This is a genomic window from Sphingomonas flavida (genome assembly GCF_036663655.1).
Taxonomy (GTDB): Bacteria; Pseudomonadota; Alphaproteobacteria; order Sphingomonadales; family Sphingomonadaceae; genus Sphingomonas.
The window spans coordinates 57,672-113,151 of record NZ_JAXOJH010000011.1 but is presented as its reverse complement, the minus strand read 5'-3'; the positions used below and the strand labels follow the sequence as shown (position 1 = coordinate 113,151).

Annotated in this window: 57 protein-coding genes (2 of these 57 only partly in view); 35 read left to right on the top strand and 22 right to left on the bottom strand. The window is 67.5% G+C overall.

Going from position 1 to position 55,480, the window contains the following annotated elements:
- From rpoN to U1703_RS13400, 4 genes are all read left to right on the top strand, one after another.
- Positions 1–213 carry the 3' end of an RNA polymerase factor sigma-54 gene (rpoN, locus tag U1703_RS13415; protein WP_332786081.1) on the top strand. The gene continues 1,272 nt to the left of window position 1, outside the view, so the window shows 213 of its 1,485 coding nt (coding positions 1,273–1,485); its start codon lies beyond the left edge, outside the window; the stop codon is at positions 211–213.
- Positions 214–300: 87 nt separating this feature from the next.
- Positions 301–699, top strand: a complete 399-nt coding sequence (locus U1703_RS13410) for a hypothetical protein (protein WP_332786080.1) — start codon at positions 301–303, stop codon at positions 697–699.
- Between the two features lie 915 nt (positions 700–1,614).
- Positions 1,615–2,100: a Ros/MucR family transcriptional regulator gene (locus tag U1703_RS13405; RefSeq protein WP_332786079.1), complete on the top strand. Its 486-nt coding sequence runs from the start codon at positions 1,615–1,617 to the stop codon at positions 2,098–2,100.
- 207 nt (positions 2,101–2,307) lie between these two features.
- The gene (locus U1703_RS13400; protein ID WP_332786078.1) at positions 2,308–2,499 is read left to right on the top strand and encodes a hypothetical protein; all 192 of its coding nucleotides are present in this window, start codon (positions 2,308–2,310) and stop codon (positions 2,497–2,499) included.
- Positions 2,500–2,885: 386 nt separating this feature from the next.
- On the opposite strand, the gene U1703_RS13395 is transcribed toward U1703_RS13400, so the two are convergent.
- From U1703_RS13395 to flgB, 13 genes are all read right to left on the bottom strand, one after another.
- Entirely contained in the window at positions 2,886–3,776 is an 891-nt protein-coding gene (locus U1703_RS13395; protein WP_320453004.1) for a flagellar motor protein MotB, read from the bottom strand.
- A gap of 3 nt (positions 3,777–3,779) precedes the next feature.
- Positions 3,780–4,643, bottom strand: coding sequence for a flagellar motor stator protein MotA (gene motA / locus U1703_RS13390; RefSeq protein WP_332786077.1), 864 nt, complete (start codon positions 4,641–4,643; stop codon positions 3,780–3,782).
- Positions 4,644–4,756: 113 nt separating this feature from the next.
- Positions 4,757–5,650: a flagellar hook-associated protein FlgL gene (gene flgL / locus U1703_RS13385; RefSeq protein WP_320453002.1), complete on the bottom strand. Its 894-nt coding sequence runs from the start codon at positions 5,648–5,650 to the stop codon at positions 4,757–4,759.
- A 5-nt stretch (positions 5,651–5,655) separates the two neighbouring features.
- Positions 5,656–6,999 carry a flagellar hook-associated protein FlgK gene (flgK, locus tag U1703_RS13380; protein ID WP_320453001.1) on the bottom strand — a complete coding sequence of 448 codons (1,344 nt, stop codon included), beginning with the start codon at positions 6,997–6,999 and terminating at the stop codon, positions 5,656–5,658.
- Between the two features lie 15 nt (positions 7,000–7,014).
- Positions 7,015–7,335 (bottom strand): rod-binding protein, encoded by a 321-nt coding sequence (locus U1703_RS13375; protein ID WP_320453000.1) that lies wholly within the window; start codon positions 7,333–7,335, stop codon positions 7,015–7,017.
- The gene (locus U1703_RS13370; protein ID WP_320452999.1) at positions 7,332–8,429 is read right to left on the bottom strand and encodes a flagellar basal body P-ring protein FlgI; all 1,098 of its coding nucleotides are present in this window, start codon (positions 8,427–8,429) and stop codon (positions 7,332–7,334) included. The genes U1703_RS13375 and U1703_RS13370 overlap by 4 nt, the downstream gene beginning before the upstream one ends.
- Positions 8,430–8,440: 11 nt before the next feature.
- A complete protein-coding gene (locus U1703_RS13365; RefSeq protein ID WP_320452998.1) occupies positions 8,441–9,154 on the bottom strand; it encodes a flagellar basal body L-ring protein FlgH in 714 nt (237 codons plus the stop codon).
- Between the two features lie 20 nt (positions 9,155–9,174).
- Complete coding sequence (flgG, locus tag U1703_RS13360) at positions 9,175–9,963, bottom strand: flagellar basal-body rod protein FlgG (RefSeq protein ID WP_320452997.1); 789 nt, start codon at positions 9,961–9,963, stop codon at positions 9,175–9,177.
- Positions 9,964–9,976: 13 nt separating this feature from the next.
- Positions 9,977–10,732, bottom strand: coding sequence for a flagellar basal body rod protein FlgF (locus tag U1703_RS13355; protein WP_332786076.1), 756 nt, complete (start codon positions 10,730–10,732; stop codon positions 9,977–9,979).
- A 30-nt stretch (positions 10,733–10,762) separates the two neighbouring features.
- A complete protein-coding gene (locus tag U1703_RS13350) occupies positions 10,763–12,046 on the bottom strand; it encodes a flagellar hook protein FlgE (protein WP_332786075.1) in 1,284 nt (427 codons plus the stop codon).
- A 28-nt stretch (positions 12,047–12,074) separates the two neighbouring features.
- Positions 12,075–12,773: a flagellar hook assembly protein FlgD gene (locus tag U1703_RS13345; protein WP_332786074.1), complete on the bottom strand. Its 699-nt coding sequence runs from the start codon at positions 12,771–12,773 to the stop codon at positions 12,075–12,077.
- Positions 12,774–12,775: 2 nt separating this feature from the next.
- Complete coding sequence (gene flgC / locus U1703_RS13340; protein ID WP_320452993.1) at positions 12,776–13,186, bottom strand: flagellar basal body rod protein FlgC; 411 nt, start codon at positions 13,184–13,186, stop codon at positions 12,776–12,778.
- 3 nt (positions 13,187–13,189) lie between these two features.
- Positions 13,190–13,540 carry a flagellar basal body rod protein FlgB gene (gene flgB, locus U1703_RS13335; protein ID WP_320453183.1) on the bottom strand — a complete coding sequence of 117 codons (351 nt, stop codon included), beginning with the start codon at positions 13,538–13,540 and terminating at the stop codon, positions 13,190–13,192.
- A 267-nt stretch (positions 13,541–13,807) separates the two neighbouring features.
- Here flgB and U1703_RS13330 point away from each other — a divergent pair, with 267 nt between their 5' ends.
- The 9 genes from U1703_RS13330 (at position 13,808) to U1703_RS13290 (ending at position 21,565) form a co-directional block, all read left to right on the top strand.
- Positions 13,808–14,497, top strand: a complete 690-nt coding sequence (locus U1703_RS13330) for a MotA/TolQ/ExbB proton channel family protein (protein ID WP_332786073.1) — start codon at positions 13,808–13,810, stop codon at positions 14,495–14,497.
- Positions 14,494–15,036 (top strand): hypothetical protein, encoded by a 543-nt coding sequence (locus tag U1703_RS13325; RefSeq protein WP_332786072.1) that lies wholly within the window; start codon positions 14,494–14,496, stop codon positions 15,034–15,036. The genes U1703_RS13330 and U1703_RS13325 overlap by 4 nt, the downstream gene beginning before the upstream one ends.
- Entirely contained in the window at positions 15,033–15,530 is a 498-nt protein-coding gene (locus U1703_RS13320) for a flagella basal body P-ring formation protein FlgA (RefSeq protein WP_320452990.1), read from the top strand. Before U1703_RS13325 ends, U1703_RS13320 begins: the two co-directional genes overlap by 4 nt.
- Positions 15,531–15,677: 147 nt before the next feature.
- A complete protein-coding gene (gene flgM, locus U1703_RS13315) occupies positions 15,678–15,953 on the top strand; it encodes a flagellar biosynthesis anti-sigma factor FlgM (protein WP_320452989.1) in 276 nt (91 codons plus the stop codon).
- Positions 15,940–16,251 (top strand): flagellar protein FlgN, encoded by a 312-nt coding sequence (locus tag U1703_RS13310; protein WP_320452988.1) that lies wholly within the window; start codon positions 15,940–15,942, stop codon positions 16,249–16,251. The genes flgM and U1703_RS13310 overlap by 14 nt, the downstream gene beginning before the upstream one ends.
- 236 nt (positions 16,252–16,487) lie before the next feature.
- Entirely contained in the window at positions 16,488–17,345 is an 858-nt protein-coding gene (locus tag U1703_RS13305) for a lytic transglycosylase domain-containing protein (protein WP_320452987.1), read from the top strand.
- Positions 17,346–17,348: 3 nt separating this feature from the next.
- A complete protein-coding gene (gene flhA, locus U1703_RS13300; RefSeq protein WP_320452986.1) occupies positions 17,349–19,430 on the top strand; it encodes a flagellar biosynthesis protein FlhA in 2,082 nt (693 codons plus the stop codon).
- Positions 19,427–20,236 (top strand): sigma-70 family RNA polymerase sigma factor, encoded by an 810-nt coding sequence (locus U1703_RS13295; protein ID WP_320452985.1) that lies wholly within the window; start codon positions 19,427–19,429, stop codon positions 20,234–20,236. Before flhA ends, U1703_RS13295 begins: the two co-directional genes overlap by 4 nt.
- Positions 20,237–20,338: 102 nt before the next feature.
- A complete protein-coding gene (locus tag U1703_RS13290) occupies positions 20,339–21,565 on the top strand; it encodes an ABC transporter permease (protein WP_332786071.1) in 1,227 nt (408 codons plus the stop codon).
- 127 nt (positions 21,566–21,692) lie between these two features.
- On the opposite strand, the gene U1703_RS13285 is transcribed toward U1703_RS13290, so the two are convergent.
- Entirely contained in the window at positions 21,693–22,529 is an 837-nt protein-coding gene (locus tag U1703_RS13285) for a flagellin N-terminal helical domain-containing protein (protein ID WP_332786070.1), read from the bottom strand.
- A 202-nt stretch (positions 22,530–22,731) separates the two neighbouring features.
- Positions 22,732–23,580 carry a flagellin N-terminal helical domain-containing protein gene (locus U1703_RS13280; RefSeq protein ID WP_320452982.1) on the bottom strand — a complete coding sequence of 283 codons (849 nt, stop codon included), beginning with the start codon at positions 23,578–23,580 and terminating at the stop codon, positions 22,732–22,734.
- Positions 23,581–23,877: 297 nt separating this feature from the next.
- On the opposite strand from U1703_RS13280, the gene U1703_RS13275 reads away from it, so the two are divergent.
- The 18 genes from U1703_RS13275 to fliS all read left to right on the top strand — a co-directional run bounded on the left by U1703_RS13275 (position 23,878) and on the right by fliS (position 40,323).
- Positions 23,878–25,161: a sigma-54 interaction domain-containing protein gene (locus U1703_RS13275; protein ID WP_332786069.1), complete on the top strand. Its 1,284-nt coding sequence runs from the start codon at positions 23,878–23,880 to the stop codon at positions 25,159–25,161.
- Positions 25,158–25,532 (top strand): flagellar hook-basal body complex protein FliE, encoded by a 375-nt coding sequence (gene fliE / locus U1703_RS13270; protein ID WP_320452980.1) that lies wholly within the window; start codon positions 25,158–25,160, stop codon positions 25,530–25,532. The genes U1703_RS13275 and fliE overlap by 4 nt, the downstream gene beginning before the upstream one ends.
- 1 nt (position 25,533) lies before the next feature.
- On the top strand, positions 25,534–27,366 hold the full coding sequence (gene fliF / locus U1703_RS13265) for a flagellar basal-body MS-ring/collar protein FliF (protein WP_332786068.1): 1,833 nt from the start codon (positions 25,534–25,536) through the stop codon (positions 27,364–27,366).
- Positions 27,363–28,391, top strand: coding sequence for a flagellar motor switch protein FliG (gene fliG / locus U1703_RS13260; RefSeq protein ID WP_320452978.1), 1,029 nt, complete (start codon positions 27,363–27,365; stop codon positions 28,389–28,391). Before fliF ends, fliG begins: the two co-directional genes overlap by 4 nt.
- On the top strand, positions 28,384–29,187 hold the full coding sequence (locus U1703_RS13255; protein WP_332786067.1) for a FliH/SctL family protein: 804 nt from the start codon (positions 28,384–28,386) through the stop codon (positions 29,185–29,187). Before fliG ends, U1703_RS13255 begins: the two co-directional genes overlap by 8 nt.
- Positions 29,181–30,518: a FliI/YscN family ATPase gene (locus tag U1703_RS13250; RefSeq protein WP_320452976.1), complete on the top strand. Its 1,338-nt coding sequence runs from the start codon at positions 29,181–29,183 to the stop codon at positions 30,516–30,518. Before U1703_RS13255 ends, U1703_RS13250 begins: the two co-directional genes overlap by 7 nt.
- A gap of 6 nt (positions 30,519–30,524) precedes the next feature.
- Positions 30,525–30,989 (top strand): hypothetical protein, encoded by a 465-nt coding sequence (locus U1703_RS13245; protein ID WP_332786066.1) that lies wholly within the window; start codon positions 30,525–30,527, stop codon positions 30,987–30,989.
- 177 nt (positions 30,990–31,166) lie between these two features.
- A complete protein-coding gene (locus tag U1703_RS13240; RefSeq protein WP_332786065.1) occupies positions 31,167–32,678 on the top strand; it encodes a flagellar hook-length control protein FliK in 1,512 nt (503 codons plus the stop codon).
- A gap of 11 nt (positions 32,679–32,689) precedes the next feature.
- Complete coding sequence (locus U1703_RS13235) at positions 32,690–33,394, top strand: flagellar basal body-associated FliL family protein (protein ID WP_332786064.1); 705 nt, start codon at positions 32,690–32,692, stop codon at positions 33,392–33,394.
- Between the two features lie 117 nt (positions 33,395–33,511).
- Positions 33,512–34,378, top strand: coding sequence for a flagellar motor switch protein FliM (locus tag U1703_RS13230; protein WP_332786063.1), 867 nt, complete (start codon positions 33,512–33,514; stop codon positions 34,376–34,378).
- Entirely contained in the window at positions 34,375–34,665 is a 291-nt protein-coding gene (fliN, locus tag U1703_RS13225) for a flagellar motor switch protein FliN (RefSeq protein WP_320452971.1), read from the top strand. The genes U1703_RS13230 and fliN overlap by 4 nt, the downstream gene beginning before the upstream one ends.
- Before the next feature lie 7 nt (positions 34,666–34,672).
- Complete coding sequence (locus U1703_RS13220; RefSeq protein ID WP_320452970.1) at positions 34,673–35,026, top strand: FliO/MopB family protein; 354 nt, start codon at positions 34,673–34,675, stop codon at positions 35,024–35,026.
- Positions 35,023–35,904, top strand: coding sequence for a flagellar type III secretion system pore protein FliP (gene fliP, locus U1703_RS13215; RefSeq protein WP_332786062.1), 882 nt, complete (start codon positions 35,023–35,025; stop codon positions 35,902–35,904). The genes U1703_RS13220 and fliP overlap by 4 nt, the downstream gene beginning before the upstream one ends.
- A 248-nt stretch (positions 35,905–36,152) precedes the next feature.
- Positions 36,153–36,422, top strand: coding sequence for a flagellar biosynthesis protein FliQ (gene fliQ / locus U1703_RS13210; protein WP_320452968.1), 270 nt, complete (start codon positions 36,153–36,155; stop codon positions 36,420–36,422).
- A gap of 18 nt (positions 36,423–36,440) precedes the next feature.
- A complete protein-coding gene (gene fliR, locus U1703_RS13205) occupies positions 36,441–37,214 on the top strand; it encodes a flagellar biosynthetic protein FliR (protein ID WP_320452967.1) in 774 nt (257 codons plus the stop codon).
- Complete coding sequence (locus U1703_RS13200; protein ID WP_332786061.1) at positions 37,214–38,341, top strand: EscU/YscU/HrcU family type III secretion system export apparatus switch protein; 1,128 nt, start codon at positions 37,214–37,216, stop codon at positions 38,339–38,341. The genes fliR and U1703_RS13200 overlap by 1 nt, the downstream gene beginning before the upstream one ends.
- Before the next feature lie 94 nt (positions 38,342–38,435).
- Positions 38,436–39,902, top strand: coding sequence for a flagellar filament capping protein FliD (gene fliD / locus U1703_RS13195; protein WP_332786060.1), 1,467 nt, complete (start codon positions 38,436–38,438; stop codon positions 39,900–39,902).
- Position 39,903: 1 nt separating this feature from the next.
- Positions 39,904–40,323 carry a flagellar export chaperone FliS gene (gene fliS / locus U1703_RS13190; protein ID WP_320452964.1) on the top strand — a complete coding sequence of 140 codons (420 nt, stop codon included), beginning with the start codon at positions 39,904–39,906 and terminating at the stop codon, positions 40,321–40,323.
- A gap of 55 nt (positions 40,324–40,378) precedes the next feature.
- Here fliS and U1703_RS13185 read toward each other — a convergent pair whose 3' ends face one another.
- The 5 genes from U1703_RS13185 to argH are packed head-to-tail and all read right to left on the bottom strand — an operon-like array spanning position 40,379 to position 45,017.
- The gene (locus tag U1703_RS13185) at positions 40,379–41,332 is read right to left on the bottom strand and encodes a zinc transporter ZntB (RefSeq protein WP_320452963.1); all 954 of its coding nucleotides are present in this window, start codon (positions 41,330–41,332) and stop codon (positions 40,379–40,381) included.
- Positions 41,329–42,102, bottom strand: a complete 774-nt coding sequence (locus tag U1703_RS13180; protein WP_332786059.1) for a precorrin-2 dehydrogenase/sirohydrochlorin ferrochelatase family protein — start codon at positions 42,100–42,102, stop codon at positions 41,329–41,331. Before U1703_RS13180 ends, U1703_RS13185 begins: the two co-directional genes overlap by 4 nt.
- A gap of 52 nt (positions 42,103–42,154) precedes the next feature.
- Positions 42,155–43,417, bottom strand: a complete 1,263-nt coding sequence (lysA, locus tag U1703_RS13175) for a diaminopimelate decarboxylase (protein ID WP_332786058.1) — start codon at positions 43,415–43,417, stop codon at positions 42,155–42,157.
- A complete protein-coding gene (locus tag U1703_RS13170) occupies positions 43,417–43,653 on the bottom strand; it encodes a hypothetical protein (RefSeq protein WP_042487426.1) in 237 nt (78 codons plus the stop codon). The genes lysA and U1703_RS13170 overlap by 1 nt, the downstream gene beginning before the upstream one ends.
- Positions 43,650–45,017: an argininosuccinate lyase gene (gene argH, locus U1703_RS13165; RefSeq protein WP_332786093.1), complete on the bottom strand. Its 1,368-nt coding sequence runs from the start codon at positions 45,015–45,017 to the stop codon at positions 43,650–43,652. Before argH ends, U1703_RS13170 begins: the two co-directional genes overlap by 4 nt.
- Before the next feature lie 16 nt (positions 45,018–45,033).
- On the opposite strand from argH, the gene U1703_RS13160 reads away from it, so the two are divergent.
- Positions 45,034–45,639: a TlpA family protein disulfide reductase gene (locus tag U1703_RS13160; RefSeq protein ID WP_332786057.1), complete on the top strand. Its 606-nt coding sequence runs from the start codon at positions 45,034–45,036 to the stop codon at positions 45,637–45,639.
- A gap of 172 nt (positions 45,640–45,811) precedes the next feature.
- Here the strand turns inward: U1703_RS13160 and U1703_RS13155 are convergent, their stop codons facing one another.
- A complete protein-coding gene (locus tag U1703_RS13155) occupies positions 45,812–48,808 on the bottom strand; it encodes a TonB-dependent receptor domain-containing protein (RefSeq protein WP_332786056.1) in 2,997 nt (998 codons plus the stop codon).
- A gap of 187 nt (positions 48,809–48,995) precedes the next feature.
- On the opposite strand from U1703_RS13155, the gene U1703_RS13150 reads away from it, so the two are divergent.
- Positions 48,996–50,519, top strand: a complete 1,524-nt coding sequence (locus tag U1703_RS13150) for an OpgD/OpgG family glucan biosynthesis protein (protein ID WP_332786055.1) — start codon at positions 48,996–48,998, stop codon at positions 50,517–50,519.
- Positions 50,516–52,315, top strand: coding sequence for a glucans biosynthesis glucosyltransferase MdoH (gene mdoH, locus U1703_RS13145; protein WP_332786054.1), 1,800 nt, complete (start codon positions 50,516–50,518; stop codon positions 52,313–52,315). Before U1703_RS13150 ends, mdoH begins: the two co-directional genes overlap by 4 nt.
- Positions 52,316–52,421: 106 nt before the next feature.
- Here mdoH and U1703_RS13140 read toward each other — a convergent pair whose 3' ends face one another.
- Entirely contained in the window at positions 52,422–53,420 is a 999-nt protein-coding gene (locus U1703_RS13140; RefSeq protein ID WP_332786053.1) for a ligase-associated DNA damage response exonuclease, read from the bottom strand.
- 19 nt (positions 53,421–53,439) lie between these two features.
- On the opposite strand from U1703_RS13140, the gene U1703_RS13135 reads away from it, so the two are divergent.
- Positions 53,440–55,480, top strand: the 5' portion of a protein-coding gene (locus tag U1703_RS13135; RefSeq protein ID WP_332786052.1) for a ligase-associated DNA damage response DEXH box helicase. It continues 371 nt past the right edge of the window; 2,041 of the gene's 2,412 nt are visible here — the first part of the coding sequence; its start codon is at positions 53,440–53,442; its stop codon lies off the right edge, out of view.

The following is a 55,480-nucleotide window of genomic DNA, read 5'->3' as shown; positions in this document are numbered from 1 at the left end:
GGCGGCGATGCGGTCTCGGCGGAAGCAGTGAAGAGCGCGATTCGGGCGCTGATCGCCAACGAGGGCGCCAAGATCCTGTCCGACGACACGCTGGTCGAACTGCTCCAGGCCAAGGGGTTCGACATCGCCCGACGCACGGTCGCCAAATACCGCGAAGCGCTGGGCATCGGCAGTTCGGTCCAGAGACGCCGCGCCCGCGCGCTGGGCGGCTAGGCCCGCCAGCGCGCCGGACCACTCGCGCCTTGAACACCGCGCGACGTGTATTACATCATAAATACACAACATCATGGGGCCGGGTCGATGGGTAAGAAGAAGCACAAGAAGAAACAGAAAAAGGCCAAGCTGGACGAACAGCCGGGCACACCGCCCGGCCCGTCACCGCTGCACCGGATCGGACAAGCCCTGCTCGACCAGGCACGCAGTCCGGCTGGGCGCCAGCTGCTCGCCACCGGCCTGATCGTCGCGGCCTCCGCGCTGGCGCGCGAAACCGGCAAGCGCGACGCGGCGGATACGCCTCCGCCCCCCCCCACGCCGGAAACCCCGGCGGCGGATGCTGCCGAAGCTATCGATCCCGCGCCGTCCACCAAGCCCGCATCGTCGGGCAAGCCCGGCCTGTCGGAAGTTACCGCCTTTGCCGGCATGGCACTGAACGTTCTGGATCAGTTCATCCACCGGCCTTCCCCGACCGAGCGCAAGTAACGCCAGGGCCTGCTCTTCTCGACGATACAGAGGAGCGGGCGTCTGACGGCACAATATCCAAAACGCCTGGAGCTTGATCCAAGGCGAGCCCCTCCCCTTCAGGGGAGGGGTTGGGGTGGGGCCTTGCCACCAATGCGGCATTCGCGGAAGCGCCCCACCCCCAGCCCCTCCCCTGAAAGGAAGGAGGCATCTCATGTCACCCTGCTATAGCAGAGCGACCCGAATGCCGATCGGTCCGCGGGGGCTGCGCCTCGTCACGGCTTGGGCGTGTGCGCCGGATGCTCACAGCCGCTTCGCCACGCCATGACGAATGGCCGATAGCGACATCGATTTCTGAAGAGGTGCAGACGGGGGGAGCGCAAAATGGTCGCTCAACCCCCGCCGCCGACGCGCGGGGTGCCGGTTTTCCCGGCGGCTTCCACTCCTGCTTATCTTTGTCTTTAAAGCGCGGCGATGGGAACAGCCTAGGCCGATACGCGGCGGAAGCAAGCCAAAAAAAAGGCTGGTCCGAGGACCAGCCGTAAAAGTTTTTAGGAGAGGATGCCTGAAAGGCCCGCTCCTTCTGGCGGAGATTGCCGATTTACACAAATGCAACCTCATTAATTTTCATTGCATTTTTTGCAATCGGAGAACTGCAATCGTTTGGTGCTTTACCCTGTTGGTACGGCATCATAACGAAATGACAAAACTGTAATCCGACGCAAAAATCTTTCCCGATCGACTTGAATAAAGTGCTGATCGATCGTCGTGACACGGCCTGATCATAACGTTTCGGACTATTTACCTTAAAATTCTCCGATTGGCCTGACAAATAAAAGTCCTCGCTTTTGTAGAATTTTTATCCCGAAAGTGGATTGGATGGTTGACGTGACGTGATTGACGGTTAGGTCAAAGTCCAAACAACAGGAGCGTATCATGGCCGACGACCCTATCGATGTGAATGCCGTAGAACTGGCGACCGAACTGACCATTGCGTGGTTGGGCAACCCCAATACCCGCACGTCGTCCGAAGAGGTCCCGGCCTTTTTGAACAAGATGCACGAAACCGTGTCTTCGTTGCTGGGCGCCGCCCCGCAGTCGGCTGATGTCGAAGCACCCACCGACTATGTTCCGGCCGTGTCGGTTCGCAAGTCGCTGGCGTCGAAGGATCACATCGTTTCGATGATCGACGGCAAGCCCTACAAGACGCTGCGCCGCCATCTGGCGACCCACGGCCTGACGCCGGAGGAATATCGCGATCGTTATGGCCTGAAGTCGGATTATCCGATGGTCGCCGAGAGCTATTCGGAAAGCCGTCGCGCGATGGCCAAGAAGATCGGTCTCGGCCGCAAACCGGGCCCGCGCAACGCCGCCGCGACCCGCAAGCCGCGCAAGGGCGAAGCGACCGCCGACGCCGAATAAGCGGCGGCGATCCTCGGATCGTCCGGAAACCCGCCCGGTCGCCGCCTTCCTCCCAAAGGCGGATGACCGGGCGGGTTTTCTTTTGGCCTGGATCGCCCGGACCTCGCGGCGCATGTCGCGCGCCTGAACGACCTCGACCGGCAACCCTTCCTTGCCGTCATTCTCATGACCAGTGGCAGGGCCGAAGGCTGGGCCTCATTCTGTGACATGGCGCCGCGCGATGTCGCGCTGGAGATTGGCAGCATCTGGTTTTCGCCCCGGCTGCAACGCACCCGCGCCGCCACCGAAGCCATATTCCTGATGATGCGGCGCGCCTTCCTAGAGTTTGATCCACCAGACCAGGCCGGTTGCGTTACCACCCCGGCGGAGGCCGGGGTCCAGTTGCGAGGGCTTTACTGATGGAGCGAGCCGGACCATCACAACGGCACCCACGACTGGACCCCGGCCTCCGCCGGGGTGGCGCTTCGGATTGGATGGATCAAACTCCAATCGATTATCATCGCATAGCCTGGCGTTGCAACGCGCTGAACGAAGCATCCCGGCGCGCCGGTTCGGCTATACCCTTGAAGGAACTTGGCGGGGCGACGGCATCGTCGAGGGGCATCGCCGCGATACGGCATGGTTCTCGATCTTGGATACCGAATGGCCCGCCCAACAGGACCGGTTCGAGGCATGGCTGGACGATCGCAACTTTGATGACTGCGGTCGGGCCCGCCAACCCTTATGGCCGGACGAGTAAACGCACCAATACAGGGGCGAAGCGCGAAGGTTCACCCCCGCACGCCCTACTGCCCGAAGCTGCCCTTGCGATACAGCAGGGTGATCGCCACGCGCCGGTTGCGCGGGTCCGACAGGTTGTCGGCGATGATCGGCTCACGATCAGCCACGCCCTCGATCCGCTCGAAACGCGATTCGGGAATGCCCCCGGCGGCGAGGCGGCGGCGCGTCGACTCGGCGCGGCTGGACGACAGCATCCAGTTGTTCATCGCGCGCGGATCGCCAAAGCCGACCCCGTCGGTGTGGCCGCGGATCATGATCGTGTTGGGCAGGCCCGCGATCGACTGGGCGATGGTGCCGATCAGCGCCGACGCCTCGGGCTCCAGCTGGGTCGTGCCGCTGGCGAACATCGAATAATCGGCATTGTCGACCAGGTCGATGCGAAGCCCGTCCTGGGTCGGGATGAAGCGGATATGCTTGGCCAGTTGCTTCAGGCCGGGCGTCGCCTTCATCTTCTGCTCGAGCGCCTTTTGCAGTTCGGCGAACTTCTGGCGATCGATCGCGACCGCATTGGGATTGCGCAGCGAGCCCTTGGGACCGGTGCCGGTCATGTCGCCGCCGTCATTCGCCATCTTGGGCACGATCAACTGGATGACGCCGCTGGTCCCGCTCGCCTTCTCGCCCGCACCCGGCCCGCCGCTCAGCGCGCCGCCGCCGATCCCCATCGAACGGGTGTCGAGCAGGGTCGGCGCGAAATAGTCGGCAATGCCCTTGCGCTGCTTCTCGGTGGTGGCGCCCAGCAGCCAGAGCAGCAGGAAGAACGCCATCATCGCGGTCACGAAGTCGGCATAGGCGACCTTCCACGCGCCGCCATGATGGCCGCCATGACCATCGACGATGATCTTCTTGACGATGACGATCTTGGGCGGCTCGTTCTTGCCGTGCGGTGCGCGGGCCATGGCTTACTTGCCCCGCAGACCGTCGAACACCTCGGCAAAGCCGGGCTGGTCCTTGTGCTTGATGCCCGAGCGCGCGGCCTCGATGACCAGGGGCTGGGGATGGCCGTGGAGCGAGGCGATGATGATCTGCTTGACCACGTGATAGATGGCGGCGTCGGCATCGATCACCTGCTTCAGGCGACCCGCGAACGGATTGACGATGCCGTACGCCAGCAGCACGCCCATGAAGGTGCCGACCAGCGCCGAGCCGATCATGCCGCCCAGCACGCTCGGCGGCTTGTCGATCGAACCCATGGTCTTCACGATGCCGAGCACCGCCGCGACGATACCCAGCGCGGGCAGCGAGTCGGCCAGGCTCTGCAGCGTGCCCTGCGGCCCTTCGACCTCGTGGTGGTGGGTCTTGATCGCATTGTCCATGACCTCCTCGACCGCATGCACGTCGAGCGTGCCGGACGAGACGACGACCAGGCGCAGCGTGTCGGCGATCAGGTTGACGAGCGTATGGTCGGAGAGCAGGCGGGGATATTCGGCAAAGACCGAGGAGGACTTGGGGTCCTCGACATGCGGCTCCAGCGCGATCGGCCCTTCGGTGCGCAGCATCTTCATCAGCTTCGAGACGAGGAAGATGACGTCGAGATAGTCCTGCTTCTTGTATTTCGGCCCCTTGAAGATCTTGCCCATGGCGCCGCCCAGCGCCTTCAGCTCGGCACCGGAATTGCCGATGACGAGTGCGCCGACGGCCGCGCCGCCGATGATGAGCATCTCATGCGGGATCGCTTCGAATACGGGCCCCAGCGCGCCGCCAGTGATGGCGAAGCCGCCGAAGACCATGCCGAGCAGGATGACAAGGCCGATGGCAGGAAACATGGTGAACCGATTCTCCAGCAGGGAGCGGCGTCAGCACGCCGTACCTCTCTGGATTACCGTGATTTGGTCACCATCGGGTTACCGCGCCGGAAAGGATGCCGGCGGATGCGCGATTATTTCAGGTAATCGAACAGCGACAGGCCCGCCAACTTGGTGAAACTGGCCTGGGTCGCCTGGAGCACGGTCATCGTCTGCTGCAACTGCGCGATGTTGGTGGCGATATCGGCATCCTCGACATCGGAGCGCGTCGCGGTCCGGTCGAGGCTGGAGGTCTGCATCAGCGTTTCCTGAAGCGCGACACGGGTCTGCCGCGCGCCGATCGAGGCCTGGACCGCACCGACATTGTCGTTGGCCGCGTTCAGCTTGTCGAGGCTGTTGCGCAGCACGGCGCTCGACCCCGAACCCGGCGTCTTCAGCGCGGCGACCAGGTCGCCCAGCACGGCGAAGGCGTCGTTGCCGTTCGACTGGAATACCTGCTTGGCGCCGACACTGACCTCGACCGTCTGGTCGCGGTCGATCGGCACCGCCGAAACCTCCGGGTCGGCATAGGTGATCGTGCCGTTCGTCGACTGCACCGCGGCGGTGCCGTCGGCCGTGCCGAACAGCGGCTGGCCGCGAATGTCGCGGGTGTTGCCCAGCGTCACGAGCTGGTCGCGGATCGCGTTCAGCTGGTCGCCCAGGACCGAGCGGTCGTAATCGTTGAGCGAGCCGTTGGCCGCCTTGGTCGCGATCTCGATGGCGTTTCGCAACTGGCCACCGATCGACCCCAGCGTGGTATCGACCTGCCCGAGCACCGTCTTGGCGAGCGACAAATTGCCCTTGTATGCCGTGGCATCGGCATCGGCGCGGTTCAGCTGCGCGACCTGCGCCGAGGCGGCGGCATCGTCGGACGGCTTGAGCAGTTTCTTGCCCGTCGCGTTCTGCGTCATCAGGTCGTTGGCCTTGCCCTGCAGGGCCGCCATGCGCCGGGTGGCGCTGTCATACAGGGTGGTCGTCGAAATCTGCATCGCCGTCACCGAACCTCGAGGATGGACTGGAAGGTGTCGCGCGCGATCTGGATGACACGGCTCGACGCGGAATAGGCTTGTTGAAAACGCATCAGCGACACCGCCTCATTGTCCAGCGTGACGCCGGTCGCGCTGCTGAGCGCGGTGCTGGCGCCTTCGCGGATCGCGCCCTGCGCCTCCGCGATCGTCTGCTTCTGCTTCAGGGTGGCGGCATTGTCGGTGATGATCTCGGTCAGGCGATTCTCGAATCGGCCGCTGTTGCGCGCCGTTTCGATCGCCGTGAGATTGTCGGTGTTGCGCGGCCCCTGCCCCGCCGCCGCCGCCGCGATCTTCGACCCGTCGGTCAGGGCGACGCTCATGATCGCGGTGCCCGCCGTCAGGTTGAACAGCGGCTGGCCGGTCGCGCCGGTCGAGTCCTGGCCCCTGCCCTGGATCGTGTTGACCTGGCCGGCAAAGTCCTGGGCGACGGAATTGAAGCTGTCGCGCATCGCCGCCATCCGCTCCGCCCCGTCGATCAGGCCGCCGATCGTACCGCCGGAGGGCACGAACTGCGATGTCTGCCCCTGCGATACCACCGAAAAGCTGATGCCGCCGCCGGTCAGCCGTGCATAGCTGACCGAGCCCAGCGTATCGGGCGAGGTCAATATGGGCCCGGCGCGATCGCCCAGCCGCACGGTCGTGCGGCCAAGCTGGTCGGTGGTGGCGGTGACATCGGCCAGCTCGCTCATCTGCGACAAGAGCTGGTCACGCTGGTCGGCAAGCTGTGCGGCGGTCGAGGTGCCCGGCTGGGTCCGCGCAAGGCCGTCATTGACCTTCGACAAGGACGCCGCGAGCGAGGACAGGCCTTGCGCGGCATCGCGGGCTTGGCCGTCGAAATCGGCCTGTGCCGCATCGAACGCCCGGTCGGTCGCGGTGAAGGCGAATGCCGTCGACTTGGCGGCCTCCAGCATGGTGGTGCGCAGCGCGGTCGAGGTCGGGTCGGATGCCAGCGCGCGCGCGGCGGTGAAGAAGCCGGTCAACCGGTCGGAGACCTGATTGCCGGTCATCACGTCCTGGATGCGGTTGAGCCAGACCTTGCCCGCCTCGGTCCGCTTCAGGTCGGAATTGGCCGTGCGCAACCCGGCGGTCAGATAGGCGTCGGTCGACCGGGCGATACCCGACACCGTCACGCCGGAGCCCGGCGCCAGCCGGCTGCTGGTCACGCCGCCCGCGGCACCGACCTCGCCAAGCGTCACCGAACGGCGCGAATATCCGTCCGTGCCGGTATTGGCGATATTTTCGCCAACCACCGTCAACGCGGTCTGATACGCCCGCACGCCCGAAGCGCCGATAGAGAGCAAGTCGCTCATACGACTCGGGATACACTATGCGTGGTTAAGATCCGGTTTCGATTTCGCCAGAAAAGCGGTGACCGCCTTGCCGATGCCCATGGGCGCGTGTTCGGCCATGGTCTGTGCGACCTGCTGGTCCTGCATGTCGCGAAAGGTGTCTAGCGCCTTCGATTCGAACAGCGTGTCGCCCAGCTTCGTCTGGCGCATCGCCTTCAGCATCATGCCGTTGAAGATCGCCTCGAACTGGGTGCCCGCCTTGTCCAGATTATGGCCGTTGGACAGCCGCTTGGTATCGGTCGAGACCGTCCCCGTGATCGGGGTCGTCGCGGGCGTGGGTGCGATGCCCTGTGTCACAGGACGACCAACTCGGCCTTGAGCGCGCCGGCTTCCTTCAGCGCCTCGAGGATGGCGACCAGGTCGGAGGGGGCCGCGCCCATCGCGTTCACCGCCTTCACCACGTCGGCCAGTTTCGGGCCGGGGGCCAGGACGAACATCGGACGCCGCTCCTCCTCGACCGAGACGCCCGATTTCTGGGTGATCGCGGTCTGGCCGCCGCTCAGGGGGCCGGGCTGGCTGACGCGTTGCTGCTCGTCGATCTTGACGGTCAGCTTGCCATGGGTGACCGCCGCGGGACCGACGCGGACCGCCGAGTTCATGACGACGGTGCCGGTGCGGGCGTTGACGATCACCTTGGCGGAGGGTTCGGCCGAGTTGACGCTGAGATTCTCGATCTCGGACATCAGGGTCGCGCGGACATCGGCACCCAGCGGCGCGCGGACCGCGACCGACACGGCATCCATCGCCTGCGCGGTGCCCAGCCCGAGGCGCATGTTGATCGCCTGCGCGACATTCTGCGCGGTGGTGAAATCGGCGCGCGCCAAGTTGAAGATCAGCGTGGGCGACGTGTCGAAACCGGTGGCGACCGCGCGTTCGACGGTCGCACCTTCGGGAATACGGCCGGTCGAGGGGACGTTGATGACGATCTTCGATCCGTCCGCACCCTCCGCGCCCAGACCGCCGACCGCCAGATTGCCCTGCGCCATCGCATAGATCTGGCCATCCGCGCCCTGGAGCGGCGTCAGGATCAGCGCCCCGCCGCGCAAGGACTTGGCCTTGCCCATCGACGCGACCGTGATGTCCAGCTTCTGGCCCGGCTTGGCGAAGGGCGGCAGCTCGGCCGTGACCATCACCACCGCCGCGTTCTTCATGCCCGGATTCGCATTCGGCGGCAGTTGCAGGCCGAAGCGCGAGACGACCGCCTTTAGCGACTGGACGGTATATTCCAGATTGTCGTCACCCGTGCCCGGCAGGCCGACGACGACGCCGTAACCGGTCAACTGGTTGGTGCGGATACCCTGGAAGCCACCGATATCCTTGATCCGGTCCGCCGAAGCGGGCCCGGCGATCGCGAAGGTGGCGAGGAGAGCGAGAAGAAAGCGGAGCATCATGCGGTCCTGGCTCAGAACGGGCTGACGGCCTGGAAGAAGCGGCTGAGCCAGCCCTGGCGGCTGGCGCGGGCGACATCCCCCTTGCCGGTATAGGCGATCTGCGCATCGGCGACGCGGGTCGATGGGACACGGTTGTCGATGCCGATATCCGCTGTACGGACCAGGCCTTTAATTTGAATGAATTCATCGCCGCGGTTGAGCGTGACCCGCTTCTGCCCCTGGACCAACATGGTGCCGTTGGGGAACACCTGCGCGACCGTCACGCTGATCTCGCCGGACAGCGAGTTGGACTGGTCGGCGGCGCCCGATCCGTCGAAGTTGCGCGTCCCGCTCATGCCGATATCGCCGGGCTTGATCAGCGAGCCGAGCGGGCCGGTGGCGGGCGGGGTGAGCCCGAAATCGCCCTTCGAGCCGAGCTTCGATCCCGCCGACTTGGACGCCGCCGTCCGCTCGACGAGCACGATGGTCAGCGGATCGCCGACCCGGCGCGCACGCCAGCCCTCGTAGAGCGCGGCATAGCCGTCCGACGCCTGGAAGATCGAACCCGTGGGCTGCGCGGGCGATGCCATCGGTGCCGTCGACGGGCGGACGGTCGTGAAGTCCTCGACCGGCTTCTTCCTGCCGAACAGGTCGGCCTGGGCGGGGATCGGCGCGACAACGGCGGCAAGCAGCGTGCCCGCGACCGCCACCAGCGTGAGCCGGGTACGGCGGGTCGCCCTCGGCATGGAAGAACGCATGGTCATGATCACAGATTCTGGTTGGCGTACTGGAGCATCTCGTCGGTCGACTTGATCATCTTCGAGTTGACCTCATAGGCGCGCTGGGTCTCGATCATGTCGACCAGTTCCTCGACGACGTTGACGTTCGACCCTTCGAGCATGCCCTGGCGGATCTGGCCGCGCCCCTCGAGCCCGGCGACGCCCATATTGGCGACGCCCGAGGCCGCGGTCTCGGTCAGGTAATTGTCGCCCTTGGCCTGGAGCCCCGCCGGATTGGGGAAGCTGGCGACCTGGATCTGGCCGATCTGGGCGGGCGTGGTCTGGCCCGCCAGCGAGGCGGATACGGTGCCGTCGGAACCGATCGTGATCTGGGTCGTGCCCTCTGGCACGGTGATGCCCGGCATCACCTGATACCCCTCGGACGTGACGAGCAGCCCCTCGGCCGAGCGCGAGAAATTGCCCGCGCGGGTGTAACCCAGCGTGCCGCCCGGCATCTGCACCTGGAAGAAGCCGTCGCCGTCGAGCGCCAGGTCGAGGCTGTTGTTCGTCGTCTGCATCGCGCCTTGCGTATTGATCCGCGCAGTGCCCTGGATGCGCACGCCGGTGCCCAGGTTCAGGCCGGTCGCATATTTGCTCTCGGTCGAACTGGCCGCGCCGGGCGTGGTGACGGTCTGATAGGCCAGCGTCTCGAACGCGGCGCGGTCGCGCTTGAACCCGGTCGTGTTGACGTTGGCCAGGTTGTTCGAGATGACCCGCATGCGCATGTCCTGGGCATCGAGCCCGGTGCGCGCGACGTGCATGGCGGCAGAAGACATAACTCTCTAATCCTCAGCTCGGCAGCCGCATCAGCGATGCGCTGTTCTCGTCCATCGACTTGGCCTCTTTCATGAGGTTGGCCTGCACCTCGTAACTGCGCTGGTTCTCGATCATGTCGACCAGCGTCTGCGTCATGTTGACGTTGGAGCTTTCGAGCGCGCCGGACTGGACGGTGGCGTCCATGTCCTGCGGCAACGCGCCCCCGCCCTTGACCCGGAGCAGATTGTCCAGCCCCTTGACCGTCGTCGAGCCCTTGGTGTCGGCCAGCTTCAACCGGTCGATGACCTGGGGCTGCGTGTCCGGCCCGGCGCCGAGCGGCACGATCGAGACGGTGCCGTCGGGCGCGACGGTCAGCGAATTGTACGGCGGCACGGTGACCGGCCCGTTCTGGCCGATCACGGGATAGCCGTCGCCGGTCTGCATCACGCCCGAGGCCGCGACCTCCAGGTCGCCGCGCCGCGTATAGGCCTCGGTCCCGTCGGACGCCTGCACCGCCAGCCAGGCCGAGCTGGTGGCGATCGCGACGTCGAGCGGATTGCCCGTATGCTGCACGGTGCCGGGCTGGCGGTCGGCGTCGGTCACTTCCTCTGCGGTGGGCATCCGCGCCTCGAACGCCGCGCCGCCGCCCTTCAGGTCGATGCGGTCGAATACCACCCGGTCGGAGCGAAAGCCGATCGTCGAGGAATTGGCCATGTTGTTGGCGATCGCGGTCTGCGCCGCCATGTGCGCGCGCAGACCCGTCGCCGCCGTGTAGACCAGCTTGTCCATGGCCGTTCCCCGTTACCCCCGAAGGTCCGTTTAGCTGCGGATGTTGAAGATGGTCTGCGAGATCTGGCTGGCGGTATCGAGCGCCTTGGCATTCGCCTGGAAATTGCGCTGCGCCGCGATCAGGTCGACCAGTTCCTCGGTGATGTCGACGTTCGATCCTTCGAGCGTGCTCGACTTGATCGCGCCGTACGTCCCCTCGCCCGGCGAGCCGATGCTCGGGCTGCCCGACAGGCCGGTCGCCTGCCAATAGCTGTCGCCCGCCTGGCGCAGGCCCGGCATGTTGACGAAATCGGCCAGCGCCACCTTGCCCAGCTTGGCGGTTTCGCCATTCGAGAAGGACGCGATGACCAGACCGTTCTCGCCCACCGACACGCCGGTCAGCGAGCCGATCGCCTTGCCGTCCTGGGTGCGCGAGGCGACCGAGAAGACGCTGCCCGCCTGCGACGTGCCGGTATAGTCGAGCGCGAGTGGCTGCGAGACGTTCGAGCTGTGCGAATTGAAGTTGTCGAATGCGATCGGCTGCTTGGTGGTCATGTTGCCGTTCTTGTCGAACGTCAGCGTGACGGGATCGGACGAACCGCCCACCGTCAGCTGCTTCTCGTCGGCAAAGGTATAGACCAGCCATGTCGTGCTGCCGTCGGCGGGCTGGATCGGGTTGCCCTGCGCATCCTTGTCCAGCGGCTTTTTGACGTAATAGTTGGTCAGCGTCATGGCGTTGCCCGACGGATCGTAGATCTTGGTCTGGGTGGTGTTGTTGTAGCTGGCCAGGTTCGTCCGGTTGAACCCGACGCCCGGTGCCGCCGCCGTGCCCGACAGGTTGAGGTCCATCGACACCTTCTTGGTGGCGATCGGCGCACCGCTGGTCGCGGGCAGTTGCAGCGCGGTCAGGCCATCGACGCCGGTCGCGGTCACGTTGCCGTCGTTGTCGACCGGCAGCACCTGCAACCGGCCGCCGCTGGCGTCGGTCACGAAATTCTGCTGGTCGACCTGGAACGCGCCGTTGCGGGTATATTGCAGCGGGCCCTTGCCCGGATTCTGCACCGCGAAGAAGCCATCGCCCGAAATGGCGAGGTCGAGCGCGTTCGACGAATTGTTGTAATTGCCTTCCTTGAACTCCTGGCGGTTCGACTTGACCACCGTGCCCGACCCGACCTGCTTGGTCGGGTCGGTCGCGAAGTTCGACGCCATGACGTCGGCGAACTGGGCATGGCTCTTCTTGAAGCCGTTGGTGCCGACATTGGCGATGTTGTGCGAGATCACGGACAGGTCGGTCTGCGAAGCCTGGAGACCGCTCAGCGAGGTATAGAAGGACATGGGCTCAGTACCTTGGTGGGGAGTGAGATCAGCCGACCGAGCGGACGGCGGAAAGGTTGACCTGGCCAAGCCCGGCCACGGTCAGGACGGGTTCGCCATTGGTCGGCATCGACACCGACTGGACGGGTGCCCAGACCAGCGGGCGACCCGAGACGGCGGCGGTGCCGTCATTGGCGTTCATCGTGATGGTGAACGGGCCGCTGCCCGCCGCCGCGCCGGTATCGGTCTTGCCGTCCCAGTCGAAGCTGGTGGTGCCCGCCTTCTGCGCGCCCAGCGACAGCGTCTTCAGCGGCGTGCCTTGCGCGTCGGAAATGGTGACCAGGACGTTGGAGGCCGCCTGGTCCAGCTCGACCGCGCCCGCGACACCGCCGGTGGTCCGGGCATAGGCGACCGCGCCGGGGGTCAGCACCGTCTTGCCGACATAGCCCATGGCGTCGGCCTTGGTCGTGCCGTTCATCTTGGCGGCCATCGCCGCCAGCGTGGTGTTCATCTCGGAGATGCCCGCCACGCTGGAGAACTGCGCCATCTGGGCCACCATCTGGGTGTTGTCCATCGGCGAGAACGGGTCCTGGTTCTGCATCTGCGCGGTCAGCAGCTTCAGGAAGGACGACTGGTCCAGCGTGTTCGACTTCTTGGCCGCGGTCGTCGCGGACGAACCGCTGGCCGAGCCCGAACGCCGGATGCCGATCGCATCCAGGGTCGAATCCATGGTGGTCGAAACGGTCATGCTCAGCGGCCCAGCTTGAGGGTATCGAGGATCAGCGACTTGGCCGTCTGCATCACCTCGACATTGTTCTGATAGGTGCGCGAGGTCTCCATCATGTCGACCAGCTCACGGGTCTCGTCGACGGCGGCCTCGTAGATATTGCCGTCCTTGTCGGCCAAGGGGTTGTTCGGATCGTGCCGCTTGGTCGGGTCTTCCCCGGCGGTCACGATCTTCTCGACATCGACGGTGGACAGGCCGGTCGCGGCGTCGAAGCTGGTGCGGAACACCGGCTTCATCGTCTTGTATGCGGTGTCGGCCGACCCGGCGACGCCCCCGGCATTGGCCAGGTTCGACGCGGTCGTGTTCATCCGGATCAGCTGGGCCGACATGGCGCGCCCTGCGACCTGGAAGATGGACATGGGGTTGTTGGCCATGGCTTATTCGCCCTTCAGCGCGCGGGTGATGGTGCTGATCCGGCCGTTCAGGAACGACAGCGTCGTCTGATACTGGACCGCGTTTTCGGCAAAGGCGGTCTGTTCCTGGTTCAGCTCGACGGTGTTGCCATCGAGCGAGGTCTGGAGCGGCATGCGGTATTTCAGCGCGTCGCCGATACCCCCGGACTGCCCCGGGCTGCCCTCGACCGCGGCCAGCGCCGACTTGAAATCGATGTCGCGCGCCTTGAAACCGGGGGTGGAGGCGTTGGCGATGTTGGACGCCAGCACACCCATGCGTTGGGCGCGGACCTCCAGAGCGGCTCCGTGCACTCCGAACAGCGTTTCATTGGCCATCGTCATTCCTCCTTCCCGGCGCGACATCCTGCGCCAGCGGGGATACGCAACAGCCGTGCCAATTCGGCGAAGGGCCGAAAAGCCGGGGGCAGGCCCACACCGGCAGGACCGATCCGGCAAGCGGTTGCCGCCCGGTTGCCGCCGCCCTTGCCGCCCTTTGCCGATTGTCCGTCGGGAACCCGCGCGATGCCGCCACTCCGCCCGTGCTCCACCCGATGACGCGGGGCGCGGCGTGCGTTTGGCCCGCCCCTTGCACAGTGCGGGCGCATGAACGGTCTGCCGCCCCTCTCCCAATTCTTCGACCCGGCCGCGCTGGCGATCGTGCTGGGCGGTACGCTGCTCGCCACGTTGCTGCGCACGCCGTGGCGCGATGCGGGGCGCAGCGTGCGGGCCCTGGGCGTCCTGATCCGGTCGCCCTATTCGGCCGAACCGCTGCTCGAACAGATCACCCATCTCGACCGGATCGCACGCCGCCACGGCGTCCTGACGCTCGACCGATCGGTCATCACCGACCCCGACCTGGCCGAGGCGATCGCGGCGATCGTCGATGGCGAGCGGCCCGATACGGTCATCGCGCGCACCCGCCATGCGCGGCTGGCGCGGATCGAGCGGCATCTGGTAGTCGCCGATGTCTGGGCGGGCGCCGCCGAGGCCGCGCCCGCCATGGGCATGGTCGGCACCCTGATCGGACTGGCCGCGATGTTCGCCACGATGAACGACCCGCAACGGATCGGCGGCGCGATGGCGATCGCGCTGCTGGCGACTCTCTATGGCGCGCTGTTCGCCAACCTGGTCGCCCAGCCCATCGCCGCGCGCCTGCGCCGCGCCGCCCGGATCGAGGCGTTCGAGCGCACGCGCATCGAGCTGCCGCTGGCCGCCTTGGCCGCGCGGGAGGCGCCCGGCGCGGCGATCCAGGCGCCGACCCCGCCGCGCCGTCCGCTGGCGACCGTGGCATGACCGAATTCGAATTTCCCGCGACGCCCCCCGGCCGCCCGCTCTGGCTGGTGACGCTGGCCGACCTGGCGCTGTTGCTGGTCGGCTTCCTGGTGCTGGTCCAGGCGATGGGAAGCGAACGTCGCCCCGCGCTGGTCGATGCGCTGCGGGCAGAGTTCGGCTGGGCCACGCCGGTGCCGCATGTCCCGGTGGCCGCCCCGCCGCCGATCATGCCGGTGGCCGCCGCCGCGCTGCGCTTCGCGCCCGGCTCGGCCGAACCGCTGGATCCCGATCCGCTGCTCGTTCCCTGGGCGCGCGAGGCGCTGGCCGATCCGCGGGTCCGCCTGTCGGTCACCGCCGCCACCGACGGCAGTGCGGCCGATGTCGATCCCCTGACCCATAGCGCGGTCGTGCTGGCCGCCGATCGCGCGCGCGCTGCCGCCGCGCTGATCGGGCCGGTCGCCGCCGACCGCCTCACCCTCTCTACCGCCACCGCGCCCGGCCAGCGGACCGCGCTGGTCACGCTGGTCTTTTCCGGCGAATCGCAAAGGAAGTCCCGATGATCCTGTCCCTATTGCTGGCCGGTGCCGCCGGTTTTCAGGATGTCCGCGCGCTCGACGCCGCCGTCGCCGCCTTTACCGGCCGCCCGGTCGGCATAGAGGGGGGGGCGCGTTCGGGCGTCGATGCCCGGCTGAAGCTGGCGCAATGCCCCACCGTCGCGCTGTCGTGGCGGACCGAGGCGCATGATGCCGTCGTCATCGCGTGTTCCGCGCCGCAATGGCGCATCTTCGTGCCGGTCCTCGCCATGCCCCGCCCCGCCCCGCCCGCCGCCGCGATACCGGCGGTCGCCATACGCCTGGAGCCGGTGATCCGGCGCGGCGATCCGGTGACGGTGGAGGCGGGGTCGGACGGCTTTTCGATCAGCCGCGACGGCGTGGCGATGGCCGATGCCACGCCCGGCGCGCACTTCCCCGTGAAGATCGATGCCGCGCGCCAGCCGATCCAGGCCGTGGCCCTGTCCAGCGGCCGCGCCACCCTGCCCGGCTGGACCGAGTGATCCCCGAGTCCGCCCCCCGGGATATCGAGTCGGCGCGCAGATTTCTTTCTAAAGGATTTCACCGCCCGGCCGTTTCATGGGATGTCAGCGAAACCGATAGGTGCGGGCATGGTGGAAATAGCAACTTCAAGGCCGAATGCCGGGGACATGAGGATCGCACGGGTGACCGGCGCGGCTCGTGGCCTGGCGACCGCAGAAGCGGGTCTCGCTTCGGCGTCGGCTGCGACGCCGAAGGCGGGGGGCGACCAGAGCGCGCTGAGCGGCCTGGCCAGCGTCATGGCGAGCCATCCGCCGGTCAACCAGGAACGCATCGCCATGATCAAGAAGGCGATCGCCGACGGCCATTTCCCGATCATGCCGGCGACCATCGCCGACCAGATGATTGCCCTGAAGCTGAGCTGGAACAACAATGACGCGGCGTGACGCCCTGATCCGGGTCATCGAGGCCCTTCATCGTGAGATCGCCGCGCTGAAGGTCAACGACGTCAGCGCGCTGGAGCGCGCGACGACCGAGAAACTGGCCGCGATCGAGGACGTCGCGGCGCTCGGCACCGGGCCCGCCGGACCGGAACTGCGCGAACTGGCCGACGAGGCCAACCGCCTGAACGAGACGTGCCGCATCTATGTCAACCTGATGGCGGCCAATGTCCGTCGCCGGTTGCAGACCCTGACCGGCGATGCCGGTGGCGGGTATCGCCCGATGATGCGCGCTTACGCCTGATTGCCGCCCGCTTGCCGCCTGCCGGGCGGCAAGGGCTTGCCGCTTTGCCGGATAGGCCGCCTACCGACCGTTGCCGCCTGCCCTGCCCTCCCACCCCCAACACCTCGCAAAGCCCGGTTTTTCTGGGCTTTTTTGTCGAATTTCGCGATGATCCGCACATCGCCCAACGATCTCCCCGGAATTGGCACGCCGCTTGCTGAGTAAGTCCCGAACAGGGGCTTTGACCATTTAACAGCATGACCGTCCAACCCGTTTCCCAAGCCAGAGTCCAATCGGCCATCGCGCTGGCATCCAGCCGCACGGGCGTCGATTTCGGCTATCTGCTCGGCCAGGCCAAGCTGGAGTCGGGGCTGAACGCGAATGCGCGGGCGGGCACCTCCTCGGCATCCGGGCTGTACCAGTTCGTCGAACAAAGCTGGCTGGCGGTCGTCAAGAAGCACGGCGCCGAGCATGGCCTGGGCTGGGCGGCGGACTCGATCGGCCAGTCGGGCGGACGTTATTATGTCAGCGGCGACGCGCGGGCGGCGGTCATGGGCCTGCGCAACGATCCCACCGCCGCCTCGCTGATGGCCGCCGAGCACGCGTCGGACAACAAGGCCGCGCTGGAATCGACGCTGGGCCGCGAGGCGGGCGGCACCGACCTGTACATGGCGCATTTCCTGGGCCTGGGCGGCGCGACCAAGTTCCTGGGCACCATGGCCAGCAATCCACAGGCCAGCGGCGCGGCGCTGTTCCCGGCGGCCGCGCGCGCCAACCGTTCGGTCTTCTATGCCGCCAATGGCCAGCCGCGCTCGCTGTCGGATATCTACGACCGTTTCGCCAACAAGCTGGCGGGCACCCAGGCGGACGGCAACGAAACCCGCGCCGCCAATCTGCAATTCGCCGCACAGACGCTGGCGCTGCAGGCGATGAACGGGGAGGCCACCGTGGTCACCGGTTCCAACGAAAGCCCCGCCGACGCGATGGCCTGGGCCAACAGCACGATGAACCAGCTGGGCCTGCGCCATGCGAACGTCACCGGCGACAGCGTGCTGCGGCCCAAGCCCGATCATGCGCGCCTGGCATATATGATGCTCGCACGGATGGGTGGCTAAGCGATGGGCAAGCTCTTCTCCGGTGGCCGCACCATGGCCCTGCCCGCGGCGATCCTGCTGCTGGTGCTGGTCATGGTCGTGCCGATCCCGCCCGCGCTGCTCGACATCTTCTTCGTCGCCAACATCGCGATCAGCCTGGCGGTCCTGATGGTCGCGCTGAACGCGCAGAAGCCGCTCGACTTCTCGGCCTTCCCTACCGTCCTCCTGTTCGCCACCCTGTTCCGCCTCGGCCTGAACGTCGCCTCGACCCGCATCGTGCTGGTCCACGGGCATGAAGGCGAAAGTGCGGCCGGTCACGTCATCGAGGCGTTCGGCACCTTCCTGATCGGCGGCGATTACGTCGTCGGCCTCTTCGTCTTCGCGATCCTGATGATCATCAACCTGATCGTCGTGACCAAGGGCGCAGGGCGCGTGTCGGAAGTGTCCGCGCGCTTCACCCTGGACGCCCTGCCCGGCAAGCAGATGGCGATCGACGCCGATCTGAACGCCGGTCTCATCACTCCGGACCAGGCCAAGGCGCGCCGCGTCGAGGTGTCGACCGAGGCCGATTTCTACGGCTCGATGGACGGTTCGTCCAAGTTCGTGAAGGGCGACGCGGTCGCCGCCATGCTGATCCTGGCGGCCAACATCGTCGGCGGCCTGATCCTGGGTCCGGTCAGCCACGGCATGGGCATCGCCGACGCCGCCAAGACCTATATCCTGCTCGCCATCGGCGACGCGCTGGTCGCGCAGCTCCCCTCGCTGATGCTGTCGATCGCCGCCGCCGCCATCGTGACGCGCGTGTCGTCGGACAAGGATCTGGCGGGCCAGATCGGGTCGCAGTTCGGCGCGTCGAAGACCTGGCTGCCGGTCGCGGTGATCCTCGGCCTGCTGGGCGTGCTGCCCGGCATGCCGCACCTGATCCTGCTGCCCGCCGCCGCCATCGCCGGGTTCACCGCATGGAAGCTGCGCCAGATCGAGAAGCGCCCGGTCCTCGCGCCCCCCGCCCCGGCACCCGAACCGGTCGACCCCTCGCGCATCGCCTGGGACGAAGTGATCGACGGCATGCAGGTGCATATCGACATCGGTTACGGCCTGGTGCCGCTGGTCGACGAGCGTCGCGGTGCGCCGCTGATGGCCCGCATCACCGGTGTGCGCCGCCAGCTGTCCAAGGATCTCGGCTTCGTGGTGCCGCAGGCGCGCGTGCGCGACGACATCAACCTGGCGCCCTATAGCTACCGCATCCTCATCAACGGCGTGGTCGCCGCCGAGGACCAGGTTTCGCCCGACGAGATGCTGGCGCTCGACACCGGCCAGGCGTTCGGCACGCTGAACGGCAAGCCGGTCAAGGACCCGACCTTCGGCCTGCCCGCGACCTGGATCCTGAAGGGCGACGCCGATGCCGCCACCGGCATGGGCTATCTGGTCGTCGATCCGGGCACCGTCATGGCCACGCACCTGAACCATATCCTGGGCTCCAACGCGTCCGAGCTGCTCGGCCCCGACGAGGTGCAGGCGCTGCTCGACGGGCTGAAGGAACGCGCGGCGCAGCTGGCCGCCTCGCTCTGCCCGACGCCGCTGCCGCTGACCACGCTGACCCAGGTGCTGAAGGGCCTGCTGGCGGAGAACATCTCCCTCAAGGAGTTCCGCCGCATCGCCAGCGCCATCGCGGTCGCCGCGCAGAAGACCGCCGATGCCGAGGATATCATCGAGCTGATCCGCCCGAGCCTGGGCGGCCTGATCATCCAGAAGCTGTGCGGCGTGCGCGAACCGCTTCGCGTCATGACGCTCGACGGCCAGCTCGAAGGGCTGCTCGCCCAGGCGATGCGCGCCGACGTGTCGCGCCGCCATGTCATTGAACCCGATCTGGGCCAGCGGATCACCACCGCCCTGACCCAGGCCGCCGAACCGCTGATCGCCGAGGCCAAGCCCTTTGCCCTCGTCGTACAGCCGGGCGTGCGGGTGGCGATGCGCAAGCTGTTGCGCACCTGCCTGCCCGACGTGCCCGTCCTCTCCTTCTTCGAAGTGCCGGAAGACAAGCCGGTCGAAGTCGTCGCCGTCATCGGCGCCCCCCATCACTCCCAGCAACAGGCGATTGCTGCATGACCTCGCACCCTCTCAGCGGCGCATTCATGAACGCCCAGCCGATCAATCCGGCAAGCTTCGACCCTGCGCTGATCAACCCGACCGTCGCGGACCAGCCGCTGACCTATCGCCCCGTGCCGCGTGGGCCGGGTCGCGACGCGAGCGCGCTGATCCGCCAGCACCTGCCGCTGGTCCGGCGCATCGCGTGGCATGTCCATGGATCGATGTCGAACCTGGTCGAGATTGAGGATCTGGTCCAGGTCGGCCTGGTCGCCCTGGTCGAGGCCGCCGCCTCGTTCGAGGAGCGCGGCGTCGAGTTCGGCCATTATCTCAAGGCGCGGCTGCGCGGCGCGATGATCGACGAGTTGCGCCGCCAAGCGACGACGACGCGCGGTGCGATGCGCCGCCGTCGCGACTATGCCAAGGCGGTGTCGGCCCTGTCCCAGGCGACCGGCCAGGCCCCGACCGACGAGGTCGTGGCTCAGAAGCTGGGCGTGACCGTCGAGCGGCTGCGTACGGAATACAAGACCGCCGAGGCCATCCGCATGGAGGCGATCGACGACATCTATTCCGACGATATGCCCTGGTTCGCCGACGACACGCCCAACGCCTTCGAACAGCTGGCCGAGAGCGACCTGCGCGACGCACTGATCGCCGCGATCGGCGCGCTGCCCGAGCGTGAGGCGATGGTCATCCAGCTCTATTATGTCGAGGAACTCAATCTCGAGGAAATCGGCCAGGTCCTGGGCGTCGGCGCCGCACGCGTCTGCCAGATCAAGAGCGCCGCGCACGCCCGCCTGAAAAAGGCCCTCGCCGCGCAGGCGTGAGGGGCGAGGCGGTGGGACTCGCCATGCCGCCGCCATCATAATCCTCTTCCCGTCGGGAGCCCTGCGCGCCTAAGCCTTCCCCCTTGATCCGGGGGGAAGAGCATGCTGGCATCCCATGAACGTCGACTGATCGCGCGCTATCTCTGGCCGGGTGCCGGTGGGCGGCTGGTCCTGCTGGTTGCTGCAATCGGATGCATCGGTGTCGCGATCGGTGTCGCCTCGCTGGTCCTGGTCGTCGCCGTCATGAATGGCGCTCAGGCCAAGCTCGCCAGCACCGTCGCGCCCGTCGACGGACATCTCAGCATCACCGCGGCCGCGCACCAGCGCATGAACGAGACCCAGGTCGCCGCGATCGTCGCGCGTCTACCGGGCGTTGCGCGCGCCGAGCCGCTTCGCGAAGTCACCACCGCGCTCAGCGTCGACGGACGCATCAGTTCGGTCCGGGTCCAGGGGCTGACGCCGGAGGGCATCGCCCGTCATCCCGCCCTGGTCCGCCCGGCCATGGGGGTACGACCGAACGCACCCGGCACCATCGCAATTGGCCAAAATGCCGCATTGCGACTCGGCCTGCTGCCCGGCTCGCCCGTCGCGATCGGCCGGGTCGCGGTCGGCCCGGACCAGTCGGTTGATCTGCAACTGTTCGAGGTGCGGGTTTCGGGCCTTTATGACGATGACGAGGCGGTCGGCGGGAAGGCACCGGTCCTGCTCGGCCCGGTCGACGGCCTCGCCGTTCTGGATGGCCCGGCCGTCACGCGCCGCGTGGCGGTGACGCTCAACCGGCCCGAGGACGAACCCGCCATCCTCGCCGCGATTCGCCGGCACCTCGGCTCCGCCTATCGCATCACCAGCTGGATGCAGACGAACCGCACCCTTCTCGCGGCGCTCGCGACCGAGAAGGTCGGCATGACGATCGCCGTCGGTCTGGTCACGGTGATCGCGCTGTTCAACATCCTGTCGTCGATGACCCTGCTCGCCCGGTCGAAGCGGCGCGAGATCGCTGTGTTGCGCAGCATGGGGACGTCAGCGTCCAGCATTGCACGCATATTTGCCACGGTCGGCAGCGTGATTGCCGCATCTGGCGCGACGGCGGGAATGGCCCTGGCGGGCGGAATGTTGGCGCAGCGCGACCGGATTGCGGCGCTCATGTTGTGGCTGGTGCCAGCACGCGCGGCGGAACTCGACCTTTTCCTGTCGTTGCCCATCGGCATTGCCGCCCATGAGGTGGCGACGATCGGTGTCTGCGTGATGGCGGGCGCCGTGCTGGCCAGCCTGTATCCGGCATGGGCCGCGTCGCGCGTGCCGCCCGCGCTCGTGCTGCGCGGCGAATAGACAAAAAGAAACCCCGGCAGCCCGAAGGCCGCCGGGGTTTGTCCTGCAAACCGGTCCGCGAAGGCGCAGCCGGTTGGCCCCGGCACCCGAGTGGGGGCGCGGTGCCAGGGCGCTCAGGAACCTGGTATTACTGGCCGAGCAGCTTGAGCACGCCCTGCTGCGACTGGTTGGCCTGGCTCAGCATCGCGGTCGAGGCCTGGCTGAGGATCTGGGCCTTGGCGAGCGCGGTCGTCTCGGCCGAGAAATCGGTGTCCTCGATACGGCTGCGCGCCTCGGAAAGATTGGTGGCGTTCGAGGTCAGGTTGTTGATCGCCGACTGGAGCCGGTTCTGCACCGCGCCCAGGCCCGAACGGAAATTGGCGACCCTGGCGATGGCGGTGTCGAAATCCTCGAGCGCGGGCGGCGTCGACGAGTTCAGCCGCTGGTTCGTGAAATCGATGATCGTGGTCAGGGTCGTGTCGGTCTTCAGATTGCCGAACGTCATGGTCAGCGCATCGCTGGTATAGGCGCCCGCCTGGATCTGGACCGAGCCCGAAACGCCGGCCGTCCCGTCGAACAGCTTCTGGCCGTTGAAGGTGGTGTTGGTCAGGATGGTCGAGATCTGCGCCGACAAGGCGTCCTGTTCGACGGTGATGCTCGTCTTGTCCTGCGCCGAATAGGTCGCGTTGGCCTTCTGCACCGCCAATTCGCGCATCCGCTGCAGCATGTTGCTGACTTCCTGGAGCGCGCCTTCGGCGGTCTGCGCCATCGAGATGCCGTCGTTCGCGTTGCGCACGCCCTGGTTCATGCCGCGAACCTGCGCGGTCATCGAGGACGTGATGGCGAGGCCTGCCGCGTCGTCCATCGCCGAGTTGATGCGCTTGCCGGTCGACAGGCGGTTCATCGACACGTCCAGCCCGTTCTGGGCGGAAACGGATGCGTTGGCGGCACGTAAGGCCGTGATGTTGGTGGCGATCACCGTCATGGTTGTTCTCCAAAGCTGGAGCTCTCCGCCGCCCCCAAGGCGAAGGTCGAGCTGCCACCACGGAAAACGGTCGCCTTGCGCCGCACTTTAGGAAAAAATGCAGCGGGCGACGATTTTTTTCTAAAACCGCCCCCCGCCATCGGTTCGCGATGGTGGGGGGGGCGGTCCTTTGATCCGGGAGGACGATCCCGGAACCCTGGGATTAACCGAGCAGCTTCATCACGCCCTGCTGCGACTGGTTCGCCTGGCTCAGCATCGCGGTCGAGGCCTGGGCGAGGATCTGCGCCTTGGCGAGCGCGGTGGTTTCGGTCGAGAAGTCGGTGTCCTCGATGCGGCTGCGTGCTTCGGACAGGTTGGTCATGGTCGAGGTGGTGTTGTTGACCGCCGACTGGATCTGGTTCTGGGTCGCACCCAGACCGGCCCGTGCCGTCGCCACCGCCGTGATCGCGGCGTCATACTGGGCCAGCGTCGCAGCGGCCGATGCCGTCGCGGCGTTCGCCGCCGTCTCGCCGCCGCCGCCGGTCACGGCGACCAGGGCCGCGCTGCCGGTTGCCTTGGAGAAGTCGGTCGACTTCAGCGTGATCGCATCCGCCGAGCTGGCACCCGTCTGGATGTTGAAGCCGGTGGCAGCCGCGGCGTTGAACAGCGCCTTGCCGTTGAAGGTGGTGTTGCTGACCACGCTGTTGATCTGCACGGCCAGGGCGGCCTGTTCGTTCTGGATGTTGGTCTTGTCGGTCGCCTGGTAGCTGTCGTTCGACGACTGCACCTTCAGTTCGCGCATCCGCTGCAGCATGTTGTTGACCTCGTCCAGCGCACCTTCGGCGGTCTGCGCCATCGAGATGCCGTCATTGGCGTTGCGGATACCCTGCGCCATGCCGCGGATCTGCGACGTCATCGATGCCGAAATCGCCAGGCCTGCCGAGTCGTCCGCTGCCGAGTTGATGCGCTTGCCGGTCGACAGGCGGTTCATCGAGGTGTTCAGGGCGTTCGACGCCATGTTGTTGGCAGCAGTGGCACGCAGGGCGCTGATGTTCGTGGCGATAACAGTCATGGTTCGTCCTCCAAATTTCCCGACGGTCCCCTCGTTGTCCGCTGGGACCCTCGAGCCGTCGAAATGAAGAACGGCCGCATTCCGGCAGGTTTTAGCCGCCAAACGGCAATTTCCTGCCCTTAAGTTTTGCCGGTTTTGCCGTTTCACGGGCGAGCGGGCGGGCTGGCGCGCCCCTGCCCCCGCCCCGGCGCAGGCGGGCGCATCGCGCGCGGAAAAAACTTGCCGCAACGATTGCCGCATTAACCCGCACTTTACCAAGGAAAGGGCATTGCGAAGTCACGAAAGGACTTGTCGCCGATGCCGTCGATTCACCCCTCCCCCGCGCTGGTTAAGCAGAAATACGCGCTGATTTCCGCTTTGCGCGCCCAAGGTCTGGCCCTTGCCGAACCCGGCGCTGCGCCTCAGGCCGGGGATATGTTCCTGCTGGCACCGGGCGACATGGTCACCCATCCGACCCGCACCGTGATCGTGGCCGACGGCCCCGTCGCCTCGATCACCCCGATGCAGGGCGGCCAGCCGATCACGGTCACCTATCCGAGCAGCGAGGCAGGCGTCGGCAACAGCGTCGTGCGCGCCCTCGTCGCCGGTCCGCAGATGCCGACCGCCGCCGACCCGGAAAGCCTGGCGCTGTTCACCCTGGCGGAGCGCGTGGCCCAGTCGGACATCACCGTCCTGATCAACGGCCCCACTGGCACCGGCAAGGAAGTGGTCGCCCGCACCATCCACGCCCAGTCCGCCCGCGCGAACAAGCCGTTCGTCGCGATCAACTGCGCCGCGCTGCCCGAATCGATGCTCGAGGCGCTGCTCTTCGGTCACCAGAAGGGCGCGTTCACCGGCGCGGCGCAGGCGGGCGAAGGTTTCTTCCGCGCGGCGGACGGCGGCACGCTGCTGCTCGACGAGATTGCCGAAATGCCGCTTCAGCTGCAGGCCAAGCTGCTGCGCGTGCTGCAGGAGCGCGAGGTGATCCCGCTCGGCGCGTCGATGCCGCAGTCGGTCGACGTCCGCGTCATCGCCTGCGCCAACCGCGATCTGCAGGCCGAAGTGGCGGCAGGCCGGTTCCGCGCCGACCTTTACTACCGCCTGTCGGTCTTTCCGCTGACCACCAAGTCGCTGTGCGAGCGTCGCATGGACATCCCCGCGCTCGCCGCGACGATGATCCTGCGCCATGCCGCCGGTCGCACCGCCATTCCGTGGCCGAGCACCGCCGCGATCGACAAGCTGGCCATGCACAACTGGCCCGGCAATGTCCGCGAGCTGGAGAATGTGATCCAGCGCGCGCTGCTCTTCGCGGGCGGTGCGACCATCGAGCCCGAGCATATCGTGTTTGACCGCCCGATGATCGCCAACGACCTGGACGACGAGCCGCTGACCGTGACGACCGCGGAAGCCACGCTGGGCAAGGTCGTGCAGATGAGCGAATTCGCCGCGATCCGCGACATGCTGGCCGCGTGCGGCGGCAACCGGGTCGAGACCGCCAAGCGCCTGGGCATCTCGGAGCGTACCCTGCGCTACCGCCTGGCCAAGGCGCGCGAGCAGGGCGAAGAGATCATCCGCCCGTCTAGCCGGGCCGTGATGGCATGAGCGTCGGTGGCATCGGCGGCGCAATGAGCGTCGACCGGGTGATGGCGCTTCGCGCCCAGATCCTGGAACGCAATCAAGCGCTGAAGGCGGCAAGCCAGGCCGGTGCCAACCAGGCGGCACAGGCCGCCTCGACTCAAGCTCCCGCGGCCCCGGCGACCTTCGCCGACACGCTGGAGACCGCGCTGAAGGGCGTGAACGAAGGCCAGCAACAGGCCGCCCGACTCTCCGAATCCTATGAACGCGGCGAAACCGTCGACATCGCCAAGGTGATGATGGCGCGCCAGCAGGCATCGGTCGGGTTCGAGGCCACGCTGCAGGTCCGCAACAAACTCCTGTCCGCCTATAAGGACATCATGAGCATGCCGGTGTAAGATGAGCACTGCCCTCACCCCCGCATCGACCAATCCCGCACCGGCCCTGCCGCCCTTGCCGGAAAAGTTCGCCAACCCGCTCCGCCAGATCAAGTCGGTCATGGCGCAGCCCGCGGTCCGCCGTTCCGCGCCGATGGCGCTGCTCGTCGGGCTGATCGCGGCCGCCGCGCTGGCCTGGATGGCGCTGTCGAGCCCGCCGCAGAAGACGCTGTTCGAAAATCTGTCGGACGCGGACAAGCAGGCCGTCACCTCGGCGCTGTCCACCGCGAACATCAAGAGCAAGATCAACGACGGCACCGGCGCGCTGACCGTGAACGAGGAGGATTACGCCAAGGCGCGGATGCTGCTGGCGGGCCAGGGCCTGCCCAAGCAGGCGCCCGGCGGTTACGCGATCCTCGACCAGTTGCCGATGGGCGTCAGCCGCGCGGTCGAGGGCGAACGCCTTCGCCAGGCGCGCGAGAGCGAGATCGCCCGCTCGATCCAGGAGATCGACGCCGTCGCCGAAGCGCGCGTGCACCTCGCCACGCCCGACGCCTCGCCCTTCATCCGCGACAAGTCCTCGCCCTCGGCCTCGGTGGTGCTCAAGCTCAACGCCGGGCGCTCGCTGTCGGAGGCGCAGGTCCAGTCGATCATCAATCTCGTCGCCTCGTCGGTGCCGGGCATGAAGCCCGAGGACGTGACCGTCGTCGACCAGATGGGTGCGCTCCTGTCCAAAAAGGGCGGCGAGGGTGCGGCCGGCGACGATCGCCGCATCGATTTCCAGCGTCGCCTGGAAGAGAAGTACCGCACCCAGCTGGTCCAGCTGCTGACCCCGCTGGTCGGCGCGGGCAACTTCACCGCCGAGGTGCAGGCCGACGTCAACCTGGACGAGACGAGCGCGACCAGCGAACGTTACGACAAGGACGGCGCGCTGCGCGCCGAAACCGGCAACTGGACCGGCAACCAGAAGGACCCGACGACGCCGGGCGGTATTCCGGGCGCGCTGTCCAACACGCCGCCGCCCGCCAGCATGCTGCAGCAGCCGCAGGCCGCCAACGGCGCGAGCGGTGCGCCGCCCGCCGATGGCAAGCCGGTCGCCGGTGGCCCGGGCGTGAACCCGGAAAAACAGTCCGACGCCTATCAGCGCGCCTATGACCTGAACAAGCAGGTGTCGGTGACGCGCGCCGCGCCGGGGTCGATCAAGCGGCTGACCGTCGCGGTCCTGCTGCGCGATCCCGCCACTGGCAAGCGCAGCCAGATGGAAATTTCCCAGATTTCCGACCTGGTGAAGTCGGCGGTCGGTTTCGACCAGCAGCGCAACGACAACGTCACCGTCATCAGCCGCAAGTTCGCCGATGCCGGTATGGAGGACAAGCGCGCCTGGTACGATGCCAGCTGGATGCCGGTCGCCGCGCGCAACGCGACCGCGCTGGTCATCGCGCTCCTCGTCCTGCTGCTCGGCGTGCGGCCGCTGGTCAAGGCGATGACCAAGAAGAAGGACGAACCCGCGGCCAACGCGCTGCCCATGGGCGCCGCCGACGGCGCACCCGGCCAGATCCTGACCGGTGCCGACGGCGCGCCGATGGTGATGAATGCCGAAGGGGTCGCCGTGCCGCTCGACGCCGCCGCGCTCGCCGCGCTGTCGGCGGCCGGGATCGACATCGCCAGGATGAACCCGGCGCTGGCCGCGCCCGCCGAGCCGTCGGTGCTGCCGCCCGTGACGCTCGACGATATCGAACAGTCGACCCATCTCGACGACCGCATCGTCAAGGTGCGCGGCTTTACCCGCGACAACCCCGCGCGCGCCGCACTCGCCGTTCGTGACATGATCCGCACGTCGGAGGAGGCCGCGTGACGACCGCCACCGATACGCGGACCTATACCGGCGTCGAGCGCGCCGCGGTCCTGATGATGCTGGTGGGCGAGGCCGAGGCCGCCGCCATCCTGCAGAAGCTGGACCCGGACGAGGTGCGCGAACTGGGCCGCGCCATGTATTCGATCGCCGACGTCAGCGAGAACGAGGTCGACGCCGTGCTCGACAATTTCGTCGGCGCGGCCCGTGCCCGCACCTCGATCGCCTTCGAGCCCAAGCCGATGGTCGAGAACATGATGACCCGCGCGCTCGGCCCCGAACGGGCCGACACCGTGCTGTCGCGCATCATCCCGCCCGAGGCGCAGTGCGAGATCGACATGCTCGACTGGCTGGACGCCGCCGACATCGCCAAGATCGTCGAGAAGGAACATCCCCAGATCGGCGCGGTCATCATCGCGAACTGCGATCCGGCGGTCGCGGGCCAGGTGCTCGAACTGCTGCCCGAGATCATGCAGCCCGATATCCTGCACCGCGTCGCCCGGCTGGGTCCGGTGACGCCGCAGGCGGTCGAGACGCTGAACGCGGTCCTGCAACGGCGCGCCGGCGGCGGTGGCGGTGGTGCGGGCGGCGGCGGCAACGGCCTGGCCATGGGCGGATCGCGCGAAGCCGCCAAGATCCTGTCGAGCGCGCGCAAGGCGACCGAACAGCGGGTCATGCCCAAGCTGTTCAAGATCGACCGCGACGTCGCCAAGCAGATCGAGGAGGCGCTGTTCATCTTCGAGAACCTGCTCGAGATGGACGACAAGAATCTGGGCACCCTCATCCGCAACGTCGACGGCGAAGTGCTGATCCGCTCGCTGAAGGGCGCGGACGAGGTGGCACGCGAACGCTTCCTGGGCTGCATGTCGGCGCGGGCGGCGACGGGCATCCGCGACGAGATCGAAGGTCGCGGGCCGATGAAGCTGACCGAGGTGCTGGAGGCGCAGAAGGCGATGATCGCCGTCGCGCGCAACCTGGCCAAGGAAGGCACGATCATGATGGGCGGGGGCGAGGACGATTATGTCTGATTTCGTCGCGGGTTTCTCCGCGCGTCAGAACGCGGCGGCGGCCGCGCTGCAACAGGCGTTCGTGCCACCGGGCGGCTTTTCCCGGACCGACATGCCGGGGCTCGCCGGGCTGGGCATCGACCTGAATGCCGAGCCGTTCTCGTTCCGCGCGCGCGCGCCCATGCCGGGCGGCCAGACCGCACCCGATCCCGCCGCCGAGGTCCGGCCGCGCCACTTCCACCCGGTCAACCGCGCCGAAGACCCGACCGAGGGCTGGGATCCGTTCGCCGCGTGCGACGACAATGCCGAGCCCGCCGCCGATCCGATCGCGACGGCCCGCGCCGCCGGTTATGCCGAGGGCTATGCCGCCGGGGTCGATGCCGCCACCGCCGAATTCCAGGCGCTGGTCGAGGGGCAGGCGCGCGACGGACAGTTGATCGAGGGTATCGCCCAGGCGCTGACCTCGCGCGTCGATCGCGAACTGATGGCGGGCCAGTTGCGCCACACCGTCATGACGCTCGTCACCCGGCTGGTGGGCGAGATCGGCGTCGATGCCGACCGCCTGGCCACCCGCATCGAAGGTGCGATCGACCTGCTGACCAACACGCAGGAATCGGCCATGTTGCGCGTCCACCCTGAGGATGTCGCACTGCTCGACGGACGCCTGCCACAGACCATCTTTCCCGTCGGCGATCAGACCATCGAACGCGGCAGCTTCGTGCTCGAAAGCGCCTCGACCATCGTCGAGGACGGGCCGCGCCTGTGGCTGGATCAGCTGGCCGCCGTCATGGACAAGGTTCCGGTTCCATCATGCTGAATCGATTCACCGCCGATTATCTGGAAACGCTGGCCCAGGCCGATTTCGCGCCGCGCGCCACCGTGTGCGGTCGCCTGTCCTCCTATGACGGGTTGTTGATGGAAGCGGTCGGCCTGTCACTGCCGGTCGGCACCGTCTGCGCGATCGGCGACAAGCCCGAGGAACGGGTCGAGGCCGAGGTGATCGGCTTTCGCAACGGCCGCACCCTCCTGATGAATCTGGGTGGCCCCGCCCCCCTGTTGCCGCGCGCGCCGGTGCGCCCGCTCGGCCCTCCCGGCGAGGCGGAGGTCGGTGCGGCGATGCTGGGCCGCGTGGTCGACGGGTCGGGCAAGCCGATCGACGGCCTGGGCCCCATTCGCGGCGCGGGTCGCTGGCCGCTGGCGGGCCGGATGCAGTCGCCGCTCGACCGCGGTCGCGTGCGCGAGCCGCTGGACGTCGGGGTGCGCGCGATCAACGGCCTGCTGACAATCGGCCAGGGCCAGCGCGTCGGCATCATGGCGGGCTCGGGCGTCGGCAAGTCGGTGCTGCTGGGCATGATGGTGCGCGCCGCGCGCGCCGACGTCATCGTCATCGGCCTGATCGGCGAACGCAGCCGCGAGGTCGCCGACTTTCTGGAGACGAAGGTCGCCGGCGAAGCCCGCGCGCGTTCGGTCGTGGTCGCGGTCCCCGCCAACCACTCGCCGGTGCTGCGTATTCGCGGCGCCCTGCGCGCCACCGCCATTGCGGAGGCGTTCCGTGCAGAGGGCAAGAAGGTCCTGCTGATCATGGATTCGCTGACCCGCGTCGCCCATGCCGGTCGCGAGATCGGGCTGGCGCTGGGCGAGCCCGCCTCGGCGCGCGGCTATCCGCCCTCGGCCATCGCGATGCTGCCCAACCTGATCGAGCGGGCGGGCGCCGATGCGCATGGCACCGGTTCGATCACCGCCATCTATACCGTGCTGGCCGATGGCGACGACGGCAACGACCCGGTCGTCGACTCGGCACGCTCGATCCTGGACGGGCATATCGTGCTGAACCGCCATCTCGCCGAGCGCGGCGTCTATCCGGCGATCGATATCGGTCCCTCGGTCAGCCGCGTGATGACCGACATCGTCGGCAAGCCCCACGCCATGGCCGCCCGCACGCTGCGTCGTCATCTGGCGACCTATGAGGAGAACCGCGACCTGGTGCTGATGGGCGCGTACCGCGCGGGCGCCGACCCCGCGATCGACGCCGCCATCGCCTGCCACCCGGCGGTGATGGAATATATCCGCCAGGATGCCGACGAGATCGTGCCGCTCGACCATGCGGTCGAGGAACTGGTCGGCGTGTTCGGCCAGGCGGGGGCCTGACGCACCATGGCCGACCGCCAGCAGGCGATGCTTAACCGGCTGCACCGGGTCCGCACGCTGCAACTGAACCTGACCCGCGCCGAGGAAGCGCGGGCGCAGGAACGCGTCTCGACCGAGCAGTCCCTGTCGCAGCGTATCGCCCAGCTGGTCGAGGCTGTGTCGCCGGTCGCCGCGCCGCCGACCGCCGCCGCCGGATTGATGGCGCGCGCGCATTTTCGCGGACGCCTGCTCGAATCAGCCGATGCCGCCACCGCGCGGGTCGCCGCCGCCGAACAGCGCGCCGCCCTGGCCGCCGAACAGACCCGCGAGGCCAAGCGCGACCAGACCGCCGTCGAAAAGCTGCTCGAACGCGCCCGCGCCGCCGCCATCCGCGCCGAGATGCGCGCACTGGAGGACATGCCCGCCGCCGGTTCGCGCGGCGGCTTGGGGCGGGGTCCGGACCGGGACCGCAACCGGCACGATCCTTGCTGACGGTGTCCTATCATGTCAGCCATCCCCTCTTTCCTTTCGCCCGACGCGTCCTCGCCCAGCCGGGCGACCTCGCTCCGATCGCGGCCCGATGCCACGGGCGCGGCCGGGCAACCCCCGAAATTCGCTGACTTTCTGACCGCCAGCGTGGTCGTGCCGCCGCCCGGGGGCGACACGGGCATGCCGATCGCTTCCAAGCCCGCTGCGGGCGCGATCGACGGTGCGGCAATGCCCGAGGCTCCGATGGCGGCATTGCCCGGCAACGGCTTGCCGACCCCCGCGCCTTCCTTGCCGGTCATGCCCGCCGTCCGGGCGGATAGCCCGAGCGCGGTGCCCGTCACCGCTGAGGTAGTTGCCGGTGAGCCCGTTTCCGCTGCGCCTGTCGCGGCCGGAGCGGACACCGTCACGCCGCTTGCTACCCGGTCCGTCGCGAAGGCGATGCCAAGCGATGGTGCGCCGCTGCCCGACAAGCTTGTCCAGACGGCCACCGACGACGAACCGACCGGAGATACCGATACCCCGAGCGATCCGTTGGCGACCAAGGACGACGACGAGCCCGGTAACGCACCCGGACCAGCCATCGCCACGCCCATCCTGCCCGACGCGGCCGTCATACCGTTCGCGATGGCACCCACGCCCGACGCGACACCCGATGCCGCGCCGGTCGCAGCCGCGCCGACGCCCGCCATTCCGCCCGCCGCTCGTGCGACGACCGGCCCCGTGGCGGCATCGAGGGTCTTTGCATCGCTGCGTCAGGCAACGGCCGATACCTCTTCGCTGGGCCTGGCTCCCTCCTCTTCGGCCGGTCCCATGGTCGCGGCCATGCCGTCTTCGGCGGGCACGCCATCGATCGCGCTGCCCGCCATGCCGGACGCGGCCGCCACTGGCCCGGCGACGCCGATGACGACCACCGCGAATCCGGCGCCGTCCGCCAATATTCCCGCCTTCCGGCTGGTCGCCATGCCGGTGGCCACGACGCCCGAGACGGCACCGCCGCCGCTGGCCACGCTGCCCAGCGGCCCGCTGAGCGTGACCCAACCGGCACAGGCGACCGCGACGATCGGCCTGCTGGCGGGCGCGCTGCGCGGGGCGGCGACGCCGGTTCGCGACGAGGATCCGCTGGACGACCCCGCCCGGCCGACCACCGCGGCGATCGACCCGGCCGCGCTGGCCGCAACCGACCTGACCCGCCCCGTGGCGTCCGCCAGCGCGCCCGACCAGCCGCCGCTCGACATGACGCAGGCGCATTGGCCGCAGGGCATGATCGAACGCATCGACCGCATGCGCGAGGATGCCGCCACCGCCGACACCCGGATCCAGCTGTCGCCCGACGCGCTGGGCGGCATCGCGGTGGCGATTCGCCAGGATGACCGCGCGACCCATATCCATTTCACCGCCGACCATGCCGGCACCGCCGCGATGCTCGCCGATGCGCAGGGCCAGCTCACCCGGCTGGCCGAGGACAAGGGCATGCGGCTGGGCGATGTGGCGGTGGCGTCCGGTAGTACGGGCGGCGGCATGGCGGGCGGGTCCGACATGGGCCAGTCGCTGCGCGACCAGCGTCCCCCCGCCCAACCCGCGCCGGTGATCCCGTCGCGGCCGCGCGGCAGCGGCACCTCCCTCTTCGGCGAGGAATCGGTCGGATCGTCCCCGACCGCCTCGCCTTCCACCCCATCCATCCGAATCGCCTGAGGAACTGAACTATGAGCGACGCGAAAGACACGCCCACCGATGATGCGCCCAAGAAGAAGAAGGGCAAGCTCGGCAAGATTATCGTCATGGTCGTCGGCGTCCTCGTCCTGCTGGGCGGTGGCGTCGGTGCCGGGCTCTATGCCGCCAGTTCGGGCCTGATCGGCGGCCACGGCGCGAAGGCCGAAAAGGCGGGCCATGAGGAAGCCGAGGCCGATGCCAGCCATCCCGGCCCCAAGCTGGTGCCCAAGGCCGAGCAGAAGCGCGCCGGAGCCGAAGGTGAAGGGGGCGAAGGCGGTCATGGCGGCGGCGAAGGTGGCGGCCATGGCGAGGGTGGCGAAGGCGGCGGCGATCACGAGAATGTCGGCATGAAGACGCCGGTGGGCGATGGCGGCGAGCGCTATGCGTCCAACTATTACCAGCTGCCCAAGGACTTCACCTCGAACCTGCGCGACTCGATCCATATCGTCCAGGTCGGGCTGGCCATCTCGACCCCCTATGACGACACGGTCATCAACAATCTGAAGACCAACGACCTGGCGGTCCGCTCGGCGGTGCTGATGACGCTGGGCGATGCCAGCGAGGACATGGTGACGTCGGGCGACGGCAAGCGGCAGCTCCAACGGCGTCTGGTCGACGCGATCAACGAGATTCTTCGCCAAAAGGAGGGATTCGGCGGCGTCGCTAACGTCTACTTTACCAATTTTGTTGTTCAGTGAGGCATGGTTAACGCCGCCCCTCAGGTTGAACGTCGCGAACGTCCGCGGGATCAGTATGTCGCTGATCACGGGGTGCTGGGCTCGCACAAGATCAACCCGTTCGGCGATCTCCACACGATGCAGCATTTGTCCGCGCGACTGGCGCGGACGCTGCGCGGCCTGTTCGAATCGCTCCTTCGCGAAGAGTTGCGCTGCTGGGCCGAGCCGCTGGTGGTCCAGCGCTTCTCGGATTACCGGGCCGAGCGCGGCGACGGCCTGAGCGCCTGGATGCCGATGGTCATGTCGTCGTTGAACGGCATGTCCGCCGATGCCCAGGCGCTGGTCGTCATCGAGGGCGGGTTCGGCATGTCGCTGATCGACCTGTTCTTCGGCGGCACCGGCGCAGTTCCCGATCCCCTGCCACCCGAATTCTCACCCGCGGCCGAGGCGATGATGACCCAACTGGGCGGCATGATGGCGACGCCGATGCGCAACGCCTGGGACTCGCTCGCCAAGCTCGACTTCCGCGCCGGTCGCACCGAATCCTCGCCCGCCCTGCTGTCGGGGATCGAGGGCGAGGATGCGATGATCGTCACCCGTTTCGGCCTGGCCCGCCAGGATCGCCGCCCCTCGATGCTCGACATCCTGTATCCGGTCAGCGCGTTGAAGCCGCACGGCTCCGCCCTTACCGGCAAGGTCGTCGACAACAAGGGCGAGGCGCATCCGACCTGGCGCGGCGACCTGACGCGCGCGGTGATGACGGTGCGCTTCCCGGTCCGCTCGGTGCTCGCCGAACCCGTCGTGCCGCTCAGCCGCCTGATGGACCTGAAGATCGGCGACGTGATTCCCATCAGCTTCGGCCCGGAAGTGCCGGTGATGGTTGGCGGCGACCTGCTGGGCACCGGCACGGTCGGCACCGCCAATGGCCGCGCCGCCGTTCAGCTCACCTCGCTCGCCCGCTCGCCCGAGGCGCTCGCGCAATCCTTTGAAGGACACCAACAATGAACGATATGGCCGGGGGCTTCCCCGTCGACACGTCGGTCGCCGCCAATTTCCGGCTGCTCCAGGACGTCGACGTCAAGCTGACCGTCGAGATCGGCTCGACCCAGCTGACGCTGCGCGAGCTGCTGGCGCTGTCCGAATCGAGCGTGATCGAACTGGACCGCCAGGCCAATGAGCTGCTCGACGTGCTGGTCAACGGCACGCTGATCGGGCGCGGCGAAGTGGTGACGGTCGGCGACCGGTTCGGCGTGCGCATGACCGAGCTGGTCAACCCCGACAAGCGCGGCTGATCCTACGATGCTCTGGTCCTATATCCTGAAGCTGGTCGTCCTGCTGCCGCTGATCTGCGGCCTGATGATCGGTTGCCTGTATCTCTGGCGTCGCCTGGAAACCCGGATGCCGGGCCGCCCGGCGACGCGGCTGATCCATGTCCGCGAAACGATGATGATCTCGCCCGGCCTGCGCCTGGCGGTCATCGAGTTCGAGGGGCGTAACCTGCTCGTCTCGGTCGGGCGCGGCGGTGTCCAGCTGGTCGACAAGGTCGAGGGTAAGGGCCCGGTCACGCCGGTCACGCCGACGCCGATGGAACCGACCATGCCGCGCCGTCCCGACTTCGTCTCCCGCTTCGCGCCCAAGAAGTTCGACCAATGAGCATTTCCGTGACCCGCCGGGGCACCGGCCCCGCGCTGATCCGCACGCAGGATGCCGGTGCGGCGCGCCGCAGCCTGAAGCCGCTGTGGATCGTGCTGGCGCTGCTGCTGGCGCTGGTCATCGCGATGCCGGCCTTTGCCCAGGCCGCACCGGCCGCCGCTCCCGCCGCAGCACCCGCACCGGGCGTCGGCGACGCGGTCGACCGCGCGATCGGCCAGCTGGGCGGCGGCGCCAATGGCGGGTCGGGCTCGCTGAGCCTGTCACTCCAGGTCCTGATCATCATGGGCCTGCTGACGATCCTGCCGGGCATCATCCTGATGATGACCAGCTTTACCCGGATCGTCATCGTGCTCGCCATCCTGCGCCAGGCGATGGGCCTGCAACAGACGCCGCCCAACCAGGTGCTGATCGGCCTGTCGATGTTCCTGTCGCTGTTCATCATGGCCCCGACCATCAACCAGATGAACACCCAGGCAATCCAGCCCTATGCCGAAGGACGCCTGCCCGGCACCGAGATGATCAAGGCCGCCGGTGCGCCGCTTCACGCCTTCATGGCCAAGCAGACCCGGATCAAGGACGTGTCGATGTTCGCCGAGATGGCGAAATCGGGCCCCTATGCCAGCCCCAACGACATTCCCTATGCCGTGCTGCTCCCCGCCTTCGTCACCTCGGAGCTGAAGACCGCGTTCCAGATCGGCTTCCTGATCTTCCTGCCCTTCATCGTCATCGATCTGGTCGTCGCGACCGTCCTGATGGCGCTGGGCATGATGATGCTGTCGCCCTCGATCATCTCGTTGCCGTTCAAGCTGCTGCTGTTCGTGCTGGTCGACGGATGGGCGCTGACCATGGGCAGCCTGGCCAACAGTTTCGCGACATAGGGGGTGCCCCCCCTAATTCCTCTCCTGCAAGGGGAGGGGGACCAGCAAAGCTGGTGGAGGGGTGTCCAGCTATCGAGAGGGCGACACCCCTCCGTCAGGCCTTCGGCCTGCCACCTCCCCTTCCAGGGGAGGAATGGTTGGATTGTCGCGAGGAAGCCCTTCGTTAACCAATCTTGGCCATAATCCGTGCCAGCCCAAAGCCATGCCGAGGGCCATGGAAACACCCCATCCGGGACGAAGACCGCATCATGGACGCCCAATATTTCCTGACGCTGGCCAACCAGACCATGTGGGTGCTGGCGCTGGCCGCCGCCCCCATCCTGCTGCCGGTGCTGGTATCGGGCCTGGTCATCGGCATGGTGCAGGCCGCGACCTCGATCAACGAACAGACCCTGTCGTTCGTGCCCAAGCTGATCGTCGTCGCCGTCTCGATCCTGATCTTCGGCAGCCTGATCATGGGCCTGCTCAGCGACTTCACCGTCAGCATGTTCGAGCGCATCCCGGACCTGGTAAAGTGAAGGTCTGGGTAAAATAAAATGCTCGGCTTCGGCCTCTCGATCGAGCCACAGGCCTGGGCGATCCTGTTCATCATGATCCGGGTCGGGGCGGCGTTCATCACCGCGCCCGTCTTCGGCGCGGTGTCGATCCCCCTGCCCGTGCGGATCAGCCTGGCCGGGGCCATCGCCTTTCTGGTGAACCTGGCGCACCCCGTCGTGCCGCCGCCCGTGATCTTCGCGGTGCCCACCATCATGGCGGTGGTGGCCGAGGTGATCGTGGGTCTCGCGCTCGGCCTGATCCTGCAGGTCGCCTTCACCGCCCCCCTGGTCGCCAGCGAGCTGATCGGCGGGTCGATGGGCATCAGCTTCGCGTCCACGATCGACCCGCTCAACGGTCGTTCGACCCAGGCGCTGGGCCAGTTCTTCACGGTCATGCTGACCCTGTTGTTCCTGTCCGTCGACGGGCACCTCGTCCTCGTCGACACGATCGTCAAAAGCTATGACGCGCTGCCCCCCGGCCGGGCCTGGATGGACCCGGCGCAATTCCGTGCGATCGCGCTGTTCGGCAGCTATGCCTTCCTGGCGGGCCTGTTGCTGGCGCTGCCGGTCGGCTTCCTGCTGCTTTGCCTGAACCTCGTGATGGGCATGATGAGCCGCGCCGCGCCCTCGCTCAACCTGTTCTCGGTCGGCCTGCCCGCCGCGCTCACCATCGGCGTCATCGCCATCGCCGTCGCCTTCCCCGCCATGGGTGACTATATGCTGGTCATCATCCGCGAAGGGCTTGCCGCCACCGTAACACTGGTGCTCGGCTGATGTCGGAGGGCGGCGAAAAGACAGAAGCCCCAACCCAAAAGCGTCGCGACAAAGCGCGCGACGACGGGCAGATCCTGCGCAGCAAGGACCTGGCGGCGGCGCTGGTGATGATGGCGGGTATCGCCTGGCTGATGTTCGCAGGGCCCACCCTTTTGGGTGCGTGCAAGGCGGTGATGGCGACGAGTTTCCAGTTCACCCATGCCGATGTCGAGGATTTCGAGCCGTTTCGCCCGCTGATGGAGGCGGGGTGGAAGCTGCTGCCCTCGATGGCGTCGCTGTTCGCGATCACCATCGTCGCGACCGTCGCGTCGCAGGCCGGGCTGGGCTCGCTGCGCTTCAATCCCAAGGCGATCGCGCCCAAGCCGTCCAAGCTGAACCCCGCCTCGGGCCTGAAGCGCATCTTCGGGATGCAGGGCTGGACCGAACTCGGCAAGTCGCTGCTGAAGGTCGTGCTGCTCGGTGCGATCGGCGCGTACATGCTGTGGCGCACCACGCGCCCGACGCTGGGCCTGGCGCAGAGCGACATCAACGGGGCGATCGGACAGCTGGGCGGCACCTTCATCACCATCCTGCTGGTGATGGGGTTCGGCCTGATCCTGATCGCCGGGTTCGACGTGCCGCTGCAGATCTTCCAGCTGTTCTCGAAGCTCAAGATGACCAAGCAGGAGGTCAAGGACGAGCATAAGGAGGCCGAGGGCAACCCCGAGGCCAAGGCGCATATCCGCGCCAAGCAGCGCGAGATGTCGCATCGTGCGGTCCGCGCGGCGGTGCAGGAGGCGCATGTCATCCTGACCAACCCGACCCATTTCGCGGTCGCGCTGCGCTACGAACGCGGCCAGGACGAGGTGCCGGTGGTGGTCGCCAAGGGGCGCGGCGCGACCGCGCTCGCCATTCGCGAGATGGCGGCCGAATATGCCACGCCCGTGCTGGAATATCCGCAGCTCGCCCGCGCCGTCTATTACACCAGCCGCGAGGGGCAGGAGGTGCGCCCCGACCTGTACCAGGCGATCGCGGTCATCCTGGCCTTCGTCTTCGGCCTCAACGCGGGTGCGGGCGGCACGGCCCAGCCGCCGGTCGAGGTCCCGGTCGAGGCGCGCTTCGACGAAAACGGCCAGCTCGCATCATGAGGTCCGTACTGATTCCACTCGCTTCGTCGCATCGCCCTAAAGCCCGACCCGCGCCGGTCGTTACCGATGACGTACCCGTGTCGGAGCGCCGTCGATGACGACCATTTCTTCCACTTCCTCGTCGACCGCCACCCCGACGCCCACGCCGTCGACGACGGACGCGACCAAGACCGCCGCGCAGGCGCTGTTCAACTCGCTGCAGACGGGGTCGGGCATCGACCTGTCGTCGCTTGTCCCCTCGCTGGTCCAGGCGCAGTTCGCCGCCCGCACCGCCGCGTTGAAGGCCAAGGCCAGCACGCTGACCGCGCAGATTTCGGCGACCTCGACCGTCATGAGCTCGATCACCGACTTTGCCAGCTCGCTCGCCTCCCTGGCCAAGGGCGGCACGCTGGCGACCCAGGCGACCAGCAGCAATTCGGGCGTGCTGAGCGTGACGACGCAATCCGGTGCCAAGCTGGCGGGCCTGTCCAAGTCGATCACCGTCACCGCGCTGGCCACCGCGCAGACCAACGTCACCAATACCAGCTATGACCGCACCGCGGCGATGGGCACGGGCAAGCTGACCATCAAGGTCGGATCGAACACGGCGGTCGACATCAATTTCCCCGACGGCACCAGCCCGACGCTCGACGATATCGCCAGCAAGGTGAACGCGGCCAAGACCGGCGTGACCGCGTCGGTCATCTCGGACGTCAACGGCAAGGCCTATCTGTCCTTCAGCGGGCCGACCGGTGCCGCGAACAGCTTCACCGTCACCGCCAGCGAGGGCGCGACGCCCGGCCTGTCCAACTTCGCGGTCGGCAACGGCGCGACCAGCACGCGCAGCGCCGCCACCGCCGGCAATGCCCAGATGACCGTCGACGGCGTGTCGGTGCAGCGTGCGACCAACAGCTTCAGCGACCTGATCCCCGGCGTGGCGATGACGCTGAACGCGGTGTCGACCGCCCCCGTGTCGCTGACCGGCACCCGCCCCACCGCCGCGCTGACCTCGGTCGTGTCGGACTTCGTGTTGACCTATAACGACAAGATGGTCGAGCTGAACAAGACGCTCGATCCGCAGACCGGCGATCTGCGCAGCAGCGTGGCTGCGCGTTCGCTGCAACAATCGCTGGCGCGGCTGACCACGTCCAAGATCGTGCCGGGCGACAGTTCGACACCCGGGCCCAAGACGCTCGCCGATCTGGGCGTCGGGACCAACCGGGACGGCACGCTCAAGGTCGACTCGGCGCGCCTGTCGCAGGTGATGGCGCAATATCCCGATGCCGTCGAACAGATGTTCCAGGGCAGCGGCGACAATTTGATCGGCCTGTCGGCGCAGTTGAACAACATCCAGATGGCGGCGACCAGCACCGTCTATGGCCTGGGCGCCACGTCGAAGCAGCTCGCCCAGGACCAGAGCGCCAACCAGCTGGCCCAGAGCAATCTGACCGACGACCAGACATCGACGCAGGACCGGATGACGGCACAGTTCGCCGCGATGAACGCGCGCGTCTCGAGCTACAAGTCGGTTCAGAGCTTCCTGACCCAGCAGGTCAACATGTGGACGAAGAGCAGCAACTGATATGGCCTATGCTACCGGACTATTGGCCGATCCTGCCGCCACCTATCGCCAGATCGACGTGGTCGGTCGGACCGCGACGGCGGACGGCCCCGCGCTCGTCCAGCTTCTCTACGAGGAACTGATCTCCGCGCTGCGCTCGGCCGCCTGGGCGACCGAACATGGCCAGCTCGCGCGCAAGAGCGAGCGGGTGACGCGCGCCACCGCGATCCTGTTCGCGCTCGAGGCGGGGCTCGACTTCGACCATGGCGGCGAGATGTCGATCACCTTCGCCAAGCTCTACGCGGGCGCGCGACGCCAGATCGTGGACGGCTCGCTCGAACAGGACCCGCAGGTGTTCCGCAACGTCGCCGGCAGCATCGCTGACATTGCCGAGGCGTGGGACATGGTGCGCAAGATGAACGCGCCGAAAAAGGGCAACTAAGCCCGGCCTTCGACATCCGGCATCCGGTCACGCTGCACGATGCCGAAGCGCGCAGTTACCGCCGGAACCAGTGTTTCTGCACGAAATAGATGACGATCCCCACCGCGATCAGCGTGCAGGCACCCAGGATCGCGTCGAATGCCCAGCTTTCGTCGGCATAGGGCAGGTTCTTGACGTTCATCCCGTAAAGCCCGGTGATGAAGGTCAACGGCAGGAACACCATCGCTACGATCGAGATGACCAGCGCGCGATTGTCGATCTGTTCCGCGCGCATGTCGCTCAGCGTCTCGTGGATCAGCGCCGAGCGTTCGCGGATCGATTCCAGCTCCTCGGCCATGCGCGCCGCGCGGTCGGCGGCGGCGGACAAATGCAGCCGGTCGTCGGCGGCCAGCCAGTCGCCGGGCAGCGCGGCCAGCTTTTCGAGTGCGGCGCGCTGCGGATTGAGGAAGCGGCGATAACCGATCGCGGCGACGCGCACCCGGCTGACCGTGCGGCGCAACTGGAAGACGCGGTGTTCGTCCAGCTGCTCCTCGCACCCGTCGAGTTCGTCGCCCAGATTGGCGACGTCGGGGTCCATGTCGCCGGTGATCGCGGTGGCGAAGGCGGTGATCAGGTCGCCGGGATCGTTGATCGCGCCCTTCTCCACCTCCTGCCGCACGGCATCCGTCGCCAGCAGCGGGCGGCGGGTCACCGAATAGACCTTTCCCTTCACCGCCCAGATGCGGACCGAGGCGAGCATGTCCGACCCGTCGAGCGGCTCGCTGCTGCGCCCGCGCAGGTTAAGGAACGCCCCCTCGCCCACCGCCTCGCAGCGCGGCCGTGTCTCGGTCGCGGTCAGCGCGTCGATGACATAGTCGTCCAGATGCGCCGCATCGCGCAGCCAGCGTTGCGCGACCGCGTCATTGGTTTCCAGATGCACCCAGACCAAATTCGCTTTGGCGTCCACCGCCTCGCGGATCTTGATCGGCGCGGCATGTCCGTCATCGATGCGATAGGCAAAGCCGGTCATGCGCGCAGGTCCATGGCGAGGTCGACGATCTGCCCCTCGCCCGGCTCGGTCGGCAATGCGTCGCTTTCGATCCGCACCGCATCGGCGCGCGCGCGGTCGAGGATGGCGGGCGGCACATCGGCGCGGTGATAGACCCGGTCGGCGGCGGCCAGCGCCCGCGCCTGGCGCAGCGTCAGGTCGTCGGGATCGGTCGAGGTGAGGACGAACGTCGCGACCTGTGCCGCCGGACGCGCGACGCCCGCCAGCCAGGCGGCAACATCGGTTTCACCGGCCAGCGGATCGAGCGCGCCGCCGGGCGACAGCGCCGCCCCGATCGCACGCCGTCGCTCCGCCCCATCCGGGAAGCGTGCACGCAAACCTGTGCGCGCGGCGTACAACCCCTCGGCCAAGACGCCCAGCCGCGCCGGAAGCAACGTCTCCAGCCGCTGGCGCAGCGCCGCGGCCAGCCCCGCCGACACGCCGCCCGTGCCGATCGCGACGATCACCGGCCCGCGCTCGACGATGGCGGACAGGGTGAAGTCGCACGACGCAGGCCGGTCGACCGCGTTGACCAGCACACCGCGCGCCTTCAGCCGGGCGATGGCGGCTTGCGCCTCATCCTCATCCTCGATGGCGACGATGGCGAGCGCGGCCTGCGCCTCCTCGCCGACGACCTGCGCCCCGGCGCGGTCGAGCAGGCGACGCTTGGCTTCGGCCGGTTCGCCCTCGCCGACCAGAATGACCGGGCGGCCGTTCAAACGGACGAACAGAGGCAGGCTACCGAGGCTCACCCATTCCTCCCCATCTCCAAGCACAGCTTGGGGAGGAATGGCGCCAGCGGCGTCACTTCTTCAACCACTCCGGCACGCGCTCGGCGGCGATGATCGTCTCGGCGGCGATGCGGTCGGCGACGACGGCGAAGCGGTCGCCCTCGACCATGACCTCGGGCACCAGCGGGCGGCTGTTATAGGTCGACGCCATGGTCGCGCCATAAGCCCCGGCGGTGCGGAACACCGCGAGGTCGCCCGACTTCACCGCATCGATCTCGCGGTTCATGGCGAAGGTGTCGCCCGTCTCGCACACCGGTCCGGCGATGTTTGCCATCATCGTCTCGCCAGTCGGCTTGACCGCGACGAATTCGTGATGGGCATCGTAGAGTGCGGGCCGCATCAGGTCGTTCATCGCCGCATCGACGATGACGTAAGGGTTGACGACGCCGGGCTTCACCCAGACGACTTCGGTCGCGAGCACCCCGGCATTGCCCGCGATCACCCGGCCCGGCTCGAACATCAGCTCGACGTCCCAGTCCCTGGTCACGCGCGCCACCATCTCGCCATAAGCGGCAGGGGCGGGCATGACGTCACCCGGCTTGTACGGCACGCCCAGGCCACCGCCCAGATCGACGCGGCTGATGCGATGCCCCGCCCCGCGCAGCTCGGCGACCAGTTCGCCGACGCGCTTGTACGCGGCCTCCAGCGGGGCAAGGTCGCCCAGCTGGCTGCCGATGTGGCAGGCGACACCCTTCAGGTCGATGCCAGGCAACCCCGCCAGCCGGTCGAACATGCCCAGCGCCTGGTCGATCGGCACGCCGAACTTGTTCTCCTTGCGGCCGGTCGAAATCTTGGCGTGGGTGCCCGCATCCACGTCCGGATTCACCCGCAGCGTGGCCGGGGCGACCAGCCCGCGCTCATGTGCCAGCTCGGCAAGGACCGCGCCCTCTTCTTCCAGCTCCAGATTGAACTGGCCAATCCCGGCCTCCAGCGCGGCGACCAGCTCGGCGCGGGTCTTGCCGACGCCCGAGAACACGATGTCCTCCGCCTTCATGCCCGCCGCCAGCGCGCGCCGCATCTCGCCGACCGAGACGACGTCCGCGCCATAGCCTTCGTCGGCCAGCACGCGCAGCACGGCGATGTTCGGGTTCGCCTTGATCGCATAGGCCAGGTGCACGCGCGGCAGGGCGCTCAGCCCCTCGCGAAACACCTGCGCATGACGGCGGAAGGTCGAGGCGGAATAGATATAGACCGGCGTGCCGACCTCCGCCGCGATCCGGGATACGGGCACGTCCTCCACATGGAGTTCGCCGTTCGAGAAGTGAAAATGGTCCATCAGCGGGGGGGCAAATCAAATTCGTCCGAACGCCGATCCTGCGACTGGGTCATCAGTTCATCGGAACGTTGCGGGCGTTGTTGGGGGGTGGCCGTCAGCAGTTGCTGCGGCGTCGGAGTCGCGGTGGCACCGCGCGGGGCCACGGGCAGGCTCTCGCCCTTGGCCGGTTGCAGCCGGTTGGCCGCACCGCAACCGGTCAGCGCCAGCGCGACCAGCAGGGCGAGCGCGGGCTTCATGCCCGCAGGCCCCGTGCGGTCGCGATGGCGGCGCGGACATTGGCGGGCGCGGTGCCGCCGAAGCTGACCCGGCTGGCGACCGAGGCATCGACCGACAGCACATCATAGATGCTGTCGTTGATCCGCGCGTCGATCGCGGTCAGATCCTCGATGGAAAGCTGATGCAGCATCACGCCCTTTTCCTCGGCCAGCTTCACCGCGCGACCCGTGATATGGTGCGCCTCGCGGAAGGGGATGCCACCGACGCGCACCAGCCAGTCGGCCAGATCGGTCGCGGTCGAGAAGCCCGCCTCCGCGACGCCACGCATCCGCTCGGTCCGGAACGTCGCGCTCTGGATCATGCCGGTCATCGCGGCGATGGACAGCGCCAGCAGGTCGTGCGCCTCGAACACCGGCGGCTTGTCGTCCTGCATGTCCTTGGAATAGGCCAGCGGCAGGCCCTTCATCGTGACCATCAGGCTGGTCATGCAGCCCATGATCCGCCCCGAATGGCCGCGCACCAGTTCGGCCGCGTCGGGATTGCGCTTCTGCGGCATGATCGAGCTGCCGGTCGACCATTGGTCGGACAGCGCCACGAAGCCGAAGGGCTGCGACGCCCAGAGAACGAACTCTTCCGCAAGCCGCGACAGGTGCAGCGAGCAGTTGGTCGCCGCCTGCAGATAGTCGATCGCGAAGTCCCGGTCGCTGACCGCGTCCAGCGAATTGCGCGTCGGCGCGTCGAAGCCGAGCGCCGCCGCCGTCATGTGACGATCGACCGGGAACCCCGTCCCCGCCAGCGCCGCCGAGCCCAGCGGGCACTGGTTCATCCGCGCGCGCGCATCGGCGAAGCGGCTGGCATCGCGCACGATCATCTCGTGATAGGCCATCAGGTGATGGCCGAGCGTCACCGGCTGCGCCGATTGCAGATGGGTGAAGCCTGGCATCACGCTGTCGGCATGTTGCTCGGCGCGGGTCAGCAACGCCTCCCGAAGCGCGCCCAGCGCCGCCAGCGTCTCGTCGATCGCATCGCGCACCCACAGGCGGAAATCGGTCGCCACCTGGTCGTTGCGCGACCGGGCGGTGTGCAGGCGTCCCGCGACCGGGCCGATCAGCTGGGCCAGCTTCGCCTCGGTCTGCATATGGATGTCTTCGAGGGTCAGGTCCTCGGCCACACCGTTGGCGGCATAATCCTGCGCGACCTGGTCCAGCCCGGCGGAAATCGTCGCGGCATCCTCGGCCGAGACGATGCCCTGTTTGCCCAGCATGGCGACATGCGCTTTCGAGCCGGCGATATCCTGTTTCCACAATCGCTTGTCGAAGGGGATGGACGCGTTTATCTCGCGCATCACCGCGGCGGGACCTTCTGCGAAGCGCCCGCCCCACATTGCATTGGAGCCGCCCATGTCGTCGCGTACCGTGATCGCCTGTCTCCTGGGGCTGATGGTCGCCGGGTGCGATAAGCAAAGCCCCGCCCCGGAGCAAGCCGGCAACACCTCCACCGGGGAAGTTTCCAGCGGCGAAGTGACCAGCGGCGAGGCCTCGGGCACCGCCACCGCAGAGGCCACCAAGCCCGCCGGAAAGGTCGACCGCACCCACAAGGGCGAGGCCGCGCCGGCGCTGGCCTTCACCACGCTGGACGGCAAACCTGCCAGCCTGGCGGATTTCCGGGGCAAGCCGGTGCTGATGAACCTGTGGGCCACCTGGTGCGGGCCGTGCGTGGCGGAGATGCCGACGCTGGCGGCGCAGGCCGAACGCTCGAAGGGCAAGATCGCGGTGATCGCCGTGGCGCAGGACGATGCCGCCAAGGTGAAGCCGTTCCTGGCGGGCAAGAAGCTGGACGCGCTGCCCATCTATCTCGACCCCAAGCTGTCGTTGAGCGTCCATTACAAGGCGAATTTGCCGACCACGATCCTATACGGGGCGGACGGCAAGGAAATCTGGCGAGTGACCGGCGGCTTCGAATGGGTCGGGGCCGAGGCGGACGGGCTGCTGGCCGAGGCGATGTGATCCGCTGATCCCCCCTGCCGCCCCGGCCCTTGCCGGGCGAGGTGCCGGGGCGGGGCAGCGTGAATCGCACCACCATAAAAAAGCCCCGCCCGGGGTGAACCGGACGGGGCAGGCTGGGGTAAAATAGTCCGGAGAAAAAGGCCGGGCGGCGCGCGACCGCCCGCGGCCCTCGTCAGAATTCCGCCGTCAGGCCGATGAACACCGACCGGCCGACCACGTCGTACATGCCGGGATAGGTGTTGCCGTTCCCGAACGCGGACAGCAGCCCCTGCGCGATGATCGGCGGGTCCTTGTCGAGCAGGTTGTTGACGCCTGCGCGGAAGGTGACGCCGTCCTGAACCTTGGCGGTCGCCGCCAGGTCGAAATAGCTGTACGCCTTGATCCGGCTGTTGAAGAGCGACGGCGTACCGGTCAGGTTCGGGTCGGTCGAATTGTTGGTCAGGTTCGTCGCGCCGATATAGCGCCAGTTGAGCGAGATCGTCCCCACCTTCGACGCGTCGGTCCAGGTGAAGCGCGACTGGTGCCGCCATTCGGGCGTCGGCTGGCCGCAAACGGGACCGAAATAGCCGACGCAGTCATAGGAACCCAGGCCCGGCACCGGCTCGTTCACCAGCTTGCGGTTCCAGGTTCCCTGGAAGTCGATCGCCAGCGATCCCACGCCACCCAGCGGCTGGGAATAGGACAGGCCGAAGTCCACGCCCGAGGTGCGCAGCGAACCCGTATTCTGCGTCGTCGAGACGATATAGCCTTGGTCGCCGAAGATGATGCCGCCGCGCGGATCGCGCTTGAACAGGTTGCAGAAGAACGGATTGCCGGTCGCGATGCACTGGCTGATCGTCTGGTTGACCGAGATCGAACCGATATAGTCGCGCACCTTGATGTCGAAATAATCGACCGAGAAGGACAGCCGCCGCAGGAAGGTCGGCGTCAGGACCAGGCCGGCGGTGAAGGTATCGGCCGTCTCCGGCTTCAGCGCCGGATTGCCGCCGAACTGCGCAGTGCAGGTTTCCGCCGGGCAGTCGGTGATGCGGCCATATTGCGCCTGGGTCACGCCGGTACGGGCGCACTGGGCGAAGGTCGCGGTCGGCGTCGCGGTGGCGCAAGGGTCCTGCGCGCTGACATTGCCGTTGAACTGCGGACCGAACAATTCCGAGACGTTGGCCGCACGGATCGCGCGGTTATAGCTGCCGCGCAGGCGGATATCGCTGCTCGGCGCCCAGGACAGCTCGGCCTTGTAGGTCGAGACGATCTTGGACAGGTTGCTATAGTCCGATCCGCGATAGCCCGCGTTCAGCGACAGGTCCTTGAAGAAGGGGCGGTTCTGGACCAGCGGCACTTCGATTTCCGCGAAGATCTCGTTCACGTCGAAGCGGCCCTGGGTTTCCTTGGTCCCCTTTTGCAGCGCCAGCGCGTCGGCCTTGAACTCCAGGCTTTCATAACGATGCTCGAAGCCGAGCACGACGCCGATGCCGTCGCTCGCGAAGGGCGACGTCACGCCGTACGTGCCCAGGTCCGCACTGATATTGCCGCTGAGCACGGTTTCCTTGTCGACGCCCCGGGTCGAGGTCGGCGCATAGATATAGCCGAACGCCGCGTCCGAAATGCCGTTGTAGCGGAAGATGTCGAGCGGAACGCACTGCGGATCGCTGCCATCGACCACCGACTTGCAGGTCGGGGTGCCGTTGACGTTGACCACCTGGATACCGCGATTGGCGCGGCTGGGGTCGATGTCGTTCTCATAGGTCTCGTTATAGAGGACCGTCGAGAACAGCGCGTTGGCGTCATAGCGGATGCCGGGTGCGATCTCGCCGCGCACGCCGCCCGAGAAGCGATAGTCGGTGTGGCGCAGGTCGTCGCGACGCGGACGGGCGTTGCCCGCCACCGGGCGATAGCCGATGTAAAGCTGCTGCGTCGCGTTGGTGCCATAGGCCGAGCCGCACAGGATATTGCCCTGCTGCGCGCTGAGGAACGGATTGTTGCAATTGACCGAGTAGGTATAGCCCTGGAACAGCGCGGACGGGGCGACCTGCGAATTGGTGTGGTCGTCCATGAACATCACGCTGCCATAGGCTTCGACCGACGGCGTGATCTCGTACCGGGCAAAGGCCCCGGCGGTGTAGCGGGTGTCGTTGCGCTGGAAATAGTTCAGCGGCGCGTAATTGTAGCGGAAGCTGGAATCATACGGCACCCAGGTGCGGTTGCCGTCCCGCGTGTTGTTGAACCGGCCGTTATCGGCGTTCGGGCCCGTGATCGGGTCGAACAGGCCATACTGGTTGTTGCTCGACCCGCCGCAGGTGAGCGTCGAATTGCCCACGCCGGCGGGATCGAACGCGCAGGACGACACATCGCGGCTGCCCTGCAGAATCGGCTTGGTATCGCGATAGCCGAAATAGGCGGTCACATTGCCGCGATTGTCGGGGAAGTTGGTGCCGAAGGCGACGTTGACGTCCAGCTTCTGCCCGTCAAGCACATTGCGGTTCGCCAGGCGGTAATTGGCCTGGCTCTGGACGCCGCGCGCGAAGCTGTTGTCGTTCTGGTGCTGCGCGAAGCCATATTGGATGTCGGTCCGGACGCCTTCAAGATCGTCGCGCAGGATGAAGTTGACCACGCCCGAAATCGCGTCCGACCCGTACACCGCGGAAGCGCCGCCGGTCACCACGTCGATCCGCTTGACCAGCGCGGAGGGGATGAAGTTCAGGTCGTTGGCCTGCACCGGCAGCATGCGCTGGCCGTTGATCAGCACCAGGTTCCGGTTGCTGCCCAGGTTGCGCAGGTTGACGCGCGCGGTGCCGTCCGACCCGTTCGAGGCATTCTCGTTCGCGTCCGGCGTCACCTGCGGCAGGCGGTTCAGCACGTTCTCGACCTGGACCGCGCCCTGATAGCGGATTTCGGTATCGTCCACGACCGTCAGCGGGCTGTTGCTGGTCAGGCTGGGGCGCTGAAGCCGGGTGCCGGTGACGACGATCGAGTCGCCCGCTGCCTCGCGGCCCGTATCGTTGGACAGCTTCGCGGCCTCGGGCGGACAGGGCTTGCCCGGCTCGGGCAGGCAGCGATCGTCGACATTCTGGTCCGTGCCCTGCGTCGCCTGCGCCAGTGCTGGCGAAACCGAAAGCAGCGCGATCGCAATCGCGCCGGCCGAACAGGCCAGCTTCTTGTAATTTCCATTCATGGAAGAGCCCCCTCTTGATTTTATACGATCATATTGCCGCCCCAATACCGTAAGTCAAATAAATTATACGACTTTCTGGAAGGCATCTGATGGCGCGTTTGCAACCGATCGCCGCATGTTGCGTTGCAACATGGCAGGGACACGCCCAGCGCGGTCCCATTCGTCCACATGGGAGATGCCGGAGCCGATGATGCAGGCCAATCGTCGAGAACTCTTCGCGGCCTTTGCCGCATTGGGCCTTGCCCCTGCCCTTTGCGCGCGCGCCGCCGCACAGGGTGCATCCACGGGTGCACCGACCGGCAGGACCGAGCCCTTTTCGTGGGAGTCGCTGCAATCACGCGCCCAGGCGCTGGCCGGGCGATCCTACCGCCCCCAGGCCAAGGTCGAGGCGGCCGCCGCGATCGACTATGATGCGGTTGGCACCATCCGCTACCGCGACGACCGGACATTGGCCGGGGGCATCCGGCTGTTCCCGCTGGGCCGCTACGCCCCCAATCCGGTCGGCATCCATATCGTCGAGAATGGCCGGGCGCGCACCGTCCCCTTCTCCGCCGACCTCTTCACCGCCGAGGCGGGTCATGCGCCGCCGCTGGGTATCGCCGGTTTCCGTGCGATGACGGCGGACGGGAAAAGCGACTGGCTGGCCTTTCAGGGCGCCTCCTATTTCCGCACGGCGGGCGCACAGGACCAGTACGGCCTTTCGGCGCGCGGCATTGCGATCGACACCGGCATCGACGGGCGCGAGGAGTTCCCCGCCTTCACCGACTTCTGGATCGAGCGGACCGGCGCGCAAGGCTATACCGTCTATGCGCTGCTCGACGGGCCCAGCGTCACCGGTGCGTACCGGATCGCCTCGACCAAGGGCGCGAACGGGGTCGAGCAGCAGGTGTCCGCCGTCCTGTTCTTCCGCCGCGACGTCGAGCGGCTGGGTATCGCGCCCGCGACCAGCATGTTCTGGTATGGCGAGGGCAATCGCGCGAGCGGCAGCGACTGGCGGCCCGAAATCCACGATTCCGACGGCCTCGCCCTGCTGACCGGCGCGGGCGAGCGATTGTGGCGGCCGCTGGTCAATCCACCGCGCCCCACGCTCGACAGTTTCGCCGATACCAATCCGCGCGGCTTCGGCCTGCTCCAGCGCGACCGGGCGTTCGACCATTATCAGGATGACGGCGCGTTCTACGATCGCCGCGCGAACCTGTGGGTCCAGCCGGAAGGGAATTGGGGCCGGGGACAGGTGATGCTATATGCCTTTCCCACCAATTCCGAGACGGTCGACAATATCGTCGCCTTCTGGAACCCCGCCGATGCGCCCAAGGCGGGGCAGAAACGGCAATTCGATTATCGGCTGAGCTGGGGTTCCACCGACCCGACGGTCGTGCCCGCCGTCGCCCATGCCGTCGACAGCTGGACCGGCGCCGCCGGACGCCCCGGTGCCGAGCCGACACCCGGTGCGCGCAAGCTGGTCGTCGATTTCGTCGGCCCCGCGCTGAGCGGGCTCGATCGGCAGAGCGGCGTCACCGCCGAAATCGCGGTCACGCGCGGCAAGCTTCTGGCCCAGGCCGCCTATCCGGTGGTGGGACAGGCCAATCGCTGGCGCGTCACCGCCGATATCGCGCCCGAGGGGCAGGGCCCGGCCGATGTCCGCCTGTTCCTGAAGCGTGGGACCGGGGCACTGACCGAGACGGTCCTCGCCCCGGTCTTCCTGCCATGACCCTGCCCCGCGCGATCATGCCGCCGCCGGCACCGCTTGCCATGCCGGTGCAGCGGTTCGACGGCCCGCCCCCGCCGCACAATGCGCCCGAACCGCGTCCGGGCGTGAACCTGTCGCCCGACGATATCCTGACCCGGCGGCTGCTGCTGATCCTGCTGACCGGGCTGCTGGCGACGGCCGCCTCGGCGTCGGTGAAGGAGGCGCTGCTCAGCGACGGGTTCAGCCTGCTCGACGGACTGTTGCTGCTGCTCTTCTTCCCGCTCTTCGCCTGGATCTCGTTCGGCTTCGTGACCGCGGCGATCGGCTTCGTCCTGCTGATCTCGCGCGCGCATCCCGGCATCACGCCCGCGCCGCGGGACGCCGCACCGCCGAGCGCGCGGACCGCCGTGCTGGTGCCGGTGCACAATGAGGATGTCGAGGCGGTGTTCGACCGGATCGCCCGCATGGCGACGATGATCGACCGGACGGGTGCCGCCGACCGTTTCGCCTTTTTCGTCCTGTCCGATTCGGGCGAGGCGGCGGAGGCCGAGGAGCGCGCCGCCTGGGCGCGCCTCGCCCCCTGGCTGAAGGTGCCGCTCTATTATCGCCGCCGGACCGAGAATGTCGGGCGCAAGCCCGGCAACGTCGCCGAATGGGTGCGCAATCATGGTGCGGCCTACGACTTCATGCTGATGCTCGACGCCGACAGCCTGATGGGCGGCGACACGATGGTCGGCATGGCGCAGATCATGGAACAGCGCCCCTCGATCGCGCTGTTGCAGACCGTGCCGATGATCATCGGCGCGACGACCTTCTTCCAACGCTGGATGCAGTTCGCCAGCCGTTTCTACGGCCCCATCTCCACCGCCGGGCTGGTGTGGTGGTCGGGGTCGGAATCCACCTTCTGGGGCCATAACGCGCTGATCCGCATCCGGGCCTTTGCCGAAAGCTGCGGGCTGCCCGACCTGCCCGGACGGCCGCCGTTCGGCGGTACGATCATGAGCCATGACATGGTCGAGGCCGCGCTGCTGCGGCGGCGCGGCTGGCGGCTGCACATGCTGATGGTCGAGGACAGTTTCGAGGAGTTTCCGCCGACCCTGATCGACCAGGCGGTGCGCGACCGGCGCTGGGCGCAGGGCAATATCCAGCATCTCAAGCTGCTGGGCGCGAGCGGCTTTCACGGGATCAGCCGGTTGCAACTGCTGATCGGTGCCTCGGCCTATCTGATGTCGCCCGCCTGGCTGATCCTGATCGCCACCTCGATCGCGCAGAGCCTGTCCGACGATGCCGCGACGGTCCATGCCGTCACCTCGACCCAGGTGCTGGTCGTGACGCTGGTGCTGCTGTTCGGTCCCAAGCTGCTCAGCATGATCTGGGCCATGGCCGATCGCGAGCGACGGGCGAGCTATGGCGGCGCGCGGGCGATCCTGGCGTCGATGGCGCTCGACGTGCCGCTGTCGATCCTGACCGCGCCGGTGATCGCGCTGACCCAGACGCTCGACCTGATCGCCATCGTGCGCGGCAAACCGTCGGGCTGGAACCCGCAGAGCCGGGTGCGCGACGGGCTGGCGGCGGCGGATGCGATGCCGCGTTATCACTGGCATCTGGGCGTGGGCGTCGCGCTGCTGGGGGTGTCGTTCCTGAACCCGATGCTGGGGGCGTGGCTGTCGCCGGTGACCCTGGGGCTGTTGCTGGCGCCGTGGCTGGCGATGCAGACGGCCAAGGTGCGGCCGGGCGAGCGGCTGGCGAGGAAGGGTGTGTTCGCGGTGCCGGGATCGGTGGTGGCGGAACCGGCGCGGCCCTTGGCCTTGGCTTGAGGGATTCCCCTGGGCTTCGACTTCGCTCAACATGAACGGCTGGGGGAATTGGCCTTTCCAAACCTCCGTTCAGCCTGAGCGAAGTCGAAGCCCACGCTACCCCCTATCAATCATCCTCGTCCTCGAACCCCACCAATGCCAGGGCGCGCGCCTTCATCTGCCGCGTCTCGCACCAGTGGACCAGCGCCTCCTCGCGCCCGTGCGTCACCCACACTTCGCGCGGGGCGATCTCGGTCAGCGTCTGGGTCAGTTCGTCCCAATCGGCATGGTCGGACAGGATCAGCGGCAGCTCGACATTCTTCTGTCGCGCGCGCTGGCGCACCCGCATCCAGCCGCTGGCCATCGCGGTGATCGGATCGGGCAGCCGCCGCGACCAGCGATCGTTGAGCGCACCCGGCGGGCACATCACGACATGCCCCGCCATCTCCGCCTTGGGTGTATCCGCGACCATGCGCAGCGCGCCCAGATCGACACCCAGTTCCTGATACAGCGCGCATAGCCGCGCCAATGCGCCGTGCAGATAGATGGGCGCGTCATGCCCGCGCACGCGCAACTCTGCGATCACCCGCTGCGCCTTGCCCAGCGCATAGGCGCCCACCAGCACGCAACGCGTGGGATTGGCGTGGAGCCGCGCGATCAGCTTGTCGATCTCGTCGCCGGTGTCGGGATGGCGGAAGACGGGCAGCGCGAAGGTCGCCTCGGTAACGAACACGTCGCATTTCACCGGCTCGAAGGCGGTACAGGTCGGGTCGGCGCGGCGCTTGTAATCCCCCGACACCACCACGCGCTCGCCGCGGTGGTCGAGCACGATCTGCGCCGATCCCAGCACATGACCCGCGGGCACGAAGCTCACCTCCACCTCGCCCAGCCGGATCGTCTCGCCATAGCCGACCGGCACCCCGTTCTGCGGGCCATAGCGCGCCGCCATGATCGCCAGCGTCTCCGGCGTCGCCCACACCGTGCCGTGCCCGCCGCGCGCATGGTCGGCATGGCCGTGCGTCACCAGCGCGCGGGGCTCCGGCTCGGACGGATCGACCCACACATCGGCGGGGGCCACGTAAATCCCATGTTTATGGGGCTGTATCCAGTCGCCGAGCTTGACCATGATACCTATATCCTTCGGGATGCCCCCCGGTTCCCTTCCCCCCGCCCTGACCGACTGGTTCGCCGCCAAGGGCTGGCGACCGCGCGCCCATCAGCTGGCGATGCTGGACGAAGCTCGCGCCGGACGCCACGCGCTGCTGGTCGCGACGACGGGCGCGGGCAAGACGCTGGCGGGGTTCCTGCCGACGCTGACCGAATTGATCGAGCAGCCGTCCGAGGGCCTCCACACCCTCTACGTCTCGCCGCTCAAGGCGCTGGCGGTCGATATCCGCCGCAACCTCGTGACGCCGATCGAGGAAATGGGCCTCGACATCCGGGTCGAGACGCGGACCGGCGACACCTCGTCCGACAAGAAGGCGCGGCAGCGGGTGAAGCCGCCGCAGATCCTGCTGACCACGCCGGAGTCGCTGTCGCTGCTGCTCAGCTACCCGGATGCGGCAGCGATGTTCGCAGGGCTGAAGACCATCGTGGTGGACGAGGTCCATGCCTTCGCCACCGGCAAGCGCGGCGACCTGCTCAGCTTGTGCATGGCGCGGTTGCAGCGCCTGTCCCCCGACCTTCGCCGCGTCGCGCTGTCGGCGACGGTGGCGGACCCAGACGGTTATCGCGCCTGGCTCGCGCCCGACGGCGATATCGACGCGGTCGGCCTCGTCACCGGCGAGCCAGGCGCGCCGCCGGACATTGCGATCCTGCTGCCCGAGGACCGGGTGCCCTGGGCGGGCCATTCGGGCCGCTATGCCGCCGCGCAGGTCATGCGGGTGATCGAGGCGAACCGGACCACCATCGTCTTTTGTAACACGCGCAGCCTCGCCGAACTCATCTTCCAGGATTTGTGGAAGGCCAATGACAAGAGCCTGCCGATCGGCGTCCATCACGGCTCGCTGTCGCTGGAAGCGCGACAAAAGGTCGAGGGCGCGATGGCCGATGGCCAGCTTCGCGCGCTGGTCGCGACCGCCAGCCTGGATCTGGGCGTCGACTGGGGCGATGTCGATTGCGTGATCCAGATGGGCGCGCCCAAGGGCTCGTCGCGCCTGCTCCAGCGGATCGGCCGCGCCAATCACCGGCTGGACGAATCGAGCCGCGCCATCCTGGTCCCCGGCAACCGCTTCGAATATCTCGAAGCCCGCGCCGCGCTCGACGCGGTGGAGGCGGGCGAGCTCGACCCCGACCTGTTCCGGCAGGGCGCGCTCGATGTGCTGGCGCAGCATGTCATGGCCTGTGCATGCGCCGCGCCGTTCGAGCAGGGCGCGCTGCTGGACGAAATCCGCTCGGCCATGCCCTATTCGGCGTTGGACGACGAGACGTTCGACCGGGTGCTGAACTTCATCGCCGATGGCGGTTATTCCTTGCGCGCCTATGACAAGTTCAAGCGGTTGGTGCAGCAGCCGGACGGCCTGTGGCGCGTCACCCATCCGCAATACATCGCGCAGCATCGGCTGAACGCCGGGATCATCGTCGAGGCGACGATGCTGAAGGTGCGTTTCCGCAATGGCCGCCAGTTGGGCCGTGTCGAGGAGGGATTCGCCGCGACGCTGGCGCCCGGCGACACCTTCTTCTTCGCCGGGCTGAGCCTGGAGGTGGAGTCGATCGACGGCGAGGACCTGATCGTGCGCGCCACCTCCCGCCCAGCCCGCATCCCGACCTATGGCGGCAGCCGAATGCCGCTATCGACCAGCCTCGCCAACCGGGTCCGCGGCTTCCTGGCCGACCGGCGCGAATGGGATCGCTTTCCGGCCGATGTGCATGACTGGCTGGAGATGCAGGACCGCCGCTCGGTCCTGCCCCGCCCCGGCCAGTTGCTGGTCGAAACCTTCCCGCGCGAGGGGCGGCATTACATGGTCGCCTATAGCTTTGAGGGGTGGAACGCGCACCAGTCGCTGGGGATGCTGATCACCAGGCGGATGGAGGCGCAGGGGCTGAAGCCGCTGGGTTTCGTCGCCAGCGACTATGCGCTGGCGTGCTACGGGCTGGAGAAGGTGACCGACCCGGCCAGCCTGTTCTCGCCCGATATCCTCGAAAACGAGTTCGTCGACTGGGTGCAGCAATCGCACCTGCTCAAGC

What these genes read in the sequence shown, in the direction of transcription:
- U1703_RS13350 (WP_332786075.1), bottom strand. Translation starts at nt 12,046, where the DNA reads ATGTCCTTCTATACCTCGCTGAGCGGTCTCCAGGCTTCGCAGACCGAC.
- U1703_RS13220 (WP_320452970.1), top strand. Translation starts at nt 34,673, where the DNA reads ATGCTCTGGTCCTATATCCTGAAGCTGGTCGTCCTGCTGCCGCTGATC.
- U1703_RS13185 (WP_320452963.1), bottom strand. Translation starts at nt 41,332, where the DNA reads ATGACCGGCTTTGCCTATCGCATCGATGACGGACATGCCGCGCCGATC.
- U1703_RS13245 (WP_332786066.1), top strand. Translation starts at nt 30,525, where the DNA reads ATGGCCGACCGCCAGCAGGCGATGCTTAACCGGCTGCACCGGGTCCGC.
- U1703_RS13355 (WP_332786076.1), bottom strand. Translation starts at nt 10,732, where the DNA reads ATGGACAAGCTGGTCTACACGGCGGCGACGGGTCTGCGCGCGCACATG.
- U1703_RS13410 (WP_332786080.1), top strand. Translation starts at nt 301, where the DNA reads ATGGGTAAGAAGAAGCACAAGAAGAAACAGAAAAAGGCCAAGCTGGAC.
- U1703_RS13365 (WP_320452998.1), bottom strand. Translation starts at nt 9,154, where the DNA reads ATGCCGAGGGCGACCCGCCGTACCCGGCTCACGCTGGTGGCGGTCGCG.
- fliN (WP_320452971.1), top strand. Translation starts at nt 34,375, where the DNA reads ATGAACGATATGGCCGGGGGCTTCCCCGTCGACACGTCGGTCGCCGCC.
- U1703_RS13395 (WP_320453004.1), bottom strand. Translation starts at nt 3,776, where the DNA reads ATGGCCCGCGCACCGCACGGCAAGAACGAGCCGCCCAAGATCGTCATC.
- U1703_RS13160 (WP_332786057.1), top strand. Translation starts at nt 45,034, where the DNA reads ATGTCGTCGCGTACCGTGATCGCCTGTCTCCTGGGGCTGATGGTCGCC.
- flgL (WP_320453002.1), bottom strand. Translation starts at nt 5,650, where the DNA reads ATGCAGATTTCGACGACCACCCTGTATGACAGCGCCACCCGGCGCATG.
- U1703_RS13150 (WP_332786055.1), top strand. Translation starts at nt 48,996, where the DNA reads ATGATGCAGGCCAATCGTCGAGAACTCTTCGCGGCCTTTGCCGCATTG.
- fliR (WP_320452967.1), top strand. Translation starts at nt 36,441, where the DNA reads ATGCTCGGCTTCGGCCTCTCGATCGAGCCACAGGCCTGGGCGATCCTG.
- U1703_RS13325 (WP_332786072.1), top strand. Translation starts at nt 14,494, where the DNA reads ATGACCGAATTCGAATTTCCCGCGACGCCCCCCGGCCGCCCGCTCTGG.
- fliF (WP_332786068.1), top strand. Translation starts at nt 25,534, where the DNA reads ATGAGCACTGCCCTCACCCCCGCATCGACCAATCCCGCACCGGCCCTG.
- U1703_RS13290 (WP_332786071.1), top strand. Translation starts at nt 20,339, where the DNA reads ATGCTGGCATCCCATGAACGTCGACTGATCGCGCGCTATCTCTGGCCG.
- U1703_RS13405 (WP_332786079.1), top strand. Translation starts at nt 1,615, where the DNA reads ATGGCCGACGACCCTATCGATGTGAATGCCGTAGAACTGGCGACCGAA.
- motA (WP_332786077.1), bottom strand. Translation starts at nt 4,643, where the DNA reads ATGTTTCCTGCCATCGGCCTTGTCATCCTGCTCGGCATGGTCTTCGGC.
- flgM (WP_320452989.1), top strand. Translation starts at nt 15,678, where the DNA reads ATGAGGATCGCACGGGTGACCGGCGCGGCTCGTGGCCTGGCGACCGCA.
- U1703_RS13320 (WP_320452990.1), top strand. Translation starts at nt 15,033, where the DNA reads ATGATCCTGTCCCTATTGCTGGCCGGTGCCGCCGGTTTTCAGGATGTC.
- mdoH (WP_332786054.1), top strand. Translation starts at nt 50,516, where the DNA reads ATGACCCTGCCCCGCGCGATCATGCCGCCGCCGGCACCGCTTGCCATG.
- U1703_RS13255 (WP_332786067.1), top strand. Translation starts at nt 28,384, where the DNA reads ATGTCTGATTTCGTCGCGGGTTTCTCCGCGCGTCAGAACGCGGCGGCG.
- U1703_RS13280 (WP_320452982.1), bottom strand. Translation starts at nt 23,580, where the DNA reads ATGACTGTTATCGCCACGAACATCAGCGCCCTGCGTGCCACTGCTGCC.
- U1703_RS13345 (WP_332786074.1), bottom strand. Translation starts at nt 12,773, where the DNA reads ATGACCGTTTCGACCACCATGGATTCGACCCTGGATGCGATCGGCATC.
- U1703_RS13235 (WP_332786064.1), top strand. Translation starts at nt 32,690, where the DNA reads ATGAGCGACGCGAAAGACACGCCCACCGATGATGCGCCCAAGAAGAAG.
- U1703_RS13275 (WP_332786069.1), top strand. Translation starts at nt 23,878, where the DNA reads ATGCCGTCGATTCACCCCTCCCCCGCGCTGGTTAAGCAGAAATACGCG.
- flgB (WP_320453183.1), bottom strand. Translation starts at nt 13,540, where the DNA reads ATGGCCAATGAAACGCTGTTCGGAGTGCACGGAGCCGCTCTGGAGGTC.
- flgC (WP_320452993.1), bottom strand. Translation starts at nt 13,186, where the DNA reads ATGGCCAACAACCCCATGTCCATCTTCCAGGTCGCAGGGCGCGCCATG.
- U1703_RS13330 (WP_332786073.1), top strand. Translation starts at nt 13,808, where the DNA reads ATGAACGGTCTGCCGCCCCTCTCCCAATTCTTCGACCCGGCCGCGCTG.
- U1703_RS13200 (WP_332786061.1), top strand. Translation starts at nt 37,214, where the DNA reads ATGTCGGAGGGCGGCGAAAAGACAGAAGCCCCAACCCAAAAGCGTCGC.
- argH (WP_332786093.1), bottom strand. Translation starts at nt 45,017, where the DNA reads ATGTGGGGCGGGCGCTTCGCAGAAGGTCCCGCCGCGGTGATGCGCGAG.
- U1703_RS13370 (WP_320452999.1), bottom strand. Translation starts at nt 8,429, where the DNA reads ATGATGCTCCGCTTTCTTCTCGCTCTCCTCGCCACCTTCGCGATCGCC.
- U1703_RS13140 (WP_332786053.1), bottom strand. Translation starts at nt 53,420, where the DNA reads ATGGTCAAGCTCGGCGACTGGATACAGCCCCATAAACATGGGATTTAC.
- fliE (WP_320452980.1), top strand. Translation starts at nt 25,158, where the DNA reads ATGAGCGTCGGTGGCATCGGCGGCGCAATGAGCGTCGACCGGGTGATG.
- fliD (WP_332786060.1), top strand. Translation starts at nt 38,436, where the DNA reads ATGACGACCATTTCTTCCACTTCCTCGTCGACCGCCACCCCGACGCCC.
- flhA (WP_320452986.1), top strand. Translation starts at nt 17,349, where the DNA reads ATGGGCAAGCTCTTCTCCGGTGGCCGCACCATGGCCCTGCCCGCGGCG.
- U1703_RS13400 (WP_332786078.1), top strand. Translation starts at nt 2,308, where the DNA reads ATGGCGCCGCGCGATGTCGCGCTGGAGATTGGCAGCATCTGGTTTTCG.
- U1703_RS13230 (WP_332786063.1), top strand. Translation starts at nt 33,512, where the DNA reads ATGCAGCATTTGTCCGCGCGACTGGCGCGGACGCTGCGCGGCCTGTTC.
- U1703_RS13305 (WP_320452987.1), top strand. Translation starts at nt 16,488, where the DNA reads ATGACCGTCCAACCCGTTTCCCAAGCCAGAGTCCAATCGGCCATCGCG.
- U1703_RS13310 (WP_320452988.1), top strand. Translation starts at nt 15,940, where the DNA reads ATGACGCGGCGTGACGCCCTGATCCGGGTCATCGAGGCCCTTCATCGT.
- U1703_RS13155 (WP_332786056.1), bottom strand. Translation starts at nt 48,808, where the DNA reads ATGAATGGAAATTACAAGAAGCTGGCCTGTTCGGCCGGCGCGATTGCG.
- fliS (WP_320452964.1), top strand. Translation starts at nt 39,904, where the DNA reads ATGGCCTATGCTACCGGACTATTGGCCGATCCTGCCGCCACCTATCGC.
- flgK (WP_320453001.1), bottom strand. Translation starts at nt 6,999, where the DNA reads ATGAGCGACTTGCTCTCTATCGGCGCTTCGGGCGTGCGGGCGTATCAG.
- fliP (WP_332786062.1), top strand. Translation starts at nt 35,023, where the DNA reads ATGAGCATTTCCGTGACCCGCCGGGGCACCGGCCCCGCGCTGATCCGC.
- lysA (WP_332786058.1), bottom strand. Translation starts at nt 43,417, where the DNA reads ATGGACCATTTTCACTTCTCGAACGGCGAACTCCATGTGGAGGACGTG.
- fliQ (WP_320452968.1), top strand. Translation starts at nt 36,153, where the DNA reads ATGGACGCCCAATATTTCCTGACGCTGGCCAACCAGACCATGTGGGTG.
- U1703_RS13240 (WP_332786065.1), top strand. Translation starts at nt 31,167, where the DNA reads ATGCCGATCGCTTCCAAGCCCGCTGCGGGCGCGATCGACGGTGCGGCA.
- U1703_RS13250 (WP_320452976.1), top strand. Translation starts at nt 29,181, where the DNA reads ATGCTGAATCGATTCACCGCCGATTATCTGGAAACGCTGGCCCAGGCC.
- U1703_RS13285 (WP_332786070.1), bottom strand. Translation starts at nt 22,529, where the DNA reads ATGACGGTGATCGCCACCAACATCACGGCCTTACGTGCCGCCAACGCA.
- U1703_RS13295 (WP_320452985.1), top strand. Translation starts at nt 19,427, where the DNA reads ATGACCTCGCACCCTCTCAGCGGCGCATTCATGAACGCCCAGCCGATC.
- U1703_RS13170 (WP_042487426.1), bottom strand. Translation starts at nt 43,653, where the DNA reads ATGAAGCCCGCGCTCGCCCTGCTGGTCGCGCTGGCGCTGACCGGTTGC.
- flgG (WP_320452997.1), bottom strand. Translation starts at nt 9,963, where the DNA reads ATGTCTTCTGCCGCCATGCACGTCGCGCGCACCGGGCTCGATGCCCAG.